Annotated in this window: 52 protein-coding genes and 3 pseudogenes (1 of these 55 only partly in view); 21 read left to right on the plus strand and 34 right to left on the minus strand. The window is 60.7% G+C overall.

The window, feature by feature from the left end:
- Positions 1 to 578 precede the first annotated feature (578 nt).
- Positions 579 to 812, minus strand: coding sequence for a hypothetical protein (locus FN835_RS14080; protein ID WP_142663873.1), 234 nt, complete (start codon positions 810 to 812; stop codon positions 579 to 581).
- 352 nt (positions 813 to 1164) lie between these two features.
- On the opposite strand from FN835_RS14080, the gene FN835_RS14085 reads away from it, so the two are divergent.
- On the plus strand, positions 1165 to 1725 hold the full coding sequence (locus tag FN835_RS14085; RefSeq protein WP_142663874.1) for a nucleotidyltransferase family protein: 561 nt from the start codon (positions 1165 to 1167) through the stop codon (positions 1723 to 1725).
- Positions 1726 to 1882: 157 nt separating this feature from the next.
- On the opposite strand, the gene FN835_RS14090 is transcribed toward FN835_RS14085, so the two are convergent.
- Together FN835_RS14090 and FN835_RS14095 are read right to left on the minus strand one after the other, a co-directional pair.
- Positions 1883 to 2854 carry a ParB/RepB/Spo0J family partition protein gene (locus FN835_RS14090; protein ID WP_142663875.1) on the minus strand — a complete coding sequence of 324 codons (972 nt, stop codon included), beginning with the start codon at positions 2852 to 2854 and terminating at the stop codon, positions 1883 to 1885.
- Positions 2851 to 4050, minus strand: coding sequence for an AAA family ATPase (locus FN835_RS14095; RefSeq protein ID WP_142663876.1), 1200 nt, complete (start codon positions 4048 to 4050; stop codon positions 2851 to 2853). The genes FN835_RS14090 and FN835_RS14095 overlap by 4 nt, the downstream gene beginning before the upstream one ends.
- 607 nt (positions 4051 to 4657) lie before the next feature.
- Here FN835_RS14095 and FN835_RS14100 point away from each other — a divergent pair.
- Entirely contained in the window at positions 4658 to 5686 is a 1029-nt protein-coding gene (locus FN835_RS14100; RefSeq protein WP_142663877.1) for a replication initiation protein, read from the plus strand.
- A 116-nt stretch (positions 5687 to 5802) separates the two neighbouring features.
- Complete coding sequence (gene ltnD / locus FN835_RS14105) at positions 5803 to 6813, plus strand: L-threonate dehydrogenase (RefSeq protein WP_246098746.1); 1011 nt, start codon at positions 5803 to 5805, stop codon at positions 6811 to 6813.
- Positions 6814 to 6820: 7 nt separating this feature from the next.
- On the opposite strand, the gene FN835_RS14110 is transcribed toward ltnD, so the two are convergent.
- A complete protein-coding gene (locus tag FN835_RS14110; protein ID WP_142663878.1) occupies positions 6821 to 7633 on the minus strand; it encodes an inositol monophosphatase family protein in 813 nt (270 codons plus the stop codon).
- A gap of 216 nt (positions 7634 to 7849) precedes the next feature.
- Positions 7850 to 8161, minus strand: coding sequence for an H-NS histone family protein (locus tag FN835_RS14115; protein ID WP_142663879.1), 312 nt, complete (start codon positions 8159 to 8161; stop codon positions 7850 to 7852).
- A gap of 553 nt (positions 8162 to 8714) precedes the next feature.
- Between FN835_RS14115 and FN835_RS14120 the strand changes: the two genes are divergently transcribed.
- Complete coding sequence (locus FN835_RS14120; RefSeq protein WP_142663880.1) at positions 8715 to 10010, plus strand: sensor histidine kinase; 1296 nt, start codon at positions 8715 to 8717, stop codon at positions 10008 to 10010.
- 3 nt (positions 10011 to 10013) lie between these two features.
- On the opposite strand, the gene FN835_RS14125 is transcribed toward FN835_RS14120, so the two are convergent.
- From FN835_RS14125 to FN835_RS14165, 9 genes are all read right to left on the minus strand, one after another.
- Complete coding sequence (locus tag FN835_RS14125) at positions 10014 to 11012, minus strand: 4-hydroxyproline epimerase (RefSeq protein ID WP_142663881.1); 999 nt, start codon at positions 11010 to 11012, stop codon at positions 10014 to 10016.
- A gap of 1 nt (position 11013) precedes the next feature.
- The gene (locus FN835_RS14130; protein ID WP_142663882.1) at positions 11014 to 11847 is read right to left on the minus strand and encodes an ABC transporter permease; all 834 of its coding nucleotides are present in this window, start codon (positions 11845 to 11847) and stop codon (positions 11014 to 11016) included.
- Positions 11844 to 12686, minus strand: coding sequence for an ABC transporter permease (locus FN835_RS14135; protein ID WP_142663883.1), 843 nt, complete (start codon positions 12684 to 12686; stop codon positions 11844 to 11846). Before FN835_RS14135 ends, FN835_RS14130 begins: the two co-directional genes overlap by 4 nt.
- An 11-nt stretch (positions 12687 to 12697) precedes the next feature.
- A complete protein-coding gene (locus FN835_RS14140; protein ID WP_142663884.1) occupies positions 12698 to 13774 on the minus strand; it encodes a quaternary amine ABC transporter ATP-binding protein in 1077 nt (358 codons plus the stop codon).
- A gap of 59 nt (positions 13775 to 13833) precedes the next feature.
- Entirely contained in the window at positions 13834 to 14685 is an 852-nt protein-coding gene (locus FN835_RS14145; RefSeq protein WP_142663885.1) for a glycine betaine ABC transporter substrate-binding protein, read from the minus strand.
- Positions 14686 to 14920: 235 nt separating this feature from the next.
- Entirely contained in the window at positions 14921 to 15886 is a 966-nt protein-coding gene (locus tag FN835_RS14150) for a LysR substrate-binding domain-containing protein (protein ID WP_142663886.1), read from the minus strand.
- Between the two features lie 24 nt (positions 15887 to 15910).
- The gene (locus FN835_RS14155; RefSeq protein WP_142663887.1) at positions 15911 to 17257 is read right to left on the minus strand and encodes an NAD(P)/FAD-dependent oxidoreductase; all 1347 of its coding nucleotides are present in this window, start codon (positions 17255 to 17257) and stop codon (positions 15911 to 15913) included.
- Complete coding sequence (locus FN835_RS14160) at positions 17257 to 18762, minus strand: aldehyde dehydrogenase (RefSeq protein ID WP_142663888.1); 1506 nt, start codon at positions 18760 to 18762, stop codon at positions 17257 to 17259. The genes FN835_RS14155 and FN835_RS14160 overlap by 1 nt, the downstream gene beginning before the upstream one ends.
- Before the next feature lies 1 nt (position 18763).
- A complete protein-coding gene (locus FN835_RS14165) occupies positions 18764 to 19681 on the minus strand; it encodes a dihydrodipicolinate synthase family protein (protein WP_425467472.1) in 918 nt (305 codons plus the stop codon).
- 702 nt (positions 19682 to 20383) lie between these two features.
- Between FN835_RS14165 and FN835_RS14170 the strand changes: the two genes are divergently transcribed.
- From FN835_RS14170 to FN835_RS14185, 4 genes are all read left to right on the plus strand, one after another.
- Positions 20384 to 20764 (plus strand): hypothetical protein, encoded by a 381-nt coding sequence (locus FN835_RS14170; RefSeq protein ID WP_142663889.1) that lies wholly within the window; start codon positions 20384 to 20386, stop codon positions 20762 to 20764.
- Positions 20761 to 23610: a response regulator gene (locus FN835_RS14175; protein WP_142663890.1), complete on the plus strand. Its 2850-nt coding sequence runs from the start codon at positions 20761 to 20763 to the stop codon at positions 23608 to 23610. The genes FN835_RS14170 and FN835_RS14175 overlap by 4 nt, the downstream gene beginning before the upstream one ends.
- Positions 23611 to 23615: 5 nt before the next feature.
- Positions 23616 to 24554 carry a diguanylate cyclase gene (locus tag FN835_RS14180; protein ID WP_142663891.1) on the plus strand — a complete coding sequence of 313 codons (939 nt, stop codon included), beginning with the start codon at positions 23616 to 23618 and terminating at the stop codon, positions 24552 to 24554.
- Between the two features lie 156 nt (positions 24555 to 24710).
- A complete protein-coding gene (locus FN835_RS14185) occupies positions 24711 to 25724 on the plus strand; it encodes a GntR family transcriptional regulator (RefSeq protein ID WP_221930430.1) in 1014 nt (337 codons plus the stop codon).
- Here the strand turns inward: FN835_RS14185 and FN835_RS14190 are convergent.
- Positions 25676 to 27211 (minus strand): UxaA family hydrolase, encoded by a 1536-nt coding sequence (locus tag FN835_RS14190; RefSeq protein WP_142663893.1) that lies wholly within the window; start codon positions 27209 to 27211, stop codon positions 25676 to 25678. The genes FN835_RS14185 and FN835_RS14190 overlap by 49 nt on opposite strands.
- Before the next feature lie 105 nt (positions 27212 to 27316).
- Here FN835_RS14190 and FN835_RS14195 point away from each other — a divergent pair, with 105 nt between their 5' ends.
- Positions 27317 to 28486, plus strand: coding sequence for a fumarylacetoacetate hydrolase family protein (locus tag FN835_RS14195; protein ID WP_142663894.1), 1170 nt, complete (start codon positions 27317 to 27319; stop codon positions 28484 to 28486).
- A gap of 48 nt (positions 28487 to 28534) precedes the next feature.
- Here the strand turns inward: FN835_RS14195 and FN835_RS14200 are convergent, their stop codons facing one another.
- Genes FN835_RS14200 through FN835_RS14215 form a run of 4 tightly spaced genes read right to left on the minus strand, consistent with a single transcriptional unit; the run spans position 28535 to position 32332 of the window.
- Complete coding sequence (locus FN835_RS14200; protein WP_142663895.1) at positions 28535 to 29617, minus strand: LLM class flavin-dependent oxidoreductase; 1083 nt, start codon at positions 29615 to 29617, stop codon at positions 28535 to 28537.
- Positions 29618 to 29635: 18 nt separating this feature from the next.
- Positions 29636 to 30511: an ABC transporter permease gene (locus FN835_RS14205; RefSeq protein ID WP_142663896.1), complete on the minus strand. Its 876-nt coding sequence runs from the start codon at positions 30509 to 30511 to the stop codon at positions 29636 to 29638.
- Positions 30508 to 31317 carry an ABC transporter ATP-binding protein gene (locus tag FN835_RS14210; protein WP_142663897.1) on the minus strand — a complete coding sequence of 270 codons (810 nt, stop codon included), beginning with the start codon at positions 31315 to 31317 and terminating at the stop codon, positions 30508 to 30510. The genes FN835_RS14205 and FN835_RS14210 overlap by 4 nt, the downstream gene beginning before the upstream one ends.
- A gap of 10 nt (positions 31318 to 31327) precedes the next feature.
- Positions 31328 to 32332 (minus strand): ABC transporter substrate-binding protein, encoded by a 1005-nt coding sequence (locus tag FN835_RS14215; RefSeq protein ID WP_142663898.1) that lies wholly within the window; start codon positions 32330 to 32332, stop codon positions 31328 to 31330.
- 382 nt (positions 32333 to 32714) lie between these two features.
- Here FN835_RS14215 and FN835_RS14220 point away from each other — a divergent pair, with 382 nt between their 5' ends.
- On the plus strand, positions 32715 to 33701 hold the full coding sequence (locus FN835_RS14220; RefSeq protein ID WP_142663899.1) for a ketopantoate reductase family protein: 987 nt from the start codon (positions 32715 to 32717) through the stop codon (positions 33699 to 33701).
- Between the two features lie 16 nt (positions 33702 to 33717).
- Here the strand turns inward: FN835_RS14220 and FN835_RS14225 are convergent, their stop codons facing one another.
- A complete protein-coding gene (locus FN835_RS14225) occupies positions 33718 to 34977 on the minus strand; it encodes an NAD(P)/FAD-dependent oxidoreductase (RefSeq protein WP_142663900.1) in 1260 nt (419 codons plus the stop codon).
- 258 nt (positions 34978 to 35235) lie between these two features.
- Here FN835_RS14225 and FN835_RS14230 point away from each other — a divergent pair, with 258 nt between their 5' ends.
- A complete protein-coding gene (locus FN835_RS14230) occupies positions 35236 to 35790 on the plus strand; it encodes an NAD(P)H-dependent oxidoreductase (RefSeq protein WP_142663901.1) in 555 nt (184 codons plus the stop codon).
- A gap of 73 nt (positions 35791 to 35863) precedes the next feature.
- On the opposite strand, the gene FN835_RS14235 is transcribed toward FN835_RS14230, so the two are convergent.
- The 5 genes from FN835_RS14235 to FN835_RS14255 are packed head-to-tail and all read right to left on the minus strand — an operon-like array spanning position 35864 to position 40502.
- Positions 35864 to 37372 carry a tripartite tricarboxylate transporter permease gene (locus tag FN835_RS14235; protein WP_142663902.1) on the minus strand — a complete coding sequence of 503 codons (1509 nt, stop codon included), beginning with the start codon at positions 37370 to 37372 and terminating at the stop codon, positions 35864 to 35866.
- 19 nt (positions 37373 to 37391) lie between these two features.
- The gene (locus FN835_RS14240) at positions 37392 to 37853 is read right to left on the minus strand and encodes a tripartite tricarboxylate transporter TctB family protein (RefSeq protein WP_142663903.1); all 462 of its coding nucleotides are present in this window, start codon (positions 37851 to 37853) and stop codon (positions 37392 to 37394) included.
- Positions 37853 to 38809: a tripartite tricarboxylate transporter substrate binding protein gene (locus tag FN835_RS14245; protein WP_142663904.1), complete on the minus strand. Its 957-nt coding sequence runs from the start codon at positions 38807 to 38809 to the stop codon at positions 37853 to 37855. The genes FN835_RS14240 and FN835_RS14245 overlap by 1 nt, the downstream gene beginning before the upstream one ends.
- Before the next feature lie 49 nt (positions 38810 to 38858).
- Positions 38859 to 39536: an RraA family protein gene (locus tag FN835_RS14250; protein WP_142663905.1), complete on the minus strand. Its 678-nt coding sequence runs from the start codon at positions 39534 to 39536 to the stop codon at positions 38859 to 38861.
- 12 nt (positions 39537 to 39548) lie between these two features.
- Positions 39549 to 40502: a hydroxyacid dehydrogenase gene (locus FN835_RS14255; protein WP_246098747.1), complete on the minus strand. Its 954-nt coding sequence runs from the start codon at positions 40500 to 40502 to the stop codon at positions 39549 to 39551.
- Positions 40503 to 40640: 138 nt separating this feature from the next.
- Here FN835_RS14255 and FN835_RS21620 point away from each other — a divergent pair.
- Both FN835_RS21620 and FN835_RS14260 read left to right on the plus strand, forming a co-directional pair.
- Positions 40641 to 40811 (plus strand): annotated as a pseudogene (locus FN835_RS21620) (LysR family transcriptional regulator); the annotation flags it as partial.
- A gap of 18 nt (positions 40812 to 40829) precedes the next feature.
- Positions 40830 to 41546, plus strand: a complete 717-nt coding sequence (locus tag FN835_RS14260; protein WP_246098752.1) for a LysR substrate-binding domain-containing protein — start codon at positions 40830 to 40832, stop codon at positions 41544 to 41546.
- A gap of 1 nt (position 41547) precedes the next feature.
- On the opposite strand, the gene FN835_RS14265 is transcribed toward FN835_RS14260, so the two are convergent.
- A complete protein-coding gene (locus tag FN835_RS14265; protein ID WP_142663908.1) occupies positions 41548 to 42441 on the minus strand; it encodes a LysR family transcriptional regulator in 894 nt (297 codons plus the stop codon).
- Between the two features lie 187 nt (positions 42442 to 42628).
- Between FN835_RS14265 and FN835_RS14270 the strand changes: the two genes are divergently transcribed.
- The 3 genes from FN835_RS14270 to FN835_RS14280 are packed head-to-tail and all read left to right on the plus strand — an operon-like array spanning position 42629 to position 45607.
- Positions 42629 to 43987, plus strand: a complete 1359-nt coding sequence (locus tag FN835_RS14270; RefSeq protein WP_142663909.1) for a citrate:proton symporter — start codon at positions 42629 to 42631, stop codon at positions 43985 to 43987.
- A 36-nt stretch (positions 43988 to 44023) separates the two neighbouring features.
- Positions 44024 to 44905, plus strand: coding sequence for an NAD(P)-dependent oxidoreductase (locus tag FN835_RS14275; protein WP_142663910.1), 882 nt, complete (start codon positions 44024 to 44026; stop codon positions 44903 to 44905).
- Between the two features lie 12 nt (positions 44906 to 44917).
- Complete coding sequence (locus FN835_RS14280; RefSeq protein WP_142663911.1) at positions 44918 to 45607, plus strand: RraA family protein; 690 nt, start codon at positions 44918 to 44920, stop codon at positions 45605 to 45607.
- A 35-nt stretch (positions 45608 to 45642) separates the two neighbouring features.
- Here FN835_RS14280 and FN835_RS14285 read toward each other — a convergent pair whose 3' ends face one another.
- A complete protein-coding gene (locus tag FN835_RS14285) occupies positions 45643 to 46815 on the minus strand; it encodes an alpha-hydroxy acid oxidase (RefSeq protein WP_142663912.1) in 1173 nt (390 codons plus the stop codon).
- Positions 46816 to 46924: 109 nt separating this feature from the next.
- Between FN835_RS14285 and FN835_RS14290 the strand changes: the two genes are divergently transcribed.
- On the plus strand, positions 46925 to 47809 hold the full coding sequence (locus tag FN835_RS14290) for a LysR family transcriptional regulator (RefSeq protein WP_246098753.1): 885 nt from the start codon (positions 46925 to 46927) through the stop codon (positions 47807 to 47809).
- A gap of 62 nt (positions 47810 to 47871) precedes the next feature.
- Here the strand turns inward: FN835_RS14290 and FN835_RS14295 are convergent, their stop codons facing one another.
- From FN835_RS14295 to FN835_RS14305, 3 genes are read right to left on the minus strand one after another with little or no spacing between them, the layout of a single operon-like run.
- A complete protein-coding gene (locus FN835_RS14295; RefSeq protein ID WP_142663914.1) occupies positions 47872 to 48066 on the minus strand; it encodes a hypothetical protein in 195 nt (64 codons plus the stop codon).
- A 41-nt stretch (positions 48067 to 48107) separates the two neighbouring features.
- Positions 48108 to 48440 carry a hypothetical protein gene (locus tag FN835_RS14300; RefSeq protein WP_142663915.1) on the minus strand — a complete coding sequence of 111 codons (333 nt, stop codon included), beginning with the start codon at positions 48438 to 48440 and terminating at the stop codon, positions 48108 to 48110.
- A 56-nt stretch (positions 48441 to 48496) separates the two neighbouring features.
- On the minus strand, positions 48497 to 48688 hold the full coding sequence (locus FN835_RS14305; protein WP_185958682.1) for a hypothetical protein: 192 nt from the start codon (positions 48686 to 48688) through the stop codon (positions 48497 to 48499).
- A 235-nt stretch (positions 48689 to 48923) separates the two neighbouring features.
- Between FN835_RS14305 and FN835_RS14310 the strand changes: the two genes are divergently transcribed.
- On the plus strand, positions 48924 to 51890 hold the full coding sequence (locus FN835_RS14310) for an NAD(P)-dependent oxidoreductase (protein ID WP_142663917.1): 2967 nt from the start codon (positions 48924 to 48926) through the stop codon (positions 51888 to 51890).
- 164 nt (positions 51891 to 52054) lie between these two features.
- Positions 52055 to 52891, plus strand: a pseudogene (locus FN835_RS14315) (IS3 family transposase); the annotation flags it as partial.
- Between the two features lie 203 nt (positions 52892 to 53094).
- Here FN835_RS14315 and FN835_RS14320 read toward each other — a convergent pair.
- Positions 53095 to 54387 carry an IS110 family RNA-guided transposase gene (locus FN835_RS14320; protein WP_142663918.1) on the minus strand — a complete coding sequence of 431 codons (1293 nt, stop codon included), beginning with the start codon at positions 54385 to 54387 and terminating at the stop codon, positions 53095 to 53097.
- Between the two features lie 138 nt (positions 54388 to 54525).
- On the opposite strand from FN835_RS14320, the pseudogene FN835_RS14325 reads away from it, so the two are divergent.
- Positions 54526 to 54684 (plus strand): annotated as a pseudogene (locus FN835_RS14325) (integrase core domain-containing protein); the annotation flags it as partial.
- Positions 54685 to 54724: 40 nt separating this feature from the next.
- On the opposite strand, the gene FN835_RS21885 reads toward FN835_RS14325, so the two are convergent.
- The gene (locus FN835_RS21885; protein WP_142663965.1) at positions 54725 to 55060 is read right to left on the minus strand and encodes a transposase; all 336 of its coding nucleotides are present in this window, start codon (positions 55058 to 55060) and stop codon (positions 54725 to 54727) included.
- Here FN835_RS21885 and FN835_RS21455 point away from each other — a divergent pair.
- Positions 55048 to 55488 carry an NAD-dependent epimerase/dehydratase family protein gene (locus tag FN835_RS21455; RefSeq protein ID WP_221930431.1) on the plus strand — a complete coding sequence of 147 codons (441 nt, stop codon included), beginning with the start codon at positions 55048 to 55050 and terminating at the stop codon, positions 55486 to 55488. The genes FN835_RS21885 and FN835_RS21455 overlap by 13 nt on opposite strands.
- 883 nt (positions 55489 to 56371) lie before the next feature.
- On the opposite strand, the gene FN835_RS14340 is transcribed toward FN835_RS21455, so the two are convergent.
- Positions 56372 to 56620 (minus strand): Atu4866 domain-containing protein, encoded by a 249-nt coding sequence (locus tag FN835_RS14340; protein WP_246098748.1) that lies wholly within the window; start codon positions 56618 to 56620, stop codon positions 56372 to 56374.
- A 59-nt stretch (positions 56621 to 56679) separates the two neighbouring features.
- Positions 56680 to 56880 carry the 3' portion of an SDR family oxidoreductase gene (locus FN835_RS14345; RefSeq protein ID WP_221930432.1) on the minus strand. It continues 522 nt past the right edge of the window, so 201 of the gene's 723 nt are visible here — the last part of the coding sequence; the start codon falls outside the window, past its right edge; its stop codon occupies positions 56680 to 56682.

Here is a 56880-nt window from a genome sequence, read left to right on the forward strand (position 1 = left end):
AAGCCATCAAATCTCCAGAATTTCCACGGTCAGAACCACCAACAAGCGACCCGTCCCGTCCCGTTCAGCGTCTCCGCCGTTCGGTGAAGGGGTATCTAGGCCCTCATGCAAAACGTTGCAAGAAGAAAATTCACGGGAAGCGCTAAAAACTGTCAATTTACCTTCACAGGCCAGCATGTGCTTGGAAAACAAGATGTGGGATGCCGCCGACTGGCACCTTTCAACGCGTCACGAACGTGAAGAAGCAACGCGCCCTTAGGTCAAACGACGCTCCTTGATTCCCTTTATTCCAAGAATCGTTTGTCGAACCGAAAACGGGATAGGTGGGCATGAAATTCTAGGGCTTCGCCGCCGCGTTCACCGAATAAACGTCCCCCTGCTCCAGACGGTAAAAAATCGCGTTGGCCGACATGCGCATGGCGGATGAGGTCGCAAGGGTGAACAGACAGGCTCGCTTGCCTACAGGATCATCCGCGGCCAAGAATACGGAACGAGCGCATGCAGACATCAGCACTGATCCTGCGGTCGCTATGGACTGCAGGCTTTTCGCTCCAAGCCATAACCGCAGCGGCAGTTGGTCAGCCGGGGCATCTATTCAGATGTGCCATCGCCGCGATTGCCATCTCTTTGGAGACTGCGACGGGAACGTGACCGGGCTCTTGATCGATGATCGAGCCAAGCCGTGCCCTGATATGGTAATGTGAAACTTCCATGTTTCTTGACAGATGCAGCGCAACGATACGCCCAAGCGTCAGCGCGATCATGTCAGGACTGCTTAAATAATCATTACGCTCTTTGGCGAATCGACCCATTTCAACTTCCTCGTACAAGCAGGCGCGCCAACATGGGCACCGCGAGAAATATCACACAACAAATCAGCCCGCCTTTAAGTCGATCCGGTGAGCCTTGGATACAACCTAACCAAGGCATAACCCTATCGCAATCTATACTTTTCTCTTATACAGTTATCAATAAAAACAATTGGTTAAGTATAATCCGGAATTGCAGCGTTGTCTGAGCCGTATCGGATGTCGACCAAGCAAATCCGCCTCAGACAAAGACGCTTGCTGGACGAACTGTGAGAAATCGCGACAACGTAGCACCTCTTGCGAGCGAAGCGATCTGTCGCGATGCTTGGCGCAGCATGTTCAACAGGCATCGCAGATGATTACCGGCGCTTTGGTTCTTGCCGCAGGACAGTCCCGCAGGTTCGGATCGGATGACAAGCTTTTAGCGCCGCTGCGCGGCAAACCTATGGTCAGTGCGACCTTTGATCTGGTCAGACACACTGAGCTCGACGCCCGGCTCGTCGTCGTGTCGAACCCGCGCGTCGCTACCCTTGCAGAATTCCATGGTCTGAAAGCCGTGCAAATAGCATCCGGTCAGGAACAATCAGCGTCTCTTCGCGAGGGGCTGGCGATTCTTCGCAAAAAGGGTGTCGAGCGGCTTCTGGTTCTGCTGGGTGACATGCCATTCCTTGCGACCGGGGACATAACCCGACTGCTGAGTTGCGACGGATCGCAAGCCAGCTGCGCGCAGTTGAATGGGCAACCAATGCCGCCAGCCGTTTTTCCGGCGAGTTGGTTCGATAGGCTGGAGAGAACCAGCGGTGATCGCGGGGCATCGGCTATGCTTCGGGACATCCCAACAGAACTTCGATTGCCCTTAGCGCCCGAGCGCCTGCGTGACATCGACTTGCGATCGGACCTGAGCAGTCTGAGCTAAGTGGGGCTTAAATATGCGCCTACCTCATACAATGCATTGATATTTATCAGTTATTTAAGGAAAAGCGTTGCCCGAATGGCACCGATGGGGTCAATCCGTCGGCGGCTACCCCAATCGCCACACCCGACCACCTTGATGAAATTGCCAATTGGCAATTTCATTCGCGTGCGATCTCGCTATTCACAAACTCATCGAAAGCTTTGCGAAGATCGGCCTCGGCAATGTCGCAACGAAACTCCAACCGGAATTTCTGTCCGCGACGATGCATCGTAATTTGGGCCCTGCTGCTGTCGCCGAACTGACGCTGTTCGGGCGCAGTTTTCGCGCCATATGCCGCAGTGTGCAGATGGCTCAGCACCTTGGGCACAGGCATAAAGGCCCCCTGCCCTTTGCGCGCAGATGCCTGATGCTCCGCGATGATCCGGGCTTCCGCCAAGACGCTATCTGAAGCGTCCTGCAACAACGGCCGCAAGCTTCGCGCATGCAGTTCTTTCAGATCCGTAATCTGGGGCCATGCCTGCACGATCTCATCAGGCAACCGCGCCAGATAAAGATAGCGCGACAGCCAAGCCTCAGAAACCTCGAGGCGCGCGGCCATCGCCTTTTGCTTGCCACCATAATAAAGCTGCAGAGCCTGAAGATAGTCGCGCGCGCGTTCGTAATCCGAAAGATCTGCCCTGTCGCGGTTCTCGATGTCGGCAAGGCGAAATGCTTCTTCGTCGCTAAGGTCGCGCACCTCGATCAGGTAGCGGAACTGGGGATAATTATTCGCCCTTAGCCACGACACCGCAAAATGCCGCCGGGCACCGCAGATCACTTCGTATTCAGCGCCATCTGTGCCTGAAATTCGGCGGACGATAGCGGGAAACTCCTGCTGTCCCTGCGCGCGAATGCTGTCGATCAGGTCGCGGCAGTTTTCTTCGTTCAGAAGTTCGTATGCCCGATTGTGGCGATCCCACATGGTGCAGCGATCGGGGTCGACCCAGCGCAGCAGCTTTTCTTCGCGCTCGCCACTTTCGGCAAGAGCGTTCGAGCGTTTCAGGAAACGCGTGCCCGCTTTTTCTGCTGCAGAAGCCTCCGGGATGTCCTTTAAAACGTCGTCAAAAATCGCATTGTGACGCTTGCTCACAGCAGACCCTCCTTGCGCAGGCTTTGATGTTGGCTGGGCCAGGTCTTGCGGACCAACAGCTCGACTTCACGGCCTACGGCATCCAGATAGGCCCTACAGCGTTTATGTGTCTCAGTCCGGCTCGCCTGCCCGGTCAGTTCGTAAACCGTCATCAGGTTTGCCGTGGCGTTATCGATTTCAGCGGAATCCTTCAGCACTGCGCTGAGCATGTCCTGCGGAAAGACGGCGTCCATCATGCGCTTGATAGCCTGATGCGCCGATTTCTGGTCGTTCATCTTGCTGGTCAGGATGCGAATGAAGCTGAATTCACGCTGACCGCCGTGACGCGCCAGCTCAGCCAATGTCGCTTCCATCATCTTGAGGAAATGCGCCGTTGACGCAAAATCGATATTGTTGGGTGGCGCGGGGATCAGCAGCGCATTGGCGGCACGCAGAACCGATAGCGACAACATTCCCAATGCAGGGGGCGGGTCCAGAAGCACGATGTCGAACTGATCCGCGATCGAGGCAACCCCCTCGCGCAATCTGTCCAGAATGAAGGCGGGGTCACGCGCCATCCGTGCGGCAAATTCATATTCCGCGTCATAAAGTCCAAGATTTGCGGGAATGAGCGCGATGCCCGGCCAATAAGTCGCGCGGAGTGCGTAATGCAGCGACTTGGGTCCGCCATGCTGCAGGAAGGGATAAAGTGTGTCCTCCTCCTCATCGATATCCACATCAGGGTTCAATCCAAAGATCGCTGTGGTAGATGCCTGCGAGTCACAATCGATCACGCAGACCCTATAGCCCTTCAGCGCGAAATATTGCGCCAGATGCACCACTACAGTCGATTTCCCAACGCCACCCTTGAAGTTCTGAACAGCCATGACAAGCGGCGGGTCATCGGCCTTTCGATGCGGCAGCGTGCCGAACACTTCGCGCATCTTGTTGATTTCAGCCAATGAATACCCATTGCGGCGCCCTGTGGTTTCGTCTTTTTCGGGCTCGGGCAAACGTCCATCGGCCTCGGCATCGCGAATGGCTTTTTCTGAGCGCCCAACCATTTCCGAAGCTGTGCGCACGTTATAGATTAGCTCAAGGCGCTTTTGCGTTCCGGGTGAGAATACGCGTTCCCTCAGCCGTTCGATCACGGTGGTTGCTCGACGGCTGAGAACGCCAAGTTCGTCTAACGTCACTGGGGGAAGCACTTGGGACATATCAGCCTGATTTCCGCTTGTTTGGTGCAGTATGTCGGAACCCAGGCAAGGGGTAAAGTTCGCATTTTCTGTTCAGACGCTTGAAAAGCCGATAGTAGGGACGAGAGACCCGAATGATGCGTATTTTGCCCGAGTTGGGCGAAAAGACCGTGAGGGACCCTCTGCAGTCATCCCAATTTGTAAGGCAAAGGTCGCCTATCTCCGCAACGCGCTATTTATGTGGATAAAAAATCAGACAACCTAAGTGTTCAAATTCATCAGATTCGTGATTCATTGGAGCTAACTCCTTGCAAAATAATCCATATGTCCCAACATCTGATACGTATTGGGATCGGAGCAATTACATCTCGGGTCGTCTACAGATACGAATCGGGATGTGTTCGCTTACATATCGGATAGCAGGTAACTCTTACTTAAAGGGTGCGGGCCATCGATCATCTCAAGGTGCCGATTTTTCCTCATAAAACCAATCTTATGCGATTCGCCGTCGAAAGGTCGCGCCGCATCATTACTTACATTTTGGGTGCGCGCTCCGCTGAGTGATGATCGGCGCTTGAAAAACTACGCACGAAGAAATACAAAAGTAATGGTTCAGAGGTAGGGGCAGATGGCAGAGGCCAAGATTCGCACCATTGCAGCACGTCCAAATGCCGAGAGTCTTATCAAACCCGGCGAACTTGTCGACCTGATCGAGGTTACGCCGCTGAGCCTCAATGACCGTCGAATTTATAACCAACTCCTCGAGAATGCTTGGGAGGCGATAGACAAGCCAGTGACGCATGTCATAGCGAAGTCTACCTTGCGGGGCAGTCACAATTCCAATGACCGCGTTGGCGAAAGCCTGGAAAGGTTGATGTCCGCCATCGTCAAGGTGGCGGTGATTTGGGACGGAGAGCCCGCGATCGAGCGGGTCCAGCTTTTGGGTGGAAACCTTGAAAGCGGCCGGGCTGACGGTCTGTTGGAGTATGAAATACCCGCGCGGCTGCGAAAAATCATACGCAATAGCCAAGTCTTCGCTAGGCTCCAGCGCGAAGTCATGTTTGCGCTTTCGTCGAAATACGCACTCACCCTGTATGAGATGGTTCAGAAACGCGGCAATCTGAAATGGAAAGCATCGGAGAAGTTTTCGCTGGATGCCTTGCGAGGCATCATGGGTGTCCCGAAAGGGAAGCTTACGAACTGGTCAAATCTCAAGCTGCGCGCGATCGATCCTGCGGTTGCCGAAGTCAATGCCCTGTCGGATTTCATGGTCGAGATTGCAGCGATCAAGACGGGCAGGGCGGTGACGCATGTTGAACTTCGTTGGTGGCGCAAGGACGGCGACGCCTCGGGTGCTGCAGATCGCGCGCTTCAATTTTCAAAAGTTGGCCGCCGAGTGCGCGCTGAAGGTAAGGCGGAAAATATCGTGCCGGAGCCTGCGCCCGAACTCCGCCCCCGGCCCGCTTGGTTGAACTCGCGCGGCGTTCCATTGCAAACATCGACCTATGAAACCGCGCGGTTGCGCCATCCCGGCTTTGATATTTATTTCGTGGAGGGTGAGTGGAGAAGTTGGTCCGCCGCCAAGGAGCCGGCAAAAGATCCCGACAAAGCATTCCTGGCCTTTTTCCGTAGCTACGCCGAGAAGAACCCAATCTGAAATTGCCAATTGGCAATCTTTGATGCGAAGACGATTTTACTTGGGTTGACCGCATAAAGCAGAAATAATGCGGATTGTGCGCGACGGCCGCAGATAAGTCAGGCACATGATAATGGGTGCTTGACCGGGCCATTTTTGACACCAACCCGTCCGAATGCGGCGTGTTGACCCGATTTCGCCCAACTGCCACTCTGCATGGATGTGTCGCATGGGGGGAATGGGGCGTGAACAATCCTAAACGGGTTGCGGTGATCGGGCTCGGCTCAATGGGGGCAGGGGTGGCAGCTTCGCTGCTCCGCGCAGGTTTCGAGGTGGCCGGCTACGACCCAAGACCCGAGGCGGCGGACATGCTGGCGAAGGCGGGTGGCATCGCGGCTGAAAGCCCCGCGATTGCTGCAGCGGGCGCTACGGCGGTTTTTTGCGTTGTGCTGAATGGGCAGCAAACGGAAGAAATCCTGTTCGGGGCCGACGGATGCGCCGATGCGATGCCGAAAAGCGCGGTTTTCATCTCCATGGCGACGCTCGCGCCGGATGTGGCAAGGCAACTTGCCCAGCGACTGATGGCAGTCGGGCCGGGCTATATTGATGCGCCGATCAGCGGCGGTGCGGCGCGCGCGGCCGAAGGCCGATTGTCGGTCATGGCATCTGGCGCGTCAGAGCTCTTTGATCTGGTCAGCGATGCGATGTCGGCTGTTTCTGAAAACGTGTTCCGCTTGGGCGATCAGGCTGGGCAGGGATCCAGTTTCAAGGCTGTAAACCAGCTTCTTGCGGGCGTGCATATTGCCGTGGCCAGCGAGGCGATGGCGTTTGCCGCAGCGCAGGGGCTTGATCTTGAGGAGGTGTATCGCGTGATCACAGCCTCGGCGGGTAATTCCTGGATGTTTGCTGACCGGATGCGGCATGTCCTGGACAATGATTATCGTCCCCGATCCAGCACGGATATTTTTGTCAAAGACCTTGGGATCGTGCTGGAGGCGGCAAAGGCTCAGCGATTGGCACTGCCCATTTCGGCCGCAGCGATGCAGATGTTCTTGATGACATCTGCCGCCGGGATGGGCGGTGATGACGATAGTTCGGTCGCCCGCATGTATGCAAGGCTGCACCGGGTATCTGACATCATCGTCTGAAGTTGCCCTACAATTGGCAACCGTCCAGCATGGCAACGACAGCTTGCCATGTCGCAAAGTTGCGGGCGGAGATCAGTCGATCATGGGGCTGCACATTGGGCCATTGATCCCCTTTTGCGGTTGCTGAATAGCCACCCAGTTCGCAAAGCATCAACTGACCCGTGTGATGATCCCAAGGCTTCAATGCGGTAGATATGCCGAAATCAGCCTGACCTTCGGCAAGCATTCGGTATTCATAGGCCGAGCATTGCACGGTGACCACACGCGGCAGTTCGCCAAATGCACGCATCATTTCCACACGGATCGCCTTGTCGAAAAGTGACAACGGGATCATGCCGGTGATCACGCTGGTGTCTTGCTTTAGCATGGGAAGCTGCGTGGGTGCCGAACCTTGGCGCAGCTTGTGAACGCCGCCTTGACGCAGCACCAGCAGAGTTTCCTGCGTGACGGGGTAATGGATCAGTCCGCCGATTGCGCGGCCACGCGCCAGCACTGAAATCATGATCCCGAAAACCGGCAATCCGTGGGCAAAGGGCCATGTGCCATCCACCGGATCAATAACGAACAGAATATCGTCCGCCGCATAGTCGAAATCTGATGTTACGCTTTCTTCACCGATAACGCCGCAACCCGGAAACAGCTTCTGCAGACCGTCGTTAAGTGCTGCTTCGGCCTCAATATCGGCAACTGTGACCAGATCATCCACAGCGGACTTAGCCCGGACTTCGCCCGCAAGAAGGCCACCGAACCTGGGCATCACGATGCGTTGTCCCACCTCATGCATCAATGATGCAATTGCAAGTAGATCGGTAATATTCATCACATCGCCCTAGCTTATCCATTCCGGCGACGGGGCCAGATTTCCCGGGCATGCTTCGCATCTGAATGTGTCGTCAGCAAGGCAGGTGTGGCGGGCGGGAATTACAGCTGCCGGTCACAATCTGGATGCAGTGACGGGCGCGGTGCGAACTGAGATCCGCGCAGATCGGTCGCTTTGGCTAAGCGACCGATCGAATTTTTCATGGCTGGTCAGCGGTCAGATCGCAAGATCGTCCAGAGATTTGCCGCTATCAAGCGCTTCTTGTATCCACAGCGGCTTACGTCCGCGGCCGGTCCATGTTTGTTCCGGGTTCTCTGGATGCGCATATTTCGGTGCAACGCCCGATTTTTTCAGGCTATCGCCATCCATCAGGTCTTTCAGGTTGAAACCATGTTCCTGGGCGGTCGCTTTCAGCGCCTCAAGGGCCTTCTGCTTCTGCCGTGCCTCAAAGCTATCGACCGCGCGATCTACCTGAGTTTTCAGCGACTTCAGTTCTTTCAAGCTCAACGTGTCAAGATCGACGTTCATAAGGTATTCCTTTGTGGCGGTGGCTATTCACGCTCTCAGTTAAAAAATATTAGCTGCACTTGCAACGCTGATTTAAGCATGATCGGGTAGCGATTGCCGTGGCCAGTAGCCGTCATCTTGCTAAATGCCGACCTTACCCTCGCCATTTAGCAAGATGACGGAAGTCTTTCCACCCAGTTGCGCCAGTCATTTCAGCTTTTCGTAGTTTGGCACAGCTGCATCTCAGCCGGGATCCCCTTGGCTGCTGAATAAGTATGCCTTTTGGTATTTTTCCAATTCATCCCCGGATTGCACCTGCAGTTGCGCAGTGGAGAATATTTCTTTTATATCAATTATATACCGATCCGGCATCTATAGAATGTGCCATGTGACTATGGCCGGATTGACGGTCTGTCACGCCATTCTATGATGACCAAGGCGGGCAGGAGCATGGATCAATTTGGCAGAAAATAGCAGAGCGTCGGCGGCTATCATCCGCAGCTATCCTTGGGTGGATACCTCGCTTGGGCCACGGCATGATTGGCCCGTCTCATTGCAGGCTACGGTCGATCTGATGCTACCCGCGAAAGCGCAGATTGTGCTGTTCTGCGGCCCGGAATACGTCGCGATGTATAATGACGCTTATGCGCCTACAATTGGAGAAAAACACCCATTCGCATTGGGAAAGCCCGCAGCTCAGAACTGGGCCGAGCTATGGGATGATCTTGAGCCACTGCTTGCTCATGTCAGAAAGACCGGCGAAACCGTATCTGCGAGAGATCGCGAATTTTACATAGAACGTTTCGGTTTCCCTGAAACCGTCTATTTCGACATTTCCTATTCCCCGATTTGGGATGACGACGGTAACGTCCATTCGGTATTCTGCATCGTCAGCGAAACGACCGAACGGGTTCATGCCTTGAACGCCGAGCGTCGGCTTGCTGCAATCGTGTCATCTTCGGATGACGCGATACTGGGCACGGATCTTAATCAGAACATAACCGCCTGGAACCACGGCGCGCAGGTCTTATACGGCTATAGCGCCGATGAAATGATCGGCCGCCCCGTCACCTTGCTTGTGCCGCCGGACAGGCCCGACGAAGAAAACGCCATCATGGCCAGAATTCTGGCGGGCGAGCGTGTCGAGCCTCATGAGACGCAGCGGCTTTGCAAAGACGGCTCACTTAAGGATGTCTCCCTGACCGTTTCGCCCATTCGCAACGAAGCGGGCATCATCATCGGCGCGTCAAAGATCGCGCGTGACATCTCTGAACGGAAAGAGGCGGAGCGCCTTCAACGGGTCCTGATGGCTGAGTTGAAGCATCGCGTGAAAAATATTCTGGCGAATGTGCAGGCGATCGCCCGGCAGACGTTTCGTTCCAGCGACGCAGCCGCCTCTGCCAGCTTCAGCGCGCGCCTGCGATCATTGTCGAGCGCGCATGACCTGTTGACCAAGGAAAGCTGGGAAGGCGCTGATCTTGCGGCGGTCGTATCCGTGGTCATCGACACATTTGATCCCGACCGCTTCAGCGTTACGGGACCGCGCCTGATGCTTCCGCCGCGCGCAGTCGTCGCAATCTCGATGGCACTGCACGAACTCGCCACGAATGCCGTGAAATATGGTGCGTTGAAGACGGCAGAGGGTCAGGTCTCAATCGCGTGGCAGAATGACGGAGAGGGCGGTTTTCAACTGATCTGGACCGAAAGGGGTGGCCCGACGGTTGCTTCGCCGCAGCATGACGGGTTCGGCTCGCTTTTGATACGCGATGCGCTTGCGGTCGAATTGGCGGGCGCAGTGGAACTACAGTTCGAACCGGATGGTGTGCGCTGCGTGGTTACGGCGCCCGCCTTGCCGAAATGGGATGTATGACGGTCAGACGATCATGAAGCCGTGGCGCAAGGGATCGTCGTCATCGACCAGAATGGTATTGTGACCAATGATCCGTGCCCATCCGCCGATGCTGGACCGGATGCCGCGATAGGGGCCGACCATGACCTCTTCCTCGCAGATACCTTCGAAGATCGTGCCGATCAGGCTTTCGTTGCGGAAGGTCTGGCCGATCTTCAGCCGACCCTTGCCGTGATGATGCGCAATCCGGGCCGAGGTCCCCGTGCCGCCGGGCGAGCGGTCGATGGCCTTGTCGCCGTAAAACACCGCGTCGCGACCATCGGAGTTCGGGCCGGGACCATCGCACCACAGCACATGTTCCACGCCGCAGATGCGGGTGTCTTCGGGATGCACGACCGTCTTGCCGATCTCGGCCAGCGCCTCGCGCAGCGCGCGGCTATGCGTCACGATCTGCGAGGCCGACATGCCGTCGAAACCGGACCAGTTCGCCTGCGGCTCGACCACGGCATAGAAGTTGCCGCCATATGAGATGTCCACGGTCAACGGCCCCATGCCCTGCACATCGACGGTGATGCCTTCGCTGTGCAGGAAGCTCGGCACATTGAACATGCGCACGCTTTCCACGCGATCGCCGTTCATCTTGTATTCGACATCGACGCGCCCGGCGGGCGTCTCGATTGCCAGCTTGCCGGGGGTCTTGGGCGTGACCAGCCCTTCCTCGATCACGACGGTTGACACGCCCATCGTGCCCGCGCCGCACATCGGCAGGCAGCCCGAGACCTCGATGAATAGGGCTGCGAAATCGCAATCGGTCCGATGCGCCGGGTAGATGATGACACCCGACATGATGTCATGGCCGCGCGGCTCGAACATCAGGGCGGTGCGAACCCAGTCATGATCGCGCAAAAACAGATCGCGCCGTTCAAAGATCGGCAGATGCGGCAGCAGGGGGGCACCACCCGCGACGACCCGGACCGGGTTGCCGCAGGTATGGCTGTCGATGCAGAAGAAACGGTGGCGCATGTCAGGCCCCTTTGCGTTTGCGGTCAAGTGCGCTGCGCGACAGGCGGTCCAGCAGCAGGGCGACAGCGACGATGGCAAGGCCAGCGCGCAGGCCCAGCCCCATTTCCATCCGCGTCAGGCCACGCGTCACTTCGGCCCCCAATCCGCCCGCGCCGACAAGGCCCGCCAATACGACCATGGCCAGCGACAACAGGATGCACTGGTTCAGGCCGACCAGCAGCGTGGGTTTTGCGGCAGGCAGCTCGATCTTCCACAGGATGGTGCCGGGACGTGCACCGATGGCCTGACCCAGTTCCTTCAGATCGTTGGGGACGCCGCGAAACGCCAAGGTCGTCAGGCGCAGCATCGGCGGGATACCATAGACGATCGTGGCGATGATCGCAGGCACGCGGCCAAGGCTGAAGATCATCACCGCCGGGATCAGGTAAACCCATGGCGGCACGGTTTGCATGATGTCAAGAATGGGGCGCAATGCCGCCTCGACCCGGCGGCGGCGGGCAGCGACGATGCCCAGCGGAAAGGCGATCAGGACCGAAATCGCGACTGCAAGCACGACCAGCGCGATGGTCTGCATGGATGCGGTCCACAGACCCATCAGCCAGCAAAAACCCAGACAGCAGGCCGCAAGGATCGCGGCGCGAATGCCGACGGCCAGCACTGCGGCCAGCACGACGACCGCGATGACGGCGGGGGCGGGCAGGGTCAGCAGCGCCGTCTCGATCCCCGTCAGGACGGTTTCGATGATGCGGCTGATCACGGCAAAGATCGGGTGGAAATTCGTGTTCAGCCAGTCGACGGCGGGGGCAAGGAATGCTCCGGGGGAAATCTGGTTCATTTCGCACCCCGCTTGGTCGCAGCGCTTTGTGTCAGGCGGTCCAGCATCATCGTCAGAATGACAATGGCGATGGACGCATTGATCGAGGTCGCGATGTCCAGCGTGCGGATCGCGCCATAGATCGTTTCCCCCAACCCGCCCGAGCCGACGATGCCCGCAATGACGACCATGCCGAATGCCATCATCAGGCTTTGGTTGATGCCTGCCATGATCGCAGGAACGGCGAAGGGCATTCTGATCTTCCAGAACATCTGCCAGCGGCTGGTGCCGACGGCCTGTCCCAGTTCGATGAATTCATTCGGTGTCATGTGGATGCCCAGTGAGGTCAGGCGGATTGCGGGCGGCATTGCGACGATGACCGTCGCAATCAGCGCGGTTGCGGGACCAAAGCCCAGCAGCGCGATGGCCGGCAGCAGATAGATATAGGGTGGCAGCGTCTGGATCAGGTCCAGCACAGGAACCAACGCGCGATCAAGGCGTGGCATCAGACCGGCGGCGACGCCGATCGGCAGGCTGATCGCCAGCGCGATCACGGTGGCCGCGATCACCAGAGCCAGCGTGCTCATGGTTTCGTCCCAAAGGCCCATCCATGCGCAGCAGGCCAAGGCTGCGGCGATGCCAGCGGCAAAGCCAATGCCCAGCAGGCGCCATGCCAGAAGCCCGGCGATGACGGCGATGACGTAGAAAGGTGGTAGGGTCAGCAGCCACAGCACGCCGTCATACAGCCCTTCCAGCACCGTGCGGATGAAATCGAACAGAAAGGCCGCATTATCGCTGAGCCAGTAGAGCGCGTTGTCCACCACCTCATCGAAACCGGCCACAAAGGCAGATTGATCCATCGCCTCGGCCCTCAGGCTGCGCGGGACGCATCGGCGGTTTCGCCGCGCACGCCCAAAAGCAGGTTTCGGATGGTGACGATGCCGACGATGCCGCCATTGTCTGCAATGGCCACGGCATCGCTGTGGCCGCCGGTGATCGCGCCGATCAGCGCGTCTATGTCGGCATCGGGGGCGCAGCGGGGCAGGGCATCGACATTGCCCGCATAGCCCGCAACCGGGGCCATCAAGGAATGCGCCTTGACCAGATGCAGGCGGGAGATACCGGCGACGAAATCCGCGACGTATTGGTCGGCGGGGTTCATCACGATTTCCTCGGCGGTGCCGACCTGGATGATCACGCCGTCCTTCATGATCGCGATGCGGTCGCCGATGCGGATCGCCTCGTCCAGATCGTGGGTGATGAAAACGGCGGATTTACCCAAGTCCTTGGTCAGCTGGCGGAATTCGTCCTGCAACTGGCGACGGATCAGCGGGTCCAGCGCGCTGAAGGGTTCGTCCATCAGGATGATCTCGGGGTCCGAGGTCAGCGCGCGGGCCAAACCGACGCGCTGCTGCATACCGCCCGAAAGTTCGGACGGATACCGCTGCGTCCAGTCGGCAAGGCCCACCTTGGCCAAGGCGGCTTCAGCCGCGCGGTTACGCTCGTCACGGCCGACGCCCTGCACCTCCAGACCGAAAGCCGCATTTTCCAGCACATTGCGCTGCGGCAGCAATGCGACTGACTGGAACACCATGCCGATGTTCTTGGCGCGCATCTGCCGCAGGTCTGCATCGTTCAATGCCGCGATGTCGCGACCCTTGACCAGGACCTTGCCAAGGCTGGGGGCGATCAGGCGGTTCAACAGCCGGATCAAAGTTGACTTGCCGCTGCCCGACAGACCCATGATGCAAAAGATTTCACCGCGGCGCACCTGCAACGATGCATCGGACACGCCGACGACGCAGTTGAATTCCTGCAGGATCTGCTTCTTGGTCAGGCCGCGCTGCGTGATCGAGCGGATTGCTTCGGTGCTTTTCTCGCCAAAGACCTTCCAGACGGACTGGCAGTCGATCAGCACCTCGGCCGCGTCAGAGTTCTTGATGTCCATGTTACCCTGTCGTGCTTTTTTAAGTTGTGGGCGGCCCCGCAACAGGAGCCGCCGGATTTTCAATAGGATTTGATGTTTTCCCAGCGACCGATTAGATCGGCATGGGCGGCAGTCCAATCGGCAATCGCCTGATCCATCGTCTTGCCGTCATTCACAGCGGCGTTGATCGCGGTAATGTCGGCAAGCGGGACATAGACGCTGGCGATCGTCTCGCGCGCCTCGGGGTTTTCCTCGGAGAAACCCTTTTGACCGATCCAGTAATAGCTTTGCGGCGGGGGGAAGACGCCCTTGGGATCGGCCAGATACTTGATGTCGAATTTCTGGGCCATCCACGACGGCTCCCAGATCGTGACGGCGATCCATTCCTGACGATCGGTTGCCGATTTCAGCGCAGCGGTCATTGCGGCGGTCGAACCTTCGACCAGCTGCAGGTTCAGCCCGTATTCCGAAACGGCGTTGCCCGCATCACGCATCAGGCCCGAGCCCGGCTCGATGCCGACGATCTTGCCGCCGAACTTGTCGGCATTTTCGTTCAGCTGCTCAAGCGAATCGATGGGCACGTATTTGGGAACCGCGATGCCCTGATACAGCCCGTGCGATGCGGGCGAGATCTTCTCAAGCCGGTTCTTGTTGCGCTGCCAATAGTCCTGCGCGACGTAATCGGTCTGCGAGGCCATGATCTGCACATCACCGCGGGTCAGCGCCGCGTAGGCGATGCCCCATTCGGAAAACTCGGTGACCTCTACGGTGAAGCCCTTGTCCTCAAGCACCTTTTTGGTGATTCCGGTGATCGGGGTCAGGTCTTCCCAGGCCATGGTGCCCATCTTGATCGTCTTGTCTTGCGCCATTGCCGGCGCGGCAAGACCCAACGCCACGGCGCTGGCAAGAAGGGCTTGGAACAGTCTGCGCATCATTTCCTCCGCTATTGTCCGTCGGGCATAGCTTTTCCGGCACCGCGAACGCGCTTGCGGTGGGGCTGGCCGGATCACCCGGACGAGATTTGCTATTTTGGGGGTGTCATCCTTGTCGATCCAAAGCGCCCCGCCGCCTTGAATTGATCAATTTATCCCCAAGCCTCGTTGCGCGGGCAAACGAGATTTTGCATCAGTTCGGCATTAGCAAAACTGCGCCAGCGCCGGGATTGCATCAGGCTGGCTGCGTAAGCCCGTAACCGCGCATCTGGTCGCGCGCTGCATCCAGCGCATATTCGACAAAGGCCGACACGATCGGACGCTTAAGCGATTTTTGCTTGCAATTCAGAAAGTTGCCACGCCCTGCGCTGATCGGTGTAGGATGGGCAAAGACCAGTTCGCCCGATGTAATCAAGGCATAGACCATCGGATGCCAGCCCAGCATCACGCCTTCGCCTGCCAGCGTGGCGGACATCAGCAAGCCGACCTTGTTGGTGCTGAGGCTGGACGGTGCCCGCGACCATTCCTGACCCTGTGCGCGAAACCACTCGGGCCAGCCCAGCGGTTGCCAGCCGATGGCGTCGGCGGTCCAGTGGCGGTCGTGAAGGTGCAGCAGATTTACCCGGTTCAGACTGTCCACGTCATCGAATGGTCCGAATCTGGCCAGAAATTCGGGGGTGCAGACGGGCTGTGCGGCCTCGGGAAACAGGAAATGCAACACCTCGCCAACCTCGCAGCGTTCGTTGCCGCACAGGATTGCGATGTCGACCTCGGCGTAGTTGCGCAGATTGTCATCCTCGTCCGAGGCGAAGACGATGAACCCCACTTCGGGATGGGCTGCGCGGAAACGGTCGATCAGCGGCTGCAGCCAGAACTGCGACATGCCATCGGTGGCCGATATTGTGACGGTCTGCGGCCCCTGATCTTCGGACAGTGTGGCCACGGCGGCGCTGATCGTGTCCAGCCCGTCGGTGACTGCGCCGAACAGGTTCACGCCTTCGGGGGTCAGCTCCAGCGCATTGTGTTTGCGCACGAACAGCGCCACGTCCAATGCGCGTTCCAGCAAGCGGATCTGCTGACTGACCGCGCCTTGGGTGACGTTCAGTTCCTTTGCCGCAAGCGTAAAGCTCAGATGCTTGGCCGCCACCTCGAATGTCGCGAATGACCCAAGCGAGGGCAGGTAACGGCGCTTGATCGGCATGACGGCTCCCTTCATTCAGGCAGCCTATTCTAGTCGGGTTTGCCATTCCTTCCAGCGAAGATAGGCATTGGCGCCTATCGTGTCGAAGGGATGTGGCGGCAGGCGCGATGGTTCGCCCTCGGCGGAAAAGAAATCGGTGACTGCGCTGGTTTGCCCGCAGGCCAGTTCGGCTGCCCCGATGCCCGTCAGCGTGCTGCGCGTGGTGCCCAGCCCGTTATCGACGCAGGCCGCAAACAGCCCCGGTTCCAGTTCCCGCATGACCGAGACGTTGTTTTTAGCCAGACACAGATGCCCCGACCAGCTATGCGCAAAGGGCACGTGCTTCAGCTTGGGAAACCGCGCGTCGAATTTCTGGCGCATGTGGGCCACCAGCCGGTCCAGATCAGCGCGGCTGGTTTGCATGTTCGGTCGGTAATAACCGCCCTGGCGGATGATGATGCGGTTGCCACCCTGCGCCGGGCCGATCCGGCGCACGGTCGTCCCCATCGGATCGGCCGGGGTCGCCCCCCAGCATTCCTGACCGCCAAGCGCCCGCACGCTGTCCGCATCCAGTTCTTCGGTGATGCAGGCGTTCAGCATGATGTGCATCAACTGGCCGCGTTTGAAGCCGAAGCTTTCCAGATGGCCGTTATTTGCAAGGATCATCTTCTTGGCGTTTAGCGTGCCGTGGGCCGTTTGCGCCCGCCATCCTTGCGCCGTCGTTTCGATATTCAACACGGCAGAATTTTCAAAGATCCGGATGCCGCCGCGTTCCAGCCCGGCAGCCAGCCCCTGAACGTAGCCCGCCGGTTGGATCATCACCGTGCCGGGCGTGTAAAGGCCGTCGCGGTAATAGGACGATCCTGTGATCTGCTGCATGGCCTTGGCGTCCAGCATCTTGTGCGGCTCGCCCAGTTTGCGCAGATGCTGCGCATAGCTGGCATTTGCGGCGCTGCCTGCGGCGGATGCGGCGGCATTGATCTTGCCCGCCCGCTGGAAATAGCCAGCCGGAATGCCATAATCTTGGACGTTTTCGGCGGCAAACTCGATGGCATGGCGGTTCAGCCGCGTCAGTTGCTGGTCATGGCTGTCGCCCGCCCCGGCATAATCGCCCGAGGTCAGTTCATGCGGCAGGTCGATCATGAAACCGGAATTGCGCCCGGTTCCACCTTCGGAAATCCGCGCCGCGTCCAGAATGACGACGCGCAGCGTCGGGTCGATCTGATGCAGGCGGCGGGCCGCGGAAAGCCCCGCAAAGCCGCCGCCGACAATGGCAATATCGCAGTCGGACTGCCCTTCCAGCCGCGCACGGGGCGCGACTGACGGCAGGATCACGCTCCACCCCGCAGGTCCGTTGAATACGGGGGTGCGGCTGGCCTTATGCGCCCCCATCAGTCCAGCGCCGCATCCGCATGGTCGGTCAGGTCCAGCCAGATGGTCTTCAGCTGGGTATACTGATCATGGGCGTGGATCGAATTGTCGCGCCCGCCAAAGCCCGATTGCTTATAGCCGCCGAACGGGGTCGAGATGTCGCCCTCGCCGAAGCTGTTCACGGTGACCGTTCCCGCGCGCAGCATCCGCGCACCGCGCATTGCCCGCTTGCCATTGGCGGTAAAGATCGACGCCGCAAGCCCGTATTCGGTGGCATTGGCGACGGCGATGGCTTCTTCGAAGCTGCCGACGGTGATCACCGACAGGATCGGGCCGAAGATTTCCTCGACCGCCATTTTAGAATCGCGTGTGGTTTGCACGATTGTTGGCTCGATGAAGCCTTCGCTGACCACCTTGCCGCCCATCAGCACCTTGTCGGTCTTGTCGGTTTCCAGATAGCTGGAAACCTTGTCGAAATGCGCCTTGCTGACCAAAGCGCCGACGCGGACCTGCGGGTCCAGCGGATCGCCGACCACCCATTCGCGGGCATGGGCCTTCACGCGGTCCAGCAGCCGGTCCTGAATGTCCTTATGGACAATCAGGCGCGAGGCGGCGGAGCAATTCTGCCCCATGTTCCAGAACGCGCCGTTGACGACATGCGCCGCCACCGCGTCCAGATCCTCGGCATCGTCCAGCACGATGCAGGGGTTCTTGCCGCCCAGTTCCAGCACGACCTCTTTCAGGTTCGAATCCGCCGAGTATTGCAGGAAGCGCCGCCCGGTCACGGTCGAGCCGGTGAAGCTGACCATGTCCACATCGGGATGGCGGCCCAGCGGCTCACCGACCTCGGAACCCGATCCGGTGACGATGTTCAGAACACCGCGCGGCAGGCCCGCCTCGGCCGCCAGTTCGGCCACGCGCAGCGCGGTCAGCGTGGTTTCCGCAGCGGGCTTCAGCACGACCGAACAGCCTGCGGCCAGCGCCGGACCGATTTTCCAGGCCAGCATCAGCAGCGGAAAGTTCCAGGGCAGCACCAGACCGACGACGCCCACCGGCTCGCGCACGATCATGGCGATGTGGTTGTCGGAGGCAGGCGCGACCTGATCGTAGATCTTGTCGATCAGTTCGGCATGCCATTTGATGACATGGATGGTTTCCGGGATGTCGACGGTTTCGCAATCATAAATGGTCTTGCCGCTGTCGATGCTTTCCATGACGGCCAGCTCGCGGGCGTTCTGTTCCATCAGCTTGGCGAACTTGACCAGCACGTCCTTGCGCGCGCCGGGATGAAGGCGCGACCAGCGCCCGTCCTCGAACGCCTCGCGGGCCTTGGACACGGCCAGATCCACGTCCTCGGCATTGCAGGCGGCGATTTCGGTCAGCTTTTCGCCCGTTGCCGGGTTCACGGTCGTGAAGGTCTTGCCCGAGATTGCGGGGCGATAGCCGCCGTCGATCCAGGCATTCTGCGGCAGTTCCAGCGAGGCGGCGATGGCCTTGTATTCTTCGGTGGTCAGCAGGTCGCTCATGTCAGTTCCCCTCGCGGATCGACTTGATGGTGGTCTTGAGGGTGCGGATCACCTGCTCAAGCTCGCGCTTCTCCTCTTTGTTCAATCCCTTCAGCGGCGGACGCATCGGACCTGCGTAAAGGCCGGCGACCTCGACCCCGTGCTTGACGCATTGGATGAACTTGCCGCCTTGTTCCAGCACGCGCATCAGCGGCATCATCGCCGACATGATGCGGCGGCCCTTGGCGAAATCGCCTTCGACCGCGCAGGTCTGATACAGGTAGACATGTTCTTCGGGCAGGAAGTTCGAGCCGGCGCAGATCCAGCTGCGCGCGCCCCATGCAAAGAATTCCAGCGCCTGATCGTCCATGCCGCAGGACAGCTGGATATGCGGGTAGTCGCGCGCCAGCAGGTGGACGCGGTTGATGTCGCCCGAGCTTTCCTTGATGCCGATGACGTTCTTCGAACGCCCCACGCGATCAAGGAATTCGCGGCCCATCTCGACCGACATGCGACCGGGATAGTTGTAAAGGATGATCGGCAGATCGGCGGCGCGGTCGATGGCCAGCGCGTTTAGCGCATTTTCACGTTCGGTCGGCACCGAATAGGGCGGCGTGCCCAAAAGGATCGCGTCCGCGCCCATGTCGCGGGCCCCAACGGCCAGTGCAATGGAATCAGGCGTGCGCATCGCACCCGTGCCGATGATCACGGGCAGGCGGCCCGCAGTCTTTTCGGTGATGATGCGCGCGATCTCCAGCCGCTCTTCGACGGTCTCGGCGTAGTTTTCGCCAGTAGAGCCGCCCGAGATCAGTCCATGCACGCCCGACGCGACCAGATGTTCCACAACAGCGCCAAGCGCGTCGTAATCGACCTGACCATCGGCATGAAACGGCGTGATCAGCGGCGTATAGATGCCTTCAAGCACCATCCGGGGGGTCATGTTGCAGCCTCCATCCTGTTGGTCTGTCCCGTTCCTTCGGGAGGTTTTTCCTGAGGATATGAGGTAATTCAGCGCCGCCTTTCGCCGCAAAGGAGAATGTTCATCACGGCTGCATTAGATTTACTATTGCCCAACGCTTCAGCCCGATGCGGCGGACCTAGAGTTCTGTTCAAGGAACTTTTTCATGATGATAGGCATCACAACCCGCACGCAGTCTTCTGCAAAGGCCTGCCTTAGACCTGCCGCTTGCGCTGCCTCCAGCGTTTTGACAGCAACGGTGGTCTCGCACGCTAACCACTGATTGATGAGTCGTTTCTCATTCATCGCATGCACCCATTATGCGCGGCATGTCATGGCCGCAAAAAACAATATCAGCTCAGTCCTTTCTGCTGGAACGTCGGCAGAAATCGGGAAACGGGTAGCCGCATCGTGGTGGTATGCGGTTGATTCGCCCATTTCCCGATGCCTCCGCCCAGAAACATCGCTTACGATATAATCGGATGCGATGCGTTTGGCGAGCAAATTATTTTAGCGGTCTTCTGCAAGGTGCAGTCAGGACACGCAAAGCCCGCATCGCGCGGGCGTCTGACAACGAATGCTTGGAAAGATGAACGGGCTTTCGTTAACTCAACTCTTGAGTGTGCAAAGCCTCTCGGGCATGAGATAGGGCCAAGGCGTAACGCCAAGTGTTAAGAGTGCATGATGGACAAATACGGCGGCAGCGCGGGGAACCCATACCTCGTCGAACAGGACCAGAATTCCGAAAAAGGCGGCCTGTTCACAGCACTTATGCTGCTGCTTCTTGGAATTGCTGCCTTGGCTCTGGCAACGCTGAGCTCCGAAAGGGTTAATGGACAATATGTAGTTATTGCCCCGCCCGGAACCAGTCAGGCCGCAACTTTCGCAATGGTCGCTTCGGTTGACGGACTGCCTGTCGCCTTGGGTGGCTTTGGTAATGTGATCATCGCAGCGTCCGACCGGACCGATTTCGTTGCCGACATGGAAAATGCAGGGGCTTGGGCGGTGTTCCCGGCGCCGCGGTTCCTTGGCTGCTCAACCCCAACACCAGAGGGTAGCGTATGAAACAGGAACTCAATCTGCTGCGTGAACGCTTTGGACGGTTTCTCGTCTATCTGCTTTGGGCGCATGTGCCGCTGATCGCCGCCGTGGCGGGATTGCAGGGGCACAGTGTATGGGGTGCCGCGGCCGCAGCGGCGGTGCTGGCTGGGATCTATCATCTCAGCTTTGCGCTTCGTGGCACGGCGCTGATCACGCGCTATCTGTCGGCAGTGCTTCTGATGGCCGAACCGGCGCTGCTGGTGTTTCTGATGCGCGGTCATGCGTGGCAAATGGACATGCATATGTATTTCTTCGCGATGCTTGCCCTGATGATCGCATGGTTTGACCGCCGGCCGATCCTTTTGGCTTCCGCCGCGGTGGCTCTGCACCACCTGACCTTGCTGTATCTGCTGCCCTATGCCGTATTCCCGGCCGAAGGCACGTTTGAACGTGTGATGCTTCATGCCGGGGTGGTGGCATTCCAGACGGCGGTTCTGGTCTGGCTGGCCGATATGTTCACCCTGACATTTGCCCGCATCAACGACGAACTGGTCGCCAATAATCTGGCACTGGCGCAACGCACCGAAGAGGCCGAGCGGGCCAACAACTCGAAATCCATGTTCCTCGCGAATATGAGCCACGAGATCCGCACGCCTCTGAACGCGGTTCTGGGTTTTTGCCACCTGCTGCAACGCACCGCCATGACAGCCCGGCAGGAAGATTATGTGACCAAGATCAGCAGCGCCGGATCGTCCCTGCTGCGCCTGATCAACGACATTCTGGACCTGTCCAAGAACGAAGCGGGCAAGCTGTCGCTTGAGGAGACGCCGTTCAACCCCCATGCCGTGATCGAGCAGCAGTTGCAGATGGTGCTGGAAAACGCCAAGGCCAAGGGGCTGCAACTGGACGTGCAGAAAGATCCGTTGCTGCCCGCTTTGCTGGTCGGGGACGAATTGCGCTTTGGTCAGGTGATCCTGAACCTTGTCACCAATGCGGTAAAGTTTACCGAACGTGGCTCGGTCAGTGTCCGCACCCGCGTGCAGTCGCGCAGCGCATCGGACATCGAACTGGGCGTCGAGGTGGTGGATACCGGCATCGGTATGACGCCCGAACAGCAATCGCGGCTGTTCGACCATTTCACACAAGCCGACAATACCATGACCCGCCGCTATGGCGGGACCGGGCTGGGTCTTGCGATCAGCCGCCAGATCGTTCGCCTGATGGGCGGCGACATCAAGGTGCAAAGCCAGGCATGGGTGGGCACGGTCTTCAGCTTTACCGTCAAGCTGGGCATCGCCTCGGGGATCCCGGAGCAAAAGACCGCGCCTCATGCTGCGCTGCGCCATCTGCGTATCCTGACGGTCGATGACAACCCCGCCTCGCTTCAACTTGTGCAGGAGACGTTCGCGCAATGGTCGATGACAGCCGAGGCGGCGAGTTCGGGCCGCGAGGCGGTCGAGCGTCTGGAAGGTGCAGCGTCCAGCGACCGTCCGTTCGATCTGGTGCTGGTCGATTGGAAGATGCCCAATATGAACGGTTTGGACACGATCCGGGCCGTCAGGGACAATGCGCGTATTCTGCGCAAACCCAAGATGGTCATGGTGACCGCTTATGGCTCGGACCAGTTGACCGATGCGATCGACGGCACGGGTGTCGATGCCTACCTGCCCAAGCCGCTGGAAATGCGCGCGTTGATTTCGACGTTGGATGAGCTTTTCGCCGGTCTGTTGCCGCAGGCCGAACCGACGATTGCGGCGGATTGCGAACCAGCCGTTCCCGCCGTGGCCCAAAACCTGCAGGGGCTGCGCGTGTTGCTGGTCGAAGACAATGCCATCAACCGCGAGATCGCCACCGAGCTGCTGACCGATGCCGGATTGCTGGTCGATACCGCCGAAAACGGCGAAGAGGCCGTGGACCGCATCCGCGAACTGGGCGATGCCTATGCGCTGGTCCTGATGGACCTGCAGATGCCGGTGATGGACGGTCTGCAAGCGACCGCGGTGATCCGCAAGGACTGGAGCGCGGAACGGTTGCCGATCATCGCGATGACGGCACATGCCTATGCCGACGAACGCCAGCGTTGTTTCGACATCGGCATGAACGACCATGTGCCCAAACCCATCGAGCCGCCGGTGCTGATCGCTGCATTGGAACGCTGGTTGCGGCCCGGCCATCACGTTTCCAACCCGGTGGATGCCGGTTTGGCGGCTGCGACTTCAAACAAGGTCGTGCTGATGTCGCAGGACTTGCCTGCGGATTTGTCGCCCTTCGGGGTTGCGCGCGCGCTTGAGCGGGTAAATGGCAAGCACGCCTTGTTGCGGCGACTGATCGTAAATTTTGCCGAAACGCAGGCGCGCGTGCCCGAAGAAATTCGCCGGGCCCTTGCCGAAGGCAGGGTCGAGGAAGCCCGCCGCATGGCCCATACGCTGAAGGGGCTGGCCGGATCGCTCGAGGCGCCAGACCTGCAAATTGCCGCAGCGTCGCTGGAACGCAGTCTGAAAGACCGGCCCAGCGATGGGATTGAGCAGCTGATTGCGCTGGTCGCAGAAAGGCTGGCTCCGGCCGTGGCAGCGGGGCAGTCGCTTGCGGGGACTGCCGCCTCGGTGGCGACAAGCGCGGTGTCGGCGCCTGTCGTGACGGTCGATCACGCCGAACTTGCCGGTTTGCGTGACAAGCTGCGCCAGCAGCTTATGCGGCGCAGTCTTGGCGCAAGGGCTGGGTTTGCCGAACTTGCCGCAGCGATGGGCCTGACGCCCGCCGAGGTGGCACAGCACCCGCTGCACAAGGCGTTGGAGCGGTTGGACTATACGACCGCGCTGACCGCTCTGGATGAAATATCCGCCAAAGATCTGCTGACGAACGAGGACTGATGATGATGTCGCAAGTTTCCGTGGATGCGGCGCGCAAGGCGACGGTTCTGATCGTCGATGACGAAGTGTCCAACATCGAGATCATGAACGAAGCCCTGGGCGATCAGTATGATGTGTCCTTTGCCATCTCGGGTGAACAGGCGCTGGAATCGGTCCATGACATCATGCCCGATCTGGTGCTGCTGGATGTCGTCATGCCGGGCATTCAGGGCTTTGACGTTTGCCGCCGCCTGAAGCAGGATCCGCTTCTGGCCGATATTCCCGTGATCTTTATCACCGGCCTGAACGATACCGATGACGAGGTGCTGGGTCTGTCGATCGGTGCGATCGACTATGTGACCAAGCCCGTGCATCCGCTGACGCTGCGCAACCGGGTCCGCAACCATATCGAGCTGAAGCAGTTGCGCGACCAGTTGGCCGAAATGGCGGTGACCGATGCACTGACCGGACTGCATAATCGCAGAAAGCTGGATGGCCTGATGAAGGAAGCGGTCAAGACCCATGCCGGCGAGGGGCGCTGGCTGTCGCTGATCATGCTGGATATAGATTTCTTCAAGCAGTTCAACGACACCTATGGCCACCAGAATGGCGATAATTGCATCAGCATGGTCGCGTCGGCGCTGCACCGTGCAACGCGCAGGGCATCTGGCCATTCGGCACGTTACGGCGGTGAGGAGTTCTGCTGCGTCCTGATGGACTGTTCGCCCGATCAGGCCCAGGCCGTGGCCGAGGAGATACGCGATCACGTGCATCAGCTGCGCATTCCGCATGAACGCTCGCAGGTCAGCCCTTTCGTGACGATCAGCATCGGCGTCGCCTCGGCACAGGCGCGCGAAGATTCTGCGCCGAATGATTGGGTAAAGGCTGCGGATGCCCAGCTTTATCGCGCGAAATCGGCAGGGCGCGACCGGATCGAGGCTTGCGTGTTCGGCGACCTCGGCTGAGATTGGATCGTCCGGCCCGCGATCAGCGACGATCCTGCCGAACGGGATTTCCGCCCCGATGTTGCAGGACAATGGCGCGCGCTTTACGGTATCGCGTGACATCTTGCGTTGTTGTGGCTTGGGTTTAAAGCATTGTGCGAACCCGGAGGTGGCATTTTGCAACGCAAGCAGACATTGGCCGAACAGCTTCGCATCAGCCTGCGGACGGCCATCCTGTCTGGTGCGGTCGAACCGGGCACGGTCCTGACCGAAACGCCCCTTGCTCGGCTTGTCGGCTCAAGTCGTGTGCCGGTGCGCCGGGCGTTGCAGGATCTGCTGGAGGAAGGGCTGATCCACCGCACCGGCCCGCATGGTCATATCGTCGGCAAGCCGGGGGTGCAGCCGCTGCGCCTGCCCCTGGATCAGGCCTTGGCCGCGCTGTCGATCCTGCATGAGCCGCGCATCAGTTTCGCGTGGCAGGCGCTTTACGACGATGTCGAGGCGCGGATCGTCCATCGTTCGTTTTTCGGACGGGCGCGGGTGAATGAACTGGAACTGGCGCGGCATTACGATGTGGGGCGCACAGTGGCGCGTGATGTGCTGTCGCAACTGGAAACGCGCGGGCTGATCGACAAGGACGATGCCTTGCGCTGGTCGGTCGTGGCGCTGGATGAACGCCGCATCCGCGAGCTTTACGAATTGCGCGAACATCTGGAACCCTTGGCCATCGCCGGTGCGCTGGATGCGCTTGGCGACGGCGAAATCGACGCGATGCAGGCCCGCCACGAAGCGGCATGGGCGCGATACAGCGACATCAGCGCCGCCGAGATGTATGATCTGGAGGTCGATCTGCATGTGAACTGCGTCCAGCGCACCCGCAATCGCGAACTGGCCAGGATCTTGCAGCGCACGCATTGCCTGCTGACGCTTTCCAAGCACACCGTCGGCACGCGCGTCGCGAAACTGCCGATGGAAGCGTTTTTCGAAGAACATATCGCCGTGTTCACCGCGATGCGCCGCCGCGATCCGGCGGCGGTGGAACAGGCCGTGCGCCGCCATATCCGCAACTCTGTCGCCAATGTGGTGGCGCGGGCGCAGATCGTGCTGGCCGAGGGCCGCCCCGAACCCGTGGCCTTCATCGGTCAGGTGATCGCGCCGACCTGCCAGGGCACGAATTCGTTGTCGCCGTAATCATAGGTCTCGCTGACGGTCTTTTCGCCCGATGCGACGGCGATGATCTGTTCGAAAATCTTTTCGCCCGCGCTTTCGATGGATTCGCTGCCCGTCGCGATGCCGCCGGTGTCGATGTCCATATCCTCGCGCATATGCTCATACATCTCGGTATTGGTGGCGATCTTGATGGTCGGCGCGGGCTTCCAGCCGGAAACCGAGCCGCGCCCGGTGGTGAAGCAGACCACGTTGCAGCCGCCCGCCACCTGACCCGTCACCGCGACGGGATCATAACCGGGCGTGTCCATGAAGACGAAGCCGGGCTTGTCGATGATTTCGGCATATTCATAGACGGCCTTCAGCGGCATCGAGCCACCCTTGGCCACCGCACCCAGCGATTTTTCAAGGATGGTCGTCAGCCCGCCCTGTTTGTTGCCATAGCTGGGGTTGTTGTTCAGTTCAGCCCCGTTGCGGCTGGTATAATCGCGCCACCAGTCGATCCGGTCCATCAGCTTCTGGGCAATCGCCGGCTCGACCGCGCGGCGGGTCAGCAGATGCTCGGCGCCATAGATCTCGGGCGTCTCGGCCAGACAGGACGTGCCGCCATTGCGCACGATCAGGTCCGATGCGTGACCCAGTGCCGGGTTGGCGGTGATCCCCGAATACCCGTCCGAGCCGCCGCATTCCAACGCCACCTTCAGTCCCGACAGCGGCTGTCGCGTCCGCCGCGCCTGATCGACCGAGGGCAGCATTTCGCGGATCATGCCGCAGGCCGCGTCGATCGTTTTGCGCGTGCCGCCCATGTGCTGGATGGTCAGGGTGCGGAAACGCTCGCCTTCCTCAAGCTTGTAATGTTCCAGAATGGGCTGGATCTGGTTCGTCTCGCAGCCAAGGCCGACCATCAGGATGCCGCCGAAATTCGGGTGGCGCGCATAGCCCTGAATGACGCGGGTCAGGTAGCGATACCCTTCGGATTTGTTGCTGACCGCGCAGCCCAGCCCATGCGTCAGCGCCACCACGCCATCGACATGCGACGTGCCGTCCAGCCCGCCCATGCGGTTGAAGTGATCCGCGACATAGCGCGACACCGTGGCCGAACAGTTCACCGTCGTCAGCACACCGATGAAGTTGCGCGTCCCCACGCCGCCTGCGCCGCGATCATAGCCCATGAAGCTGCGCTGCTGATCCGCCGGGATCATGCCGGTTTCCGCAATGTCGGTGGAAAACTGGTGTTCGGCATGGGCCTCGGACATGGCAAGGTTTTGCAGATGCACATGGTCGCCGGGCTGAATGTCCTGCGTGGCGATGCCGATGACCTGCCCGAACTTGCGCAATTCGGTTCCCGCCGCGATCGGGCGCAGGGCGACCTTGTGTCCGCGCGGGATTGCCTGTTGCGCAACGATCCCCGCGATCCCCGTGTCTTCACCCGCAGCGATCCGGCGGCGCGCGACAGCCACCGTGTCGGCGGGGTTCAGAAGGATTGCGGCGGTGCTGGCATCGGCTGACATGGCGGCGGCTTTCTGTATATTGCGTGCAAGCAACAAAGACATAGACCATACGCGCGTCAAGGGCTATCTCTGCTTGCGACACGTGCCAAAGCCCGGAGGAGCAACTTGTCGAAATCGCTTTCCCTGACCGCCGCAGATATTCTTCCCGATGACGCAGGAACGGCCATTCTGGTCGGTCGCGTCTGGTCCGATGCCGCCGGTGGGCCGTGCCCGGTGCTGATCCGCGACGGTCGCGTGCTGGACCTGACCGACATCGCCGCCACCATGTCCGGCCTGCTGGAAATCGAAGGCATTGCGGCGCAATTGGCCGCGACGGCGGATTTGCCCGATCTGGGCGATCTGCAGGATTATCTGGCCGGGCAGGGCGGTCGCCTGTTGGCCCCGGTCGATCTGCAGGCGGTCAAGGCGGCAGGCGTCACATTCGCCGACAGCATGGTCGAGCGCGTGATCGAGGAACAGGCCCGCGGCGACAGCGGTCGCGCACAGGACATCCGTGACCGTCTTGCGCCGGTGATCGGTGACAGCCTGCGCGGCATCACCGCAGGGTCCGAACAGGCGCAGCGGGTCAAGGCGCTGCTGCAGGAGATGGGCCTGTGGTCGCAATATCTGGAGGTCGGGATCGGGCCGGATGCCGAGATCTTCACCAAGTCTCAGCCCATGTCATCCGTCGGGTGCGGCGACGATGTGGGCATCCACCCCATCTCGGAATGGAACAACCCGGAGCCCGAGGTGGTGCTGGCCGTGCGTTCCGACGGCACGATCCTTGGCGCGGCCCTAGGCAATGACGTGAACCTGCGCGATGTCGAGGGGCGGTCGGCCCTGCTGCTGGGCAAGGCCAAGGACAATAACGCATCCTGCGCCATCGGGCCGTTCATCCGGCTGTTCCATGGCGCTTTCACGCTGGCAGAGCTGTCGCAGGTCCGCGTTTCGCTGCGCGTCACGGGCGAAGACGGGTTCGAGATGCTGGGCGAAAGCCCGATGCAGGCGATCAGCCGCAAGCCGCAGGATCTGGTCGCCCAGTTGCGCAACCGCAATCACCAGTATCCCGACGGCGCGGTGTTGTTTCTTGGCACCATGTTCGCCCCGGTCAAGGATCGGCGCGGCGTGGGGCAGGGCTTTACACATGAGATCGGCGATGTCGTCGAAATCTTCAGCCCGCTGCTGGGTCGGCTGGTGAACCGCGTGCTGCGATCGGACGCCTGCGCGGAATGGCAGTTCGGCACGCGCGCCTTGCTGCGCAATCTTGCACAACGCCGCCTGGCAGACCGCGCATGAGCCGCACAATGCGCGCAGGCGAGCGAAGGAAACGCGCGCCTGTCTGACTTATGCGTCCGCCGTCTGGGGCTGCAACAACGGCAGCAGCTCGCGCCCTTGCTTGCGGATTTCCTGAAGGTAAGGCGTGTCCGACAGGATGAACTTGCTGATCCCCAGATCGGCATAGGCGCGCAGCGATGCCGCGACCTCGGAGGCTGAGCCGACAAGCCACGTCGTAGCAGCCCCGCCTGCGCCGAACTTGCCGGGCGTTGTATACAGGTTTTCGTCCAGCACTTCGCCTTGGGCTTGCAGGTCGAACAGGCGCTGCTGGCCCTCGGCCACGACGCGGCGGTGATCGTGCCAGCCCGCGCCTTCGATCTGGGCCATCTTTTCGACCTTCGCCTCGGCGTCGCGCCACGCTTCGGCGCTGGTATCGCGGATCAGGGTGGTGATGCGCAGGCCGAATTCCAACGGCGGCAGGCTGCGGCCAAGTTCCTTTTGCAGGCTGCGCAGGCGCGCGATCCGGTCGCGGATGCCGTCACGCGGCTCGCCCCAGAACAGTTGGACATCCGCCTCGGTCGCGGCGACGGCTTCGGCGGCGGGGGACGCACCGCCGAAATACAGCGGCGGGTGCTTGCGGGTGCCGCGCGCCGGAATGCGCGGCTCGGCGGTCGAATTTTTCAGGCTGTAATGTTCGCCCTGATGGGTCACATCGGTTTCGGACCACAGGCGGCGCACCAACTGCATGAATTCACGGGTGCGGCCATAGCGATGTGCCTGATCGCCTTCGCTGTCGCCGTAAGCTTCGAAATCATCCTTGCCGGACACGATGTTGATCCGCACGCGACCGCCCGACAGGTTATCCAGCGTAGCGGCGGCGCTGGCGAATTGCGCAGGCTGCCAATAGCCGGGCCGAATGGCGATCAGCGGGTTGAAGTGCGTCGTTTGCGCAGCAAGCGCCGTGCCAAGGGTAAAGCAATCGGGCCGCCCCCAGCCCGTGCCGATCAGCGCACCCGACCAGCCGTTGTCTTCGACGGCGCGGGCCTGTTCGGTCAGCGTCTCAAGGCTGTTGTGATCGGCGCTGCCGCTGTCGCCGCGATGACCGGCTACGGCCTGGTTCGGGATATACCACAGGAAATCAAGTTTGCTCATATCTGCAACTCATCAAGGTTAGCGCTGCTGGCCCCAGCGGTGGATGGTCAGGCGTTCCAGCGTGGAAAAGACGACGTTTTCGACCAGCAGGCCGATGATGATGACCATGGCCAGCCCGGCGAACACCTGATCGGTGTAAAGTTCGTTGCGGCTTTGAAAGATATACCAGCCCAAGCCCCCGCGCCCCGAGGACGCGCCAAAGACCAACTCGGCCGCGATCAGGGTGCGCCATGCGAAGGCCCATGCGATCTTCAGTCCCGACACGATCGAGGGCAGGGCGGCGGGCACAAGGATCTGTGTCACGAAACGCCAGCCGGTCAGGCCATAGTTGCGCCCGGCCATGCGCAGGGTGTCGGGAACGCCCTGAAACCCCGAGAAGATGTTCAGCGCCAAGGGCCACAGGACCGAATGCACCAGCACGAAGATCAGGCTGGCCTGCCCCAGCCCGAACCACAAAAGCGCCAGCGGCAGCAGCGCGATCGCAGGCAGCGGGTTGAACATGGATGTCAGCGTGGACAGCAGATCCCGCCCGATCCGGGTGGACACCGCCAGCGTCGTCAGCGCGAAAGCCGCAGCCACCCCAAGCACATACCCCTGCAGCAGCACGGTGATCGACACCCATGCACGCTCAAGCAGCACGCCATCGGCGATGCCAAGGACAAAGGCGCGGGCGGTCGCTGCAAATGTCGGCAGCAGCAGCGGATTGCCCTGCCAACGGGCGGCCAGTTCCCAGATCAGCGCAATGGCCGCGACGATCACCAGCCTGCGCAGCCAGTCCTGCGCCCAAAGGCGGGCCGCCAGCGGGATGTCGCGTTCGACCGGAGCTTCGACAAAGGGCGGCAGGTCGCGTTCGTATTCGGGCCGGATCGGCGGGGTCAGGGCGGTCGCTGTCATGGTTCTTCTGCGAAAAGCGTGTCGTGGATGCGATTGGCGGCGGATTGGAAATCTTCGCCGCCCATGCTGTGCAGGTCCCAGTCGTGGCAGTTGACCTCGGCCTTGACGCGACCGGGGCGCGGAGACAACAGCGCGACGCGGTTGCCGACCACCAGCGCCTCTTCGATGGAATGCGTGACAAAGATCAGGGTAAAGCGGACCTCATCCCACAATTGCAGCAGTTCCTCCTGCATCTTGCGGCGGGTCAGCGCGTCAAGCGCGGCAAAGGGTTCGTCCATCAGCAGCACGCGCGGCTTCATCGACAGCGCGCGGGCAATCGCGACGCGCTGTTTCATGCCGCCGGAAAGCTGGTGCGGATAGGCGTCTTCGAACCCCGCAAGGCCAACCTTGGCGATGGCGTCCTGCGCGCGTTCGCGCACCTCGGCCCGTGGCAGGCTGCGCGTGGACAGCAGTGGAAACATCACGTTGCCCAGCACCGTCTTCCACGGCGGCAACTGGTCGAATTCCTGAAACACCACGATCCGGTCGGCGCCGGGGCCTTTGACGGGCGTGCCGTCCAGCACAATCCTGCCCTCAGTCGGGGGGATGAAGCCCGCGATGGCCTTGAGCAGCGTCGATTTTCCGCAGCCCGACGGACCCAGCAGCACAAAGCGATCCGCCTGATGCACATCCAGATCGATCCGGTGTGTGGCGCGCACCACCCGTTCCTGCGTGGCATATTCCAGCGTCACGCCGCGCACCTGCAAAAGCGCAGGCGGCAGGGCAGCGGTGGCACCTTTGGCATTCAGGTTCGACATCAGCACCATCTGAATCTCCTTAGCTGCCGCCCGAGATGCGGGGATCGTCAAAGAAATAATCGGAAAGCTGGGCAGGCTCGTTCCGGATCGCGCCGACGCGGTGCAGGAATTGGCCAAGGCCCAGCGTGTTTTGCGGTTCGACCTTGAAGGTCACCTCGTCGCTTTTCAGCACGCCCAGCAGCAGGTCGCGGTCGATCTTGGCGCCGCTGACGCGAAGATAGGTGTCTGCGGCCTCCTCGGGGTGGTCGGTGGCGAACTTTGCCGCCTCATCCAGCGCGCCAAGCAGGGCCTGATAGGTCTTAGGGCTGTCTTCATAGAAATCCGTCGTGGCATAAAGCAGCGATGACGTGGCTGGCCCGCCGAACACATCATATGAATTCAGGATCACATGCGCGTCTGGATTTGAGGCCAGTTCCTGTTCCTGAAACGGCGGGTTGCCGAAATGGGTGGTGATTTCCGTCCCGCCCGAGATGATGGCGGCAGCGGCTTCGGGGTGGGGCAGGGCGACCGACAACGTATCAAGCTTGTCAAACGCATCGTCCCCCCAAAGCTTGGCCGAGGCCATCTGCAGGGTCCGCGCCTGCATCGACACGCCCACCGCAGGCAGGGCGATGCGGTCCTGATCGGTCAGATCGGCGATGGTTTTCACCTCGGGGCGGTTCGAGACGAGATAGTTGGGGAAATTCCCTAGCGAGGCCACGCCCTTGACCCCATGCGCGCCCTTGGTGCGGTCCCAGATCGTGAACATCGGCCCGACACCGGCACCCGCCACATCGACATTGCCCGACAACAGCGCGTCGTTGATCGCCGATCCGCCGGAAAGCTGCAGATATTCGACCGCAATGTCGATACCCTGTTCCCAGCCATGCTTTTCGACCAGTTGCTGGTCCTTGGCGATATTCAGCAGCAGATAGACGACGCCGAACTGTTCAGCGATGCGCAGCTTGCCTTCCTCGGCAGTCGCGCTGTTGGCAAGGATTGTCCCTGCAAGAATGGCAATGATGCCGCCGACTGATTTACGCATACGAGATTCCCTAAATCACTATCAACATAGTCGTGAAAAATGGGATGGCTCACAAGCCCGGCTCGGCGCGTCAGTCGAACTTGGCAAAAAAATCCTAACCGACGGTGTTCAGGGGGAAATTTTGCATCGCGGACGGCAGATCAGAAAGAAGTGTGTTTTCAGGGCATGGCCGGAAAAGGGGCTGCTGGAACGCATGTGCGCCCAGAATATGTCAGCGCGAACCGATCCGCGATGCGGCCTGCGGTGAACCGGGTAATGGAATTGCTGCCAACTTGAACGAAAGGCAGTTGAAATTCCGTGTTCCAGCTAAAAACAGAAAGCCATGTCCTTCACGTTTCTATCCTGCGCCGCTAGGCTTCCGGCTCCGCAAAAGGATTAAGACATGCGCTATATCATTATCGGGGCAGGGGCCGTGGGCCTTGCGCTGGCAGCGGAATTCGAGCTGGCGGGTATCGACTATCAGCTGATCGGGCGCGGGGCCCAGCTGGCCAAATTGCAGGCTGACGGGCTGGAATACGAACGTCCCGCCGGCAGCCGCGTGCTGCGCCTGAATGTTTCGGACAGGATGGATCTTCGGTCCGATGACGTGCTGCTGCTGACCGTCAAGACCCAGGATGTCGAGGCCGCGACGGCCCATTGGGCGGATGAACCCGTGCAGGGTGGGGGTGTCGCAGCTGATCTGCCACTGGTCACGCTGCAAAACGGGCTGGAGTCCGAACGCATCGCCGCCCGCCGTTTTTCGCGACTTTACGCCGCCAGCATCATGGTTCCGGCGGTCTATATCCAGACGGGAAAGGTCAGCGTCGCCTCGGCGCCGCAGCTTGCCTCGGTGGTGGTCGGACGTTTTCCACATGGGACAGACGCGGTAACGGCGCAGATAGTCGCTGACCTGTCCCGCGCCAATTCGTTGGCCGAGGAGCGTGGCGACATCCAACGCTGGAAGGCTGCCAAGATTCTGCACAACGTCAAGAATGCGCTGGAACTTTTCGCGGGTGATGCCGATACCCATGCGCTGCTGGGCCGCCGCATCATGGACGAGGCGCGCTTGGCGCTGATCGCCGCGGGCTATGATCCTGCGCGCCCGGACGAACGGGCCGTCGATATTTCACATTGGAAGATCGACCGCCCGACCGATGTGCCGACAGGCCAGTCGACCTGGCAAAGCTTTACCCGTGGCGCGCGGTCCGAGGTGGATTATCTGAACGGCGAAATCGCCCGTCTGGGGCTGATGTATGACGTGGCCACACCTTGGAACCGGGCCGCACAGCGATTGGCCGCGCAGCTTGCGCGGTCTGGCGGCGCACCCGGCAGCATTCCGCTGACACGCCTGCGCGAATTGGTCGAACAGCCGGAAGTGGTCGGTTCATAACATTATGCCAAGCGGGTCAGCGTCGCGCGAAACGTGCGGCGCTGATCGGGGCAAGCGGCACCGAAGGGGCTGCACCGGCGATGATTTCGGACACCAGTTCCGCCGTGCCCGCCGATTGCGTCAGGCCCAGATGGCCATGGCCAAAGGCGTAAATCACATTCGGGCAGCGTGTTGCCGGCCCGATGATCGGCAGGCCGTCAGGCGGCGAGGGGCGAAAACCCATCCATTGCGTGCCGTGTCCCGGCTCAAAACCGTGCAGGAAGCGACGGGTCTTTTCGACCAGAACCTCGGCCCGGCGAAAGTTCGGCGGCAGGCGCAGCCCGCCCAGTTCGACGGCCCCGCCGACGCGCAGACCGTGCTGAATACGCGATACCGCAAAGCCATGCCCGCTGAACGTCAGATGCGTGCGCAGATCAAAACTGGCATCGGGAAAAGTGGTGTTATACCCGCGTTCGGTTTCCAGCGGGATGCGGTCGCCAAGCTGACGTGCCAGCAGATGCGACCACGCGCCAGTCGCAATAATCACGTGGTCGGCAAATATATCGTCCGTTTCGCTGCGTATCCGAACCCGGTCCCCGACCGGCTCCAGAGCGGTGATCCGGGCGGTGTCGTATATGCCACCGCGCGCGGTGAACCGATAGGCCAGATGCCGCGTCCAAATTTCAGGATCGACGGTATTCATCCATGTCGGCGCAAAGCCCGCATGGGTGAAGCGCGGGTCTATGCCGGGCTGGATTTCGGCAATCGCGCCCGGACTGTGCAGCAACTCGGTCGGGATCGAGTGCTGCCGCCGCAATTCCCAACCGGGAAGCGAGGCCCGGAATGCCGCCAACCCTTCGTAAAGCTGCAATTGTCCTTCGCGGCGGATCATCGGCTCGCCATCGACGCGGGCGACAAGCCTTTCCAATGCGGCGCGACCATGTTCCATCAGTGCTGCCTGAACGGCGACGGCGGCCCGATAGCGGTCGGGTCGGCTGGCCTGCCAGAACCGCATCAGCCACGGCACCGTTTGCAAGGCATGTGCGGGACGGATCGACAGCGGACCCAACGGGTCGATCAACCAGCCCGGAGCCTTGCGGATGATGCCGGGCGCCGCCAAGGGCTCGATTTCCGTGAAGGCAAACGCGCCTGCATTCCCGCGCGAGGTTTCAGAAGCGATGCCCCGCCGGTCGAGCAAGTGAACGGAATATCCGTCCATCCGCAGGCGCAAGGCTGTCGTCACGCCGATGATGCCCGCGCCGATGACGACGATTTTGCGGTCTGTTTGCGAAGGCATGTGTCCGTCATGTGCATTAAGTGCTGACTTTGTTACACGTCACGACCCGCAGTTGAAAGAACGCTGAAACGGCAATCCGAAATCACAAGCTGCCGCCGCCACCCCTTAGGGCAACACGCGGTTGGTCAGCAGAAATTTCCCTTTGGATGACATCGAACGACAGAAACCCTTCTGCCGAATGCCCGGCTTTGGAATGGTCGGTTCCGGGTTCGGCACCTATGTTTTTGCTGTCAATTCAGTCGTCTTTCAGGAAACTCCATGTCATCGCCCCGCTTTGCAGCATTCGCCGGCTCATGGAGCCGCCCCTCCAAGACCCGCCTTCTGGTCGAAGATATCTCCGCCCGCGCCGTCGCTCAGTTCGGCGGATCGGCCCATGTCTTTGATGTAGCCGATCTGGGCGAGGATTTCGGAACGCTGCGCAACGTCGCAAACGGTCCGCATCAGCCCCATCTGGATGCGTTTCTGCAAGCCGACGCGCTGATCGTGGCAAGCCCGGTCTACAAGGGCAGCTATACGGGGCTGTTCAAACATTTCATCGACCTGATCGACCCTGCGCATCTGGCCGGAAAGCCAGTCCTGCTGGCGGCCAGCGGTGGCGGCGACCGTCATGCGCTGGTGATCGAGCACCAGCTTCGCCCGGTTTTCGGCTTTTTCGAGGCGCATACGCTGGCGACCGGCGTCTATGTCTCGTCGCGCGATTTCGATGATAATGGCCTGCTGCCCGGCCCGGTTGCTGAGCGTGCTGACCGCGCAGTCGCGCAATTCGGTGCCCATCTTGCGCCGCGCATCCAGCCATTGCGCGCTGCGGGCTAATCAAAAGGCGGGGGATGCTGTGCATACCCCCGTCGAAAGGAACCGGCCGGGTCATGGACCCGGCCGGTTGTTCTCAGGCTTCCTCTTCCTGGAACGCCTCTTCGCGTTTCTTGCGGAAGCTGGGCAGGATCATCAGCGCCAGTAGCACCACGGTCGCAATCAGCATGGTCAGGCTGATCGGGCGCTCGATAAACACGCTGGCATCACCTTGCGAGATCAGCAGCGCGCGGCGCAGGTTCGCTTCCAGCAGCGGACCAAGCACGAAGCCAAGCAGCAGCGGGCCGGGTTCGCATTTCGCCTTGCGGAAGATGTAACCCAGCAGACCAAATCCAGCGGCCAGAAGGACGTCGAAGATGCGGTTGTTGATCGAGTAGATCCCCACGCAGCAAAACAGCAGGATCGCCGGGTAAAGCAGGCGATACGGCACGGTCAGCAGTCTGACCCACAGACCGATCAGCGGCAGGTTGATGACGACCAGCAGCAGGTTGCCGATCCACATCGATGCGACCAGACCCCAGAAGATCTCCGGCTGGTTCGTCAGCACGGTGGGGCCGGGGGTGATGCCGTGGATCATGAATGCCGAAAGCATCATCGCCATCATGTTGTTGGACGGAATGCCAAGTGTCAGCAGCGGGATGAACGAAGATTGCGCAGCGGCGTTGTTGGCGGCTTCGGGCGCGGCCACGCCCTCGACGGCACCGTGACCAAAAGCGCGCGGATTTTTCGATACCTTCTTTTCAAGCGAGTATGAGCTGAACGAGGCCAGCGTTGCCCCACCGCCGGGCAGGATGCCCAGAAAGGTGCCGATGCCGGTGCCGCGCAAAACCGCGGGCCAGGCGCGGCGGAAATCCTCGCGCGTTGGCCACAGCCGGGTCAGCGGCGCGACCTTGACGCCTTCGGAACCCGAACGCTCAAGATTGGTGATGATCTCGGTGAAACCGAACAGGCCGATGGCGATCACCGTGAACTCGATCCCGTCGAACAGGTCGATGGAACCAAAGGTCAGACGCTCGGCACCCGTGGCCTGATCCGTGCCGACCATGCCAAACAGCAAGCCGATCAGGATCATGCCGATGGCCTTCAGAACCGGTCCGCTGGCAAGGATCGTCGCGGCCAGCAGGCCGAACAGCATGAGCGAGACATATTCCGCAGGTCCGAAATCCAAAGCAAAGCTGGAAAGCATCGGTCCCGCGATGGCGATGCCGAACGTGGCAACGGTGCCCGCAAAGAACGAACCCAAAGCCGCAACGGCCAAAGCTGCGCCCGCCCGGCCCTGCTGGGCCATCTGGTATCCGTCCAATGTCGTGACGACCGCCGACGCCTCGCCTGGCAGGTTGACAAGGATCGCGGTTGTCGAGCCGCCATACTGCGCGCCGTAATAGATGCCGGCCAACATGATGATACCGGCCAGAGGCGGCAGAAAGAACGTGATCGGCAACAGCACGGCGATGGTCGCGGTCGGACCGATGCCGGGAAGCACGCCGATCAGCGTGCCCAGCAATGCGCCGATCAGACAAAAGCCAAGGTTCGCAGGCGTCATCGCCTCGCTGAACCCAAGCATGAGAAGGTCGAAGGTGTTCATGAGATTACCTCGGTGCGGCTCAGAAGGGCCACAGATCGATCTGGACGCCCAGACCCTTGACAAAGACCAGCGCGCCAAACGCGGTCAGGCCCGCGGCAAGCAGCAGGGTTGTGCGCAGACGGCTTCCGGGATCGGCCAGCGTTCCCGCCACGACCAGCCAGAACGAAGCAAGGACGAACCCCGCATGTTCAGCAAGATACGCAAAGCCTATGACGGACAGCGTGATGATCAGCAGCGGGCGAAGCTTCAGCCCCTCGATGGGTTGGCTTGCGCTGCGGGTGGCCTTCAGACCGATTGCCGCGCCCAGCACGATCAATATGATCGAGACGGCGCGGGGCAAATAGCCCGCACCCATTTGCGACAATGTTCCGCCGTCCAGATTTCGGGACAGCCATAGGCCAAGCGCCCCGAAACCGATGAATATTGCTGCGGTCAGGAGATCGGGAAGATCCCCTTTTTTCGATGCGCCTGGCCCCGACATCACTGACCTTCCTTCATCAGCGCGAAGATGCTGCGATAGCGCTCAAGCCGTGCGGGCATCGCTGCCTGCCAGTCGGCACCCGACTGGAACGACAGTGGCACGGATTGCTTGGCCGCCTGCGCCTGGAATTCCGGATTGGCCAGCGCCTTGTCTACGGCATCGGCCAGACGTGCGCGGATTTCCTCGGGAACTTCGCAACGGGCAGCAAGACCGCGCTCGGACGAGATGATGACATCATAGCCCTGCTCTTTGGCGGTTGGCAGATCTTTCGCTAGGATCGAGCGCTCCTCAGAGAACTGCCCGATTGCCCGCATCGAATTATGATCTGCAGTCGCATATTCGCCAGCATTCAGGCCGATTGCCGAAATATGGCCGCCCAGCAACGCGGTCTTGGCGTCGTTCGAGCCGGTGAACGGCACGGCAGTCAGATCGACGCCTGCCGAACGCTCAAGCTGCAGCATGGCCAGATGTTCGTCGGTGCCGACGCCGGTGGTGCCGATGGATACCGCACCCGGATGTTCCTTGGCATAGGCCACAAGATCGGTAAGCGATTTGAATTCCGAGTTGGCAGGAACGACGAACAGGCCCGGATCTTCGACGATGCGTGCAATCGGGCAGATTTCCGACGGTTCGAACCGCAGCTTGCGTTCGATCTGCATGGTCAGAAAGCCGGGCGTGTTCAGCGACGACACGGTATAGCCGTCGGGACGTGCCTGCGCCAGCGCGGTATAGGTGATTTCGCCTGCTGCGCCGGGACGGTTCAGGACGGGAAACTGCGCGTCAAGCTCCGCCTCAAGATAGGGGGCAAGGGTGCGCAGCATGACGTCCGTGCCGCCGCCGGGTGCGAAGGCCACGATCAGCTCGATCGGGCGATCGGTCGGCCAATCGGCGTGGGCCATGCCCGCTGCCGATGCCGTCAAGGCCGCTGCAAGCGACAAAGTCTTCAGGTGTTTCATGTCTTCCTCCCAGTCCGGTCAGGGCCTCCCGCCGTGACCGTGTTTCATTTCAGGCCGGGTATTCGCAGCCCATCCGCTTCAGTGCCGCATCCACCCACGAGCGGTCGTTCGTGCCCGCTTCGATCGCAGCCATCTGCTTTTGCTCGGATTCCTGCTTGGCGACAGTTCTGGAATAGATTTCTTCCGCATGTGCGAAAGGAACTGCCAGCACGCCGTCGCTGTCGCCCATGATCAGATCACCCGGCTCGATCACCATTCCGTCGATGGCGATGGGGACGTTGATTTCGCCGGGGCCGTCTTTGTAAGGGCCGCGATGCGTGATACCTGCAGCCCAGACCGGCATGTTGGTTGCGACAAATGCATCCGCGTCGCGGATCGCGCCGTTCAGCACGAAGCCCGCCACACCGCGCTTGAGCGCATAGGCCAGCATCAGTTCGCCCATCAACGAGTTGGTCAGATCACCGCCGGCATCGCAAACGATGACGTCGCCGGGTTGCGCAAGATCGATGGCCTTGTGCAGCATCAGGTTGTCGCCGGGGCGGGATTTCACAGTCAGAGCGGGGCCGGCCATCACGCCCGAGCGGTGCATTTTCTGCAAACGCGGGCCTGCGGCGGTGACGCGATACATGCTGTCGCTGACATTGGCGACAGGCAGTTCCTTGAAACGGGCGACTGTGTCGGACGAGACAGCGCGTTCGCGCGAAAGGATACGGAATCCGATTGCCATAATTCGGTCTCTTTATGCAGGAATGTTCAATTGGTTGCGGTTCACGATCCGCACGGCGGGCAGGGACTTGCCCGCAAGAAAGTCGACGATACCTTGGGCCGCATCGATCCCGACGCGCGTGCCGGCTGCCGTGGTCACACCGGCGATATGCGGGGTCAACACCAGCCGGGGATTTTGCCAGAACGGATGTTCGGCGGGCGGCGGTTCTTGCGCGAATGTATCCAGACCGGCACCGGCAAGGTGGCCGCTTTCAAGTGCTGCCTGCAGCGCGGCTTCGTCGATCAGGCCACCGCGTGCGGTGTTGATGATGATCCCGCCCGGTTTCATCGCAGCCAGCCGCTCCGCATTGACCAGATTGCTGGTCTCGGGCGTCAGCGGCGAATGCAGGCTGATGATGTCGCATGTCGCAAAAAGCTCATCAAGGCTTTGCACCCGCTCGACACCTTCCTGATCGAAAACGTCATCGGCACTAAAGGGATCATAGGCCCGGACGCGGATGTCGAAAGCCTTTGCAAAGCGCGCCATCTGCCGCGCGATAGCGCCGAATGCCACAAGACCTATGGTCGAGCCGGCAAGCTCCCGGCCCTGAAAGCCGGATTTTTCCCAACGGCCTTCGCGGACGCTTTTGTCGAGAGGCCCGATTTTCTTGGCGACGGCGAGCAAAAGCGCGATGGCATGTTCGGCCACCGATACGGCATTTGCGCCTGCCGCATTGAGCACGAAGATGCCCCGTGCGCTGGCGGCATTCACGTCGATATTGTCAACGCCCGCGCCGTGTTTCGAGATCACGCGAACCTCGGGGGCTGCGTCGAAAAAGCTGTCGTCGATGCGGCCCATGCGGACAAGGACGCCGACCGGTTTGGTTTTTTGTGCGATTTCGTTAAGCCCGTCGCCCTCGGTATAGGGCGGAAGATAGACTGGCAGGTATCCTGCATCCACCAGCACAGCTTCGGCTTCGGGTGCCAAGTTTGGCCCCGTGATCAAGATATTCTTCGACATGCTCCCCCACTCTGACAATGTCAGATCTGATCTGGAGTCATCAACGATTGCTTAATTAATTTACAGCGCATAATTCTTATCGTTAAATTAAGCAGAACTGAATCTATGGATATACGCCAACTTCGATCCCTGCTCGCCATCGTTGAAACGGGCAGTTTTGCGCGAGCTGCAGAAAAGGTTGGCATAACCGCATCTGCGGTAAGCCAGCAAATACAAGCCCTTGAAATCGAAGTCGGAGCCAGCCTGTTCAATCGCGAAACCCGACCCCCAATCCTGACCGCCGCAGGTGCGCAGATGGTCGAGGCCGCGACCGAGTTGATCCGCACGACTGAAAACGTGATTGATGCCATATCGGGGCGCCGTATCACGGGGACATTTGCCATCGGATCGGTGCGCACCAGCGCCATCGGGCTATTGCCACGCGCAATATCCCGGCTGATTTCGAATCATTCCGGCCTGAAAATACGGCTTCGCGTCGGCCTGTCCGAAACGTTGATGCAGGATGTCGCAAGCGGGCATCTGGATACGGCGATGATAGCTGAAAACGGCGTCTCAAGCCCGGATGTCGTCTGGACGCCCTTCATTCGCGAGCCATTGTGCCTTGTCGCGCCTTTGGGCACGCCGCCCGCGCCGCTGCAGCAGATGCTGGCCACGCATCCCTATGTCCGGTTCAAGGCGAATGTGCCGCTGGCCAAGGTGATCGACCGCGAACTAAGCAGAATGAATCCCGTCCTGAACGAAATCGCTGAGATGGATAATGTCGCGGCGGTGATCGCTTGCGTGGCAAATGGGCTTGGCATTTCGATCGTGCCGCAGGTCGCGACCCAGAACGTGTCACCGCAACTGGTCACGATCCCTTTTGGCGACACGCCGGTTTACCGTCAGATCGGTCTTCTCAGACGCCATACCAGCCCGCGCCACCAGCTGATCGACGAATTGCATGAACATCTGGCAGCAGTCAGCGGGGAATACGGCGTCGGCTTGGACACGACGGGCCGCAGCAAGGCATAGGTCATGCGCTGGCCACATTTGCCAGTTCGCGTTCCAGCAGCGCGATGAAGAAACGCAGGCTGGGTGCCAGAAACCCGCGTGCCCGGTGGCTGACCTCGAAGTTGCGCTGCAGCGTGGTTTGCTGGTTGGGGATTTCGACCAGTTCGCCGCTGATCAGGTTGCGCCGCGACATGAAGCTAAGCATGTCGGTCTGTGCCATGATGGGTGGGGCAGATACCAGCGGCGCGGCTGTCACGGCGGCGAATGGCGGCGGCAGGCCGGCCTTTCGGAATACTTCATCCAGCCAGCGCCGGGTCGAGACTGTGGGCATCGGCAGAACCCAAGCCTGCTCTGCCAGATCCTGCAAGGTGACATTCTGCCCGACCAGCGGATGGCCCCTGTGGGCGACGACGACCACCGCGTCCGACAACAACACGCGGGACACCAAAGCCTCGTCTGCCGGGGTCGCGCGTTCGGGGCTGATGGTCATGTCGATGACCCCGGCGCGCAGGTCGTCGCGAAGCGCGTCGTCCATGGCGACGCGCACCGTCAGTTGCAGCGCCGGGGCCGTTTCGCGCACACGCTTGCAAATCTTTGGCAGCACATAGTTCGCGATTGAGGCCGAGCAGCCGATCCGCACCATCCCCGTCAGGCCACTGCGCAGTTCCGAAACCTCTTTTCGGATATCCGACAGGTCCTGATCGAGCAGCAGAAAGCGGTCGCGCAGCACCTGTCCTGCTTCGGTCAGGGCGATGCCGCGCCCAGAGCGGTTCAGCAGCTTCACGCCGAAATCGTCTTCCAGCCGCGCAACGCATTTCGTCAGTGCGGGCTGGGTGACGCCAAGGTCATCTGCCGCGCGGCTCAGGTGGCAAAGCTCGGCTATTTTCAGGAAATAGCGGATGTCGCGGATGTCCATATTATTCCTGTTAGGAATTAAAGCATGAAAATTTCAAATTAGACATGCCTAACATGCTCGGTCAATAACCCCTCCGTGCCGCAGCTTCCCCACCACACATGAACTTGCGGCATATTGGAGCGAACTGCGCCGGACCCGTGCCGCCCTGAGCTGGCCACCGGCGCAGCTTGGGGGTTGGAGGAGTCCTATGATCGCAATCTACGGCTATCTGATGATAGCCTCGTTTCTGTATTTGGTGATCAGAAAGCATATGTCCGTCTTTGCGGGCATGATTCTGGTCTCGGTCGTGTTTGGTCTGGCTGCGGCGCTGACCATGGGCAACAGCATTGATGACCTGTTCAACTGGTTCCGTTCGGGCCTGTTCTACAGCGTGAACGATGCGGGCAAGGTCAGCCTTGGCACGATCAATCCGGCCATCATGATCCTGTTTGCGGTGATGTATTTCACCCTGATGATGAATGTCGGCCTGTTCGATCCGCTTTGCACATTCCTGATCCGCAAGGCCAAGGGCGATCCGCTGAAAATCCTGATGGTCACCGTGTTGACCACGACCGTCGTGACGCTGGACGGCGACGGGACGACGACGATCCTGATCATCACCTCGGCTTTCGTGCCGCTTTACAAGCGCATGAACATGAAGCTGTCGAACCTGGCGATGATGATTATTCTGCCGACGGGTCTGGGCAACTGCCTGCCCTGGGGTGGTCCGCTGGTGCGCGCGGCAAGCGTGCTGGATGTCGAAGTCAACGTCTTGTTCGTGCAGATCCTGCCGATCCTTGCCGTGTCGCTGATCTATGTGTTCGCGCTGGCCTATTGGATGGGTCTGAAAGAACGCAAACGTCTGGGTTATGACGCCAAGGCGGTCAACACCATTGATCACGCCCAGATCGAGGAAATGGTCAACGTCATTCTGGACAATGACAAGGAACTGAAGCGTCCGCGCCTGTTCCTGATCAACCTTGCGCTGACTGTCGTCACGCTGCTGGCGATCCTGCTGGGCTATATCAGCGGCGCGCTTGGCTTTACGCTGGCAACCGCAGCGGCTCTTGCCATCAACTACAGCGCCGCCGATCAGCGCGAACGCATCACGGCCACGGGCGGAGAGGCGATTGCCGTCACCTCGATCATCCTTGCCGCAGGCTTCTTTCTTGGCGTTCTCAGCAATAGCGGCATGAACACCGCTATCGCGGATTCGCTGGCCTCGATCATCCCGGAATCCTTCGGCGGTCACATGGGTCTGGTCTTTGCCTTTGTCGGTGCCATCGCCTGCTATGCGCTGCCCATTGATGCCTATTACTTCGGGATACTGCCGGTTTTTGCGCCCATCGCGCAGCAATACGGCCTGACACCGACGGAAATCGGCATGGCTTCGTTCATGGGTCAGGCAATCCGCTATGGCTCTCCCACCGTGGCATGGCTTTACCTGCTGATGGACCGCACCGAAATGTCCTTTGCCGAATATCAAAAGCAGTTCTTCAAATACTCGCTGCCGATGTTTGCGATCTTCATCATCGTCGCGGTCGTGACTGGCGTTCTGCCGGTCTGACATCCCTCACCACCCCCGAAACTGGAAAGCAAGACTATGACGAAACTGGGATTCCTTGGCTTTGGCGAAGCTTCGTTCAACATTGCGGCGGGCCTGCGTGACGAAGGGCTGGCAGGCATCCGCGCCTATGATGCGGCATGGCAAACGGAACCTGCCAGCGCCCTGATCGCGGAACGCGCCGCCGAGGCGGGGGTCGAACTTGTCGGCTCGGCCGAGGAACTGATCGGCGGCAGCGATATTGTCGTCTGCTCGATCAGCGCGAATGCAGCCGTGCCCGTGGCGCGGCAATGCGCGCCGCTGCTGCGTCCGGGTCAGGTCTATGTGGACCTGAATTCGGCCGGGCCCGACACCAAGCTGGAGGTCGAAAAGATCGTGGGCAACACGGCGACCTTCGTAGACGTGGCGGTCATGGGCACGGTGCCCGGTGCGCGCCACAAGGTCCCGATGCTGGCATCCGGGCCCGGCGCGCAGTCATTCGCGGATTTCGGGAATGGCTTCGGCATGGCAATCACTGCGCTGGAAGGTCCGACCGGCAAGGCATCCGCATCCAAGATGTTCCGTTCGATCTTCATGAAGGGCTACGTCATGCTGCTGCTTGAGGCCGTCATCGCAGGCCGCAGCTTCGGGATCGAGGAGGACGTGCTGGCCTCGATCGGCAAATCGCTGAAGACCGACGACTTTCGCGCCACGGCCAACGATCTGATGTGCCGCGCGGTGATCCACGCCGAACGCCGCGAGCATGAGATGGACGAAGTGGTCGCCACGCTCGACAGCCTTGATGTCGATGCGATCATGTCCAAGGCAGGCCGCGACAAGCTGGCATGGTGTGTCCAGCAGGGCTTCCGTGGCCATTTCAACGGTCGTCCCCCCGCCGATTTCCACGACATCTTTGCCGCCATGGACGCGGCCAGGGCCTGAAGGAGAAGACCTATGGCAAATACAGGTTTCCGCATCTTTACCCGCATCAACCGTCCCGCGCCGGAGCTGATCGACGCGTTCCGCGACGTTCCGGTCGCGAATATCGGCGACTCGATGAACCGGGCATCCATGCTGGACGCGCGCATCCGCCGTATCAGCAAGGTGAACCTTGCAGGTCCGGCATTTACCGTGAAATCGCGCGCAGGTGACAACCTGATGCTGCACAAGGCGCTGGACATGGCGCAGCCCGGCGACGTCATCGTGTTCGACGGACATGGCGACCTGACCTCGGCCATCACGGGTGAGCTGATGATGCAGATCGCGATTGAACGCAAGCTGGGCGGCGTCGTCATCGACGGTGCGATCCGCGACCTTGGCACGCTGCGCGATCTGGACCTGCCGATCTTTGCCGCAGGCGTGACGCCTGCCGGTCCGTATAAGGACGGGCCGGGTGAAATCAACGTCCCCGTCTCGGTCGGTAGCGTCGTGGTCAATCCCGGTGACATCGTTGTGGGCGACGAAGACGGCATCGTGATCATCCCCCCGGCGCAAGCACAGGGCATCCTTGCCAAGGCGCAAAAGAAGCAGGCCGACGAAGGTGCCAAGATGGCGGCGATCCGCGGCGGCACCAACGACGTGTCTTGGGTGGACCGCGAACTGGCGGCCAAGGGCTGCGAGATCATCGACGACTTCTGGAAATAAATCGTCGTCAGGGCCGCGCATCGCGGCCCTGATCCCTATACCGCCCCGGCCCCAACCCTTGCCAGAACATGGGGCCCGATTTCTTCAACGTTGTTCACGCCTAGCAAGGCTATGTTGCGATCCACTTCGGAATGCAGGATTTCTGCGGCACGCGTGACACCCGCTTTCCCGCCGATGGTCGCTGCGTAAAGAAACGGCCTGCCGACGAAGACGAAATCCGCACCAAGAGCAATCGCCTTGAGCACGTCGCTGCCGCGCCGGACGGATCCGTCCAGCATGACTGCTGCGCGCTTGCCCACCGCGCTGCGCACATCCGGCAAAACCTGCAAGGGTGCGATCGTTCCATCAAGCTGGCGACCGCCGTGGTTCGAGACGATGATCCCTTCGGCCCCAACCTTTACGGCGTCCTCGGCATCTTCGGGCCTTGTCACGCCCTTGATGATCAGCTTGCCGCGCCAGCGGTCCCGGATCAGTGCGATATGGCTCCAGTCCAGATGCCCCTTCATGCGGAAATCACGCATGACATTGCGCGACAGGATCGGCGCGCCCCGTTCAACGAACGAGTTTTCGAAATGCGGCAATCCGTGGCGAAGCAGGGTGCGCAGCAAGGTGCCGACCGACCAGACAGGATGCAATGCACCTTGCAGCGCAAGGCGGGGACCGGGACGTAGCGGCGTCGTGAACCCGGCACGAATGTTGTGTTCACGGTTTGCTAGCGCGGCTGTATCGACAGTCACGACCAGCGTGCCAATCCCGGCCGCGGCCACGCGGTCCACCAGCGCAAGGATCCGTTCGGGCTCGCCCGGCAGATAGGCTTGGAACCAGATATGCGGGTTCGCTGCTGCCACATCCTCAAGCGGGATCAGGGACGAGCCGCTCATGATCATCGGGATGCCCGCATCTTTCGCCGCTTGCGCAAGGGCTATATCGCCGCGATAGGCCATCAGCGCGCTGATACCCATGGGAGCGATGCCAAAGGGCGCCGTAAAGCCGTCGCCCAAAAGGCTTGTCGCTGTGCTGCGATGCGCCACGTTGTGCATCACGCGCGGCAAAAAGCCCCAAGCCTGAAATGCCCCTGCATTGTTGCGCAGCGTGGCGCCGGTTTCGCTGCCGCCCCGGATATATTCAAACAGCGGATGGGGCAGTCGCCTGCGGGCGAAATGTTCGAAGTCGTCCAACGCAAGGCAGCGTTTCAAGGATCGGGTCATGGCTGGGCGGGTCCGTTTTCAGATTGCTGACGACGACATTGCCCATATGAAATCTTTAATAAAGCGCGTAATATTTCACCATATTTAAAGGAAACCTTTAACTATGGATATGCGACAGTTGCGGACCCTTTTGGCCATTGCGCAAACCGGCAGTTTCTCGAAAGCGGCGGAATTAGTGCATCTTACCGTCTCCGCCGTGGGTCAGCAGGTGCGCGCGCTTGAGGCCGAGGTCGGCGTCGTCCTGTTCGATCGCACCAGTCGCCCGCCCAGCCTGACCGTCGCGGGGCGTCAAATGGTCGAGGTTGCCGAAAACATTCTGCGGACCGCCGATGTCGGCATCGATCTGGTCAAGGGGCGCAAGGTCGCGGGAACCTTGTCGCTGGGATCTGTGCGCACCAGTGCGCTTTCCATTCTTCCAAGGGCGATGAAACGGCTGAACTCGAATTACCCCGAGTTGCGTATCAGGCTGCAGACCGCTGCGTCAGAGTCGCTTCTGCGCGACGTTGCGGCGGGCCGGATTGATGCCGCCATGGTGTCCGAGCACGTGAATTTCCCGACAGGACTAAAATGGAGGGCGTTCCGCCGTGAACCTTTGTTCGTCATAGCGCCGCCGCATTCGCCCATGCTTGATGCGACCGGATACCTGACGCGCTATCCCTATATCAGGTTCCGGTCCAATGTTCCCTTGGCTAACCAGATTGACCTTGAGCTTGCCAAGCTGAACCTTGCGCTGAATGAAATTGCCGAGATCGATACGATTGCCGCCATCACATCATGCGTTGCGAACGGTCTGGGCGTTTCGGTCGTGCCGCGCTTGGCCGTGGACGCCTCGGCCCTGCCGCTGGTCACCGCGCCGTTCGGCACACCGCCGGTTTTTCGCGAGATCGGACTGGTCGAAAAAACATCGGGACCACGGTCAAACCTCATATCCGAGCTACATGAAATGCTGATCGAAGAATGCGGCGAATTTGGCGTGCCCGCGAAAGTGACGTGATCGGGGCATAGATGGTCGCCGTGATGCTGGGTCAGTCGATTGGCCCCAATATCATTGGCCAATCACGTGGTCGAGGACGTGATCCTGTCCATTGCGGGCGGAATGGTGCTGACAACAGCCCTGCTGGCCCGCGGATTGAGTGCCCGGAAATCCGTCGGTTCCGGGTCGGGCTTTGGTCTGGGAATAATCGCCTTGACCTGTTCGCTGTCGCTGACCTTGGACATTGCGCCGCCCGTCGCGCGGCGCACGTTGCCCATTTCGATCAAACCCCATGGCACACACGAGTTCGTGGCCCGTGTTATTTCAGCGCGACATAGGTTTCCGCGTCGAGCATTGCCACACGCACCGCGATGCGCAGGCCGGTCGCATCGGCAATGACCCGCTGCAATTCCTGCGCCTTTGCCGTGACGGCATCTCGGGTGCGGTCAGGTCGGGGCATCAGGTTCAATTCGGCATTGATCGTGGGTTGGTCGGGCAAGGCCAGCACCGGCACGACCGCAAGCTGGCAGGCTGACGGTTCGACCCCAAAGCTTTTGCACAGCAACCCGCGCAGTTCGGGCATCAATTCTGCCAGCCGGGGGCGCTGTTCCGTCAGGTGGGTTTCGTCCAGATACAGTTTCAGATTGGGCATCAGATCTCACATCAGGCTGAAATTAAATCGCAACGACTATACCATTGTTGCGCAGGTCAGTGCGGCAACGGCACGAACGTTGACATAGCAGTAAAGGGAACGCCCATGCCGATCATGTCCTTGGGCAAGATGCCGACACGCGGCAGGTCGGGTGTCACCGGAAATCCCCTTGATCGAGTGGGCGTATCGCCTGTCAAAAGCCCGATCTGCACGCGATGTTCAAGAAAGTAATTCTTTCTTCTGAGCATTGAAAAGGTCATCTCCGGGTCTTTGTTTCCATCTGGTTGCGCACTGCTGACGCTGTTTTGGACAAAGTTTGGCGGCCCGACGTCGGCGGCGGACCGGGCTCACGCATCAGATCAGCGAAATGTCGCAAATCGGATATGAAAGCTGCGCCGTCATTCTGCCTCATTAAGCAGTTACAGGCTACGATCCCGGAAATTTCGGGGCACGTCGTGCCCAAGGGGATGGAGGCCTTTTCTGATGATCACCGACGGCGAACTGATTGCGCATCGCAAGTCTGCCCTGAACGATACCCGCAATGGCGCACCCGCCATTCCCTCGAACCCTTTTTTTGGCGTGGGTCCGATCACCGACGCGACCACGGACGAGGTTGACAGCCGTCTGCGCCGATATGAATTCGACCGCTGGATCGAGGCGACGTATCGCAAATTCGACGACAAGGGCAACGATCTGGGCCCGTTCTCGACCGCGGAACTGTCGCGCAGTATGCATCGCGGCTATCCGGCCGATGCGATCCTGCTGGACATGATGCGCGCCATTCACCGCTATTTCGAATTCCCGAAAACCAACCGCATCGCAGTCGGTCTGGGCGGCGGGCATAGCGGCTATACGGTCTGTGTCCAGCACCTGCTGAACGCCAACGAACCCGATCAGCGCGTCTATGTGGACACGCCCCGTCCCGAGGGCAGCGATGCCGGGGCCTCGGGCTTTTTCCGCCAGTCCTGGGCCACCCAGCTGATCGAGATGCATCGCTTTGCCGAAAACGGCTGCGAAAGCCGCATCCATTTCGCGCCGCGCGAGGGGGTAATTCCCACGGCCAAGGAACTGGCCGATCTGGGCATTTCGGTCTTTGTCGGCGTCGGGCATGAAACCACTGGTGCCAACTCTTATACCCAGCAGGAAATTCAGGAACTGCTGAACTGGCTGGACGGCGACCCGGAAAGCCGCCACGCAGTGTTTGACGCTACCTCGATGCTGGGGGCGATGCCTTGGCCTGCGGAAACCGTCCGCGCGGTCATGGCCAAATGCTGCCTGTTCATGCCGTTCCAAAAGGCGATCGGCGGTATTTCGGGCTATTTCGTCGCCTCGTTCACGCCTTCGGCCTTGTCGCTGATCGAACGCAACCAGCAAAACCCGTCCTGGGCCATTCCGCGCCAGCTGAAGATCGCGCCGCCGCTTGACGCCAAGCAGCCGCTCAGCAGCAAGCGTTCAGTCGATGCCGGACCGTTCTATGATGCGACGCAGGACAAGATGCTGGGCGGCGTCATCAATACCTATAGCGCGTTGGCATTCGCTGAAACGACCTTTGGCCTGATGCAGACCGAACGCCGCGTGGGTTCCGTGACCGAGATGAACAAGCGTTCGGCCATCAACCGCGAACTGGTCGATGAATGGATCGCGCAGAATCCGCTGATGGGTCTGGTCGTCGAGGAAAAGGCGCGGCGCGGCGCGGCCGTCACGCTGCTGCGCATCAACGATGGCACGATTTCGTCGTCCGATCTGCACGCGCGGATCATCGCGCGTTCCAAGCAGCTTTTGGGGTATGAGGGCGTCACCCATCCCAATGGCGTGCATGAAACCGGGCTGGACGCCGCGCGATATGTGAACGCATTCCCCGGCACTCCCGGCGATTACCGCGCATGGATCGGCGGCATCCGCGAGCCTGCGGATGTCACAGCGCTGCTGGAAAATCTGAAATACGCCTATCTGCGGGCCAAGATCGTCGTGATCGAGGAAGAGCTGGAGCGGCGCGGCACTGCGGTCGAATATGACGCAGCCGACACCACTGATGCAGGCGTGCGCCAAGGCACGGTCAACGTGCTGATTGCGGATGCGATCGGCCTGCGTTTCGGCGCGGACGGCAAGCTGGATCACAGCGAACTGGCCGCCTATATCGCCGAAATTGGCGGGGTGTTTCACGAAACCTCGGTCAACGCGGGCAAGCCTGCCGATGACGGCAAGGTGCATTTCTTCTATCAGCCGCATCTTAGCACGGCGGATGAGTTGCTGGCCGAAGCGGGGCAGGGCCAATATGACGCGCTGATCGCCGCTGCCACCTTTATCCCGGCAGATGCCAGATTCCGTTTTGGCGGCGTGCGGATCGGTGCGGGCACGGGGAATATGGGTTCGGCGTCATGGGGCGGACCGAACGGCGAAGGCGGCGAAGCGCCGCTGATGAACACGCCCGGCATCAACAGCCGTGCCACCGCGCAGATGGCTGCCAAGGCGCTGTTGAAAGTGATGCCTGACCTGCCCGTGGCCGAATTGCATGACCGTGTGGTCGCAGGTGATTTCGACACGGGCAAGAACCTTGCGGAATACCCGACCTCGAAGCTGGAAGGCAAAAAGATCGCCATTCTGGGCTATGGCAATATCGGGCGCGAACTGGCCCGGATCGCCAAGGCGTTCCACATGGATGTCGCGATCTATGCGCGTCCTGGGCATCGCGACAATATTCTGGCCGAAGGCTATGAATATGCCGAAACGCCTGTCGCGGCGGCGGCGGGCGCGGATGTGCTGTCGGTGCATCTGGGTCTGGGCCGTCAGGATCCGGCGACGGGCGTCTATGCCAATGCCGGGTTCGTGGGTGCCGATGTGCTGTCGGCCTTGAACGATCGCGCGGTGCTGCTGAACTATGACCGTGGAGAGCTGATCGACGTCGCGGCGCTGGACAAGGCATTGGAATCGGGCAAGGTCCGCCATGCCGCGATTGACGCGGACATCTTCAAATCCGCGGATGGCATCAGCGGACCGATGAAGCCCTATCTGTCGCTGCTGCCCAAGCACGCGGACAAGGTGGAACTGCTGCCCCACGCCGCCGCCGACACCGACCACCCGACGCGGGTTGCAGGTGCCAAGCAGGCCGTGGACCAGTTGCTGGATGCAATCCGCAACCGCCTGGTGACGAACCTCAAGGGCGACTTGCCGGAAGGTTACACCTCGAACGGTTCGCGCGCTCCGTTGGGGATCGCGCAGGTCTCGGCTGGTGATCTGGCCCGCGTGGCTGCGGATGCCGCGCTGATCGCGGAACTGCGCGCGACGACCGAGACTATCGCGTCGGTCATCGGCGCGTTGGATTCGGTCAGCGACGCCAATCACCGCGCCCGCATCGTCGAGCGTTATCGTGGTCTGCTGACCAGCAACATCCTGCGGCAGAAGAACCTGCTTTCGGATGCGGGTCTGATCGCTCCGGCAGCCAAGGGCTGATCCTGCTGCGGCCAGTCCGGGTTGTTCGGGCTGGCCACATGACGAGGATCATGTTGACGCCTAAGACTCGCAAAATAGATGGCCCTGGCAGGCGGGGCTTTGCCAGACTGGCCCTCCCCCACTGAAGTGGTCCGCCGTTATGTTTAAGAAACGGAGGATCGAGAATGGCAAACAAGCGACCGAAGCCGGAAGAGATTGTCTCGAAGTTGCGGCAGGTTGAGGTTCTGATGGGGCAAGGCTTGTCCCGTCTGGACGCGATCAGGCGTATCGGCGTTGTCGAACAGACTTATTACCGCTGGCGGAAGCAATACGGTGGGATGGGCGTGGATCAGTTGAAGGAACTGAAGCGGCTTCAGCAGGAGAATGAGCGGCTCAGGCGTGCAGTTTCGGACCTGACGCTGGACAAGCTGATCCTGACGGAAGCCGCACGGGGAAACTTCTGAGCCCCGCTCGCCGCCGGGCCTGTATTGATCATGTCCGCGGTGAACTGGGCATTTCCGAGCGTCGGGCCCGGCCCAAGTGTTGCACCAGCACCGCTCGACACGAGCCGCAAGGTGCCACGAGGGCGGGCGGACGAAGATCTCCTGGTCGCCGACATGATTGAGCTGGCCCGGCAATACGGCCGTTATGGCTATCGTCGGATTGCGGCTCTGTTGCGGGATGCCGGATGGCAGGTGAACGACAAGCGGGTCGAGCGCTTATGGCGGCGAGAGGGACTGAAGGTGCCGGTAAAGCAACCAAAGAAGGGCCGACTATGGCTGAACGACGGATCCTGTGTCCGCTTGCGGCCGGAGTACCGGGATCATATTTGGTCATATGACTTCGTCCACTGCCGCACCGACGACGGCAAGGTGTTTCGAACGCTGAACATCCTCGATGAATTCAGCCGCGAATGCCTGACGATCAGGGTGCGGCGCAAGCTGAACTCAACAGATGTGATCGATGCGCTGACAGACCTGTTCATCATTCGCGGCGTGCCAACCTTCATTCGTTCCGACAACGTCCTACGTCGGAAGATTTGTGCCGCTTAGGACGTCAGATCCAAGGGCATCCGAGCGATTGGATGCCTTGAAGAAGGTTACCCGAGCGGGCTCCGCCGTCAAGAAGTGGTCTCATCCATAGCAAACACAGGGTCGGCTTAGGTGCCGCCCTCACCGTCCTCAACACGAGATCCGAAGTCCCAAGCGGAAGGCCCGAACATTATCTACGAGGTCAGAAAGCTGCCTCCACGGCTCGCCAGAGAGAGGTCCTTCCGCTCGGGTTCGCCCCCACCGAAGAAGGGGCGATAGGGTTCGCCGGATTTGATCACGGCGTGAATGGTGCGTGCCATCTTTGCGGCGATGGCAGTGTAGGCCTTGCGGCGCAGGTCCGGGTTGTGGCGATCCTGCGCGATGTAGCGTTCGAACTTGTCGCGAAAGCTGTTCGCGCGATGCAGCACCGCGGTCTGTCCGGCCATCCAGAGCGTCCGGCGCAGGCGGGCATTGCCATACTTCGAGATCCTGCTCCGCCCTCGAAACAGGCCGGACTGCACCGTCGCCAGATCCATGCCGCAGAACTTCAGGAATTGCCGGTGATGCCGGAAGCGGCGCAGGTCGCCGACTTCGGCCAGGATGGTCAGCGCGTTGATCGGGCCGATGCCAGGCACCGAGGTGAGCAGCCGGTAATCGGGGTGATCCCCGAGCAGGGCTACGGCCCTGGCTTCGATCTCGCTACGCTGGCGCATCAGGCTGCGCCCCTCCGCCAGCACCATCCGAAACATCCGCAGCGCGTCCGCTTCCGCGGCGACCGGCAGGCCGACCGAGCTGCGGGCGGTCTCGTAAATGTCTGAGATCAATGCAGCCTTCGCAACCTTCCTGCCGACCACATCCCATGCGGCGGCGGTGAAGTCATCCTTGTCCATTGCCGTGATCAGATGCGCGGACGGAAACATCTCAAGGAAGGCCAAGAACCATTCGCTGCGGGTGCTTCGCTGGAAACGGGCCGCCTCGGGGAAGTAGAGCGGGAGGTAATGCCCCAGTATCCGATGCCAGAGTTCGGTCTTGGCGCGCGATACGACCTCATGGGTCATCGACAACTCCTGAATATCGGTGATCCCGGCGCGGAGCGGATCCATGAAAACCTGGGTGGCACCGATCTGGAGCATGTGCAGGATGACCTGCGCGTCTTTGGGATCGTTCTTGTCCCAGCTGTTGTGCAGCGCCTCACGCGTTCTTGCCAAGGCGACCGATGAGACGAGCTTCACATCGAAACCGGCCATGCCGAGCTGATAGATCAGGGCGCGGTGATAATTCCCGGTTGCTTCGAAGCCGATCTGCACGGGCCGCGCGTAGTCGCTCAGGATGGCGATCAGCCGCTGGAAATCGTCAAGCGTGTTCGTGATCGTCAAGCGCCGCCGTCGCGTCTTGCCGGGGGCCGCGATCAGCACCTCATGGCGGTGCTTGGAAATGTCGATGCCTACCAGAACACGGGCATCGGCGGTATGCTCGAACTTGGTCATAGCCGGTCTCCTCTGTTGTGGGTGGTTCGCAACACCACCATAGAGACCTGAGCGCCGGTTATGGCCGCACGCTGCGCGATCAGCAGGCTCCGCGCGCGGCCATAACCTCTAAGCAGACGAATGTTCCCGACGTGCTATGGCCCGGAGTTCATAGCACAAGCCGTGCGGGACTGGATCAGCGCCGTCGGGGCAAAGACAGCTTACATCGAACCCGGATCGCCTTGGGAGAATGGCTATTGCGAAAGCTTCAACGCCCGCTTTCGCGATGAAATGCTGAACGGGGAGGTATTCTACAGCACGCTGAGCAGCTTTCTAGCCGTCGCTGTCAAGGCGGCTTTCACCGGCTTTCCCGCGTCCTGGAGCTTCTGCCTGAACGATCGGAACATTGCGGTGTGCCGTGACGCATGTAGCGCTGCGAGATTGAGGACGGTTCTGACGGAGGGTCTCCCGCCGCCGAGACCCTTTTTCCGCAGCGCTGTCCGCTATCCCAGGCAATCGGTGCCAAGCCGGCGAGTGCCGCGATCTTTCGGCGGTCAGTTGTGCCGATCTCCGGCAACTCGGCCATGAGAGTAGCTGCGACGATTGTGCCGACACCGGACACTGACTGCAGCTGACGATTTGATTCGGCCAGTTCGTGCGAGGATTGAATTATCTCGTGACATGGCGAAGACAGCGCTGGTAACCGGCGGGACCGGCTTCATCGCGGGCTGGTGCATCGTGGAATTGCTGCGGCAGGGCTATGTCGTGCGCACCACCTTGCGCAGTCCGGACAAAGCGGCGTTGGTTCGGCGAGGGGTTGAAAGCGAGGCTGATCCTGACGATCGCCTGACCTTCGTCACCGCGGATATGACGAAAGACGACGGCTGGGACGCGGCGGTCGCGGGGTGCGATTACGTGCTCTACATCGCCTCGCCCTTGGGACGCGAAGCCCCGAAGGACCGTAATGCGCTGGTAGAGCCTGCGCGGGGCGGGGCGCTGCGGGTTGCTGCGCGCGGCGGTCGAGGCCGGTGTCGAGCGGGTGGTGATGACCTCTGCCACAGCAACGGCGCGCGTGCGTGGCTCGGATGCGGTCAGCACCGAGGCGATCTGGGCCGATCCTGAGGATCCGCTGCTGGACTCCTACCGCCGCTCGAAGAGCCTCGCCGAGCGTGCGGCCTGGGACTTCATTGCCGCGGCAGGGGACCGCACCAGCCTGACAACAATCCTGCCCGGCGGCGTCTTCGGACCGGTGCTGCCTGGCGGTGACAAGGCTGCGGTCTGGGTCGTCGGCAGCCTTCTGCAGGGCAAGCCACCGCGGCTCTTAAACCTCGGCCTGTCGATCGTTATGTCCGCGACCTCGCCGCCGCGCATGTACGCGCGCTGTCGGCAACCGAGGCTCCGGGAGAGCGGTTCCTCTGCACCGGTCATTTCCTCTGGATGCCGCAGATCGCCGGGATGCTGCGCGGCGGGTTGGGGGCCGAGGCAGCCAATGTGCCGACCCGGGTGATTCCGAACTGACTGGTCGGGCCGCTCTCGGCGTTTCTGCCGCAACTCAGGATGTTCCGGCGTGACATCGGCAAGCGCCGGGATGGCGACAACGGCAAGGCACGCCGGAGCCTGGGTTTCAATCCCCGCCCAGCCTCACAAACGCTGGCCGAATGTGCGCGAAGCCTTATGGGCTGAACTGCAGGCGACAACGCGCGGCCCATAACCGACGGTCGAGCGCCGCCGATGCTGCGCGGCGGCATCCCCGGAAGCTGACGTTCGCCAGACGCGTAGCGAAGACCCGGCCACAATGCGGAGCGTTGCACGGGCCGCAGCCATACATAGCATGGATATGTAGCGACCTCACCACTCTTCAATGCCGCAGCAACATGAGCAAATTACCACCGCGTCGCCACATGCGTCCGGGCGGAAAGGACGATGAGGTAAGTAGTGGCGGCTCTGCTGCCTCCATAGCTTCACGCGCGATAGGGAGAGGCAGGGCACATTGCCCCGCCTGCCTTTACTTCCGATGGAGCACCATGCCACCGTGATAAAGGACCCCGTCGACGAAGTCGCCATCGGCGGTGAATCCGGTGTCGTCCCAATATTCGATGTGATCGCCCGTCACCTCATAGCGGCCCTGATAGGCACGCTCGCGGTTGCCCCGCGCCTCGACATAGCGGCCGTTCGGCAGCAATTCGTGGCGGACATGTCCATCCTCTGTTACCCAAACATCTGCATAGGGATGCGGGGCGGTCTGATCGGTCATGGATATCTCCTGTGCGGCAAGGGGCAGGGCGGTCAAGCCCATTGCCAATGTCAGGGCCTTCATGCGACCCCCACCGGTGTCCGGGTCGGGCGCACCACGATCTCGTTCACGTCGACATCCTCGGGCTGCTCCAGTGCGAAGCGCACCGCGCGGGCAATGGCCGAAGGATGCAGCGCGATGGCGCGATAGGTCATCATCCCTTCGGCGGCGACCGGATCGGTGATCGTGTCGGCCAGTTCACTTTCCACGACGCCGGGATG

Source organism: Paracoccus laeviglucosivorans, assembly GCF_900182695.1.
Taxonomy (GTDB): domain Bacteria; phylum Pseudomonadota; class Alphaproteobacteria; order Rhodobacterales; family Rhodobacteraceae; genus Paracoccus; species Paracoccus laeviglucosivorans.

Bases quoted from the DNA above. Each gene is read 5' to 3' on its own strand.
- FN835_RS14115 (WP_142663879.1), bottom strand. From the start codon at position 8,161: ATGAACGTCGATCTTGACACGTTGAGCTTGAAAGAACTGAAGTCGCTG.
- FN835_RS14215 (WP_142663898.1), bottom strand. From the start codon at position 32,332: ATGCGTAAATCAGTCGGCGGCATCATTGCCATTCTTGCAGGGACAATC.
- FN835_RS14110 (WP_142663878.1), bottom strand. From the start codon at position 7,633: ATGAATATTACCGATCTACTTGCAATTGCATCATTGATGCATGAGGTG.
- FN835_RS14120 (WP_142663880.1), top strand. From the start codon at position 8,715: ATGCTACCCGCGAAAGCGCAGATTGTGCTGTTCTGCGGCCCGGAATAC.
- FN835_RS14230 (WP_142663901.1), top strand. From the start codon at position 35,236: ATGTCATCGCCCCGCTTTGCAGCATTCGCCGGCTCATGGAGCCGCCCC.
- FN835_RS14135 (WP_142663883.1), bottom strand. From the start codon at position 12,686: ATGGATCAATCTGCCTTTGTGGCCGGTTTCGATGAGGTGGTGGACAAC.
- FN835_RS14260 (WP_246098752.1), top strand. From the start codon at position 40,830: ATGGTCGAGGCCGCGACCGAGTTGATCCGCACGACTGAAAACGTGATT.
- FN835_RS14280 (WP_142663911.1), top strand. From the start codon at position 44,918: ATGGCAAATACAGGTTTCCGCATCTTTACCCGCATCAACCGTCCCGCG.
- FN835_RS14275 (WP_142663910.1), top strand. From the start codon at position 44,024: ATGACGAAACTGGGATTCCTTGGCTTTGGCGAAGCTTCGTTCAACATT.
- FN835_RS14265 (WP_142663908.1), bottom strand. From the start codon at position 42,441: ATGGACATCCGCGACATCCGCTATTTCCTGAAAATAGCCGAGCTTTGC.
- FN835_RS14235 (WP_142663902.1), bottom strand. From the start codon at position 37,372: ATGAACACCTTCGACCTTCTCATGCTTGGGTTCAGCGAGGCGATGACG.
- FN835_RS14320 (WP_142663918.1), bottom strand. From the start codon at position 54,387: ATGACCAAGTTCGAGCATACCGCCGATGCCCGTGTTCTGGTAGGCATC.
- FN835_RS14175 (WP_142663890.1), top strand. From the start codon at position 20,761: ATGAAACAGGAACTCAATCTGCTGCGTGAACGCTTTGGACGGTTTCTC.
- FN835_RS14165 (WP_425467472.1), bottom strand. From the start codon at position 19,681: ATGACCCCCCGGATGGTGCTTGAAGGCATCTATACGCCGCTGATCACG.
- FN835_RS14240 (WP_142663903.1), bottom strand. From the start codon at position 37,853: ATGTCGGGGCCAGGCGCATCGAAAAAAGGGGATCTTCCCGATCTCCTG.
- FN835_RS14340 (WP_246098748.1), bottom strand. From the start codon at position 56,620: ATGACCGATCAGACCGCCCCGCATCCCTATGCAGATGTTTGGGTAACA.
- FN835_RS14200 (WP_142663895.1), bottom strand. From the start codon at position 29,617: ATGAGCAAACTTGATTTCCTGTGGTATATCCCGAACCAGGCCGTAGCC.
- FN835_RS14145 (WP_142663885.1), bottom strand. From the start codon at position 14,685: ATGCGCAGACTGTTCCAAGCCCTTCTTGCCAGCGCCGTGGCGTTGGGT.
- FN835_RS14170 (WP_142663889.1), top strand. From the start codon at position 20,384: ATGGACAAATACGGCGGCAGCGCGGGGAACCCATACCTCGTCGAACAG.
- FN835_RS21455 (WP_221930431.1), top strand. From the start codon at position 55,048: ATGGCGAAGACAGCGCTGGTAACCGGCGGGACCGGCTTCATCGCGGGC.
- FN835_RS14225 (WP_142663900.1), bottom strand. From the start codon at position 34,977: ATGCCTTCGCAAACAGACCGCAAAATCGTCGTCATCGGCGCGGGCATC.
- FN835_RS14210 (WP_142663897.1), bottom strand. From the start codon at position 31,317: ATGGTGCTGATGTCGAACCTGAATGCCAAAGGTGCCACCGCTGCCCTG.
- FN835_RS14140 (WP_142663884.1), bottom strand. From the start codon at position 13,774: ATGGACATCAAGAACTCTGACGCGGCCGAGGTGCTGATCGACTGCCAG.
- FN835_RS14080 (WP_142663873.1), bottom strand. From the start codon at position 812: ATGGGTCGATTCGCCAAAGAGCGTAATGATTATTTAAGCAGTCCTGAC.
- FN835_RS14290 (WP_246098753.1), top strand. From the start codon at position 46,925: ATGCGACAGTTGCGGACCCTTTTGGCCATTGCGCAAACCGGCAGTTTC.
- FN835_RS14245 (WP_142663904.1), bottom strand. From the start codon at position 38,809: ATGAAACACCTGAAGACTTTGTCGCTTGCAGCGGCCTTGACGGCATCG.
- FN835_RS14220 (WP_142663899.1), top strand. From the start codon at position 32,715: ATGCGCTATATCATTATCGGGGCAGGGGCCGTGGGCCTTGCGCTGGCA.
- FN835_RS14205 (WP_142663896.1), bottom strand. From the start codon at position 30,511: ATGACAGCGACCGCCCTGACCCCGCCGATCCGGCCCGAATACGAACGC.
- FN835_RS14190 (WP_142663893.1), bottom strand. From the start codon at position 27,211: ATGTCAGCCGATGCCAGCACCGCCGCAATCCTTCTGAACCCCGCCGAC.
- FN835_RS14310 (WP_142663917.1), top strand. From the start codon at position 48,924: ATGATCACCGACGGCGAACTGATTGCGCATCGCAAGTCTGCCCTGAAC.
- FN835_RS14100 (WP_142663877.1), top strand. From the start codon at position 4,658: ATGGCAGAGGCCAAGATTCGCACCATTGCAGCACGTCCAAATGCCGAG.
- FN835_RS14150 (WP_142663886.1), bottom strand. From the start codon at position 15,886: ATGCCGATCAAGCGCCGTTACCTGCCCTCGCTTGGGTCATTCGCGACA.
- FN835_RS14250 (WP_142663905.1), bottom strand. From the start codon at position 39,536: ATGGCAATCGGATTCCGTATCCTTTCGCGCGAACGCGCTGTCTCGTCC.
- FN835_RS14285 (WP_142663912.1), bottom strand. From the start codon at position 46,815: ATGACCCGATCCTTGAAACGCTGCCTTGCGTTGGACGACTTCGAACAT.
- FN835_RS14180 (WP_142663891.1), top strand. From the start codon at position 23,616: ATGTCGCAAGTTTCCGTGGATGCGGCGCGCAAGGCGACGGTTCTGATC.
- FN835_RS14125 (WP_142663881.1), bottom strand. From the start codon at position 11,012: ATGCGCCACCGTTTCTTCTGCATCGACAGCCATACCTGCGGCAACCCG.
- FN835_RS14095 (WP_142663876.1), bottom strand. From the start codon at position 4,050: ATGTCCCAAGTGCTTCCCCCAGTGACGTTAGACGAACTTGGCGTTCTC.
- FN835_RS14130 (WP_142663882.1), bottom strand. From the start codon at position 11,847: ATGAACCAGATTTCCCCCGGAGCATTCCTTGCCCCCGCCGTCGACTGG.
- FN835_RS14305 (WP_185958682.1), bottom strand. From the start codon at position 48,688: ATGCTCAGAAGAAAGAATTACTTTCTTGAACATCGCGTGCAGATCGGG.
- FN835_RS14270 (WP_142663909.1), top strand. From the start codon at position 42,629: ATGATCGCAATCTACGGCTATCTGATGATAGCCTCGTTTCTGTATTTG.
- FN835_RS14295 (WP_142663914.1), bottom strand. From the start codon at position 48,066: ATGGGCAACGTGCGCCGCGCGACGGGCGGCGCAATGTCCAAGGTCAGC.
- FN835_RS14155 (WP_142663887.1), bottom strand. From the start codon at position 17,257: ATGGGGGCGCATAAGGCCAGCCGCACCCCCGTATTCAACGGACCTGCG.
- FN835_RS14085 (WP_142663874.1), top strand. From the start codon at position 1,165: ATGATTACCGGCGCTTTGGTTCTTGCCGCAGGACAGTCCCGCAGGTTC.
- FN835_RS14300 (WP_142663915.1), bottom strand. From the start codon at position 48,440: ATGCCCAATCTGAAACTGTATCTGGACGAAACCCACCTGACGGAACAG.
- FN835_RS14160 (WP_142663888.1), bottom strand. From the start codon at position 18,762: ATGAGCGACCTGCTGACCACCGAAGAATACAAGGCCATCGCCGCCTCG.